At 27.4% G+C, this 57,671-nt stretch carries 44 protein-coding genes and 2 riboswitches (1 of these 46 running past the window's edge); of the genes, 8 read left to right on the top strand and 36 right to left on the bottom strand.

Going from position 1 to position 57,671, the window contains the following annotated elements; all coding sequences use genetic code 11:
* The 11 genes from EJJ37_RS04060 to EJJ37_RS04010 form a co-directional block, all read right to left on the bottom strand.
* A protein-coding gene (locus tag EJJ37_RS04060) for a tetratricopeptide repeat protein (protein ID WP_133014315.1) crosses the window boundary here: on the bottom strand, nt 1–640 show its start. It extends 1,949 nt beyond the left edge of the window; only the first 640 of its 2,589 coding nucleotides appear in the window; it begins with the start codon at nt 638–640; the stop codon falls past the left edge of the window.
* A 168-nt stretch (nt 641–808) separates the two neighbouring features.
* Nucleotides 809–1,684 carry an ROK family protein gene (locus tag EJJ37_RS04055; protein WP_133014314.1) on the bottom strand — a complete coding sequence of 292 codons (876 nt, stop codon included), beginning with the start codon at nt 1,682–1,684 and terminating at the stop codon, nt 809–811.
* Nucleotides 1,685–1,736: 52 nt separating this feature from the next.
* On the bottom strand, nt 1,737–2,228 hold the full coding sequence (locus EJJ37_RS04050; RefSeq protein WP_133014313.1) for a hypothetical protein: 492 nt from the start codon (nt 2,226–2,228) through the stop codon (nt 1,737–1,739).
* A 65-nt stretch (nt 2,229–2,293) separates the two neighbouring features.
* Nucleotides 2,294–3,238, bottom strand: a complete 945-nt coding sequence (locus EJJ37_RS04045) for an ROK family protein (protein ID WP_133014312.1) — start codon at nt 3,236–3,238, stop codon at nt 2,294–2,296.
* 55 nt (nt 3,239–3,293) lie between these two features.
* Nucleotides 3,294–4,724 (bottom strand): ABC transporter substrate-binding protein, encoded by a 1,431-nt coding sequence (locus EJJ37_RS04040; protein ID WP_133014311.1) that lies wholly within the window; start codon nt 4,722–4,724, stop codon nt 3,294–3,296.
* A 222-nt stretch (nt 4,725–4,946) separates the two neighbouring features.
* Nucleotides 4,947–7,742, bottom strand: coding sequence for an endo-beta-N-acetylglucosaminidase (locus EJJ37_RS04035; RefSeq protein ID WP_243124832.1), 2,796 nt, complete (start codon nt 7,740–7,742; stop codon nt 4,947–4,949).
* A gap of 193 nt (nt 7,743–7,935) precedes the next feature.
* The gene (locus tag EJJ37_RS04030; RefSeq protein WP_133014310.1) at nt 7,936–11,067 is read right to left on the bottom strand and encodes an alpha-mannosidase; all 3,132 of its coding nucleotides are present in this window, start codon (nt 11,065–11,067) and stop codon (nt 7,936–7,938) included.
* 80 nt (nt 11,068–11,147) lie between these two features.
* Nucleotides 11,148–12,107, bottom strand: a complete 960-nt coding sequence (locus EJJ37_RS04025; protein ID WP_133014309.1) for a carbohydrate ABC transporter permease — start codon at nt 12,105–12,107, stop codon at nt 11,148–11,150.
* A gap of 19 nt (nt 12,108–12,126) precedes the next feature.
* Nucleotides 12,127–13,137, bottom strand: a complete 1,011-nt coding sequence (locus EJJ37_RS04020) for an ABC transporter permease (protein ID WP_133014308.1) — start codon at nt 13,135–13,137, stop codon at nt 12,127–12,129.
* 232 nt (nt 13,138–13,369) lie between these two features.
* Nucleotides 13,370–14,467 (bottom strand): response regulator transcription factor, encoded by a 1,098-nt coding sequence (locus EJJ37_RS04015; RefSeq protein WP_133014307.1) that lies wholly within the window; start codon nt 14,465–14,467, stop codon nt 13,370–13,372.
* 3 nt (nt 14,468–14,470) lie between these two features.
* On the bottom strand, nt 14,471–16,213 hold the full coding sequence (locus tag EJJ37_RS04010; RefSeq protein ID WP_133014306.1) for a sensor histidine kinase: 1,743 nt from the start codon (nt 16,211–16,213) through the stop codon (nt 14,471–14,473).
* 122 nt (nt 16,214–16,335) lie between these two features.
* On the opposite strand from EJJ37_RS04010, the gene EJJ37_RS04005 reads away from it, so the two are divergent.
* Nucleotides 16,336–17,010, top strand: coding sequence for a DUF624 domain-containing protein (locus EJJ37_RS04005; protein ID WP_133014305.1), 675 nt, complete (start codon nt 16,336–16,338; stop codon nt 17,008–17,010).
* A gap of 371 nt (nt 17,011–17,381) precedes the next feature.
* A complete protein-coding gene (locus EJJ37_RS04000; RefSeq protein ID WP_133014304.1) occupies nt 17,382–18,692 on the top strand; it encodes a glycoside hydrolase family 125 protein in 1,311 nt (436 codons plus the stop codon).
* Between the two features lie 102 nt (nt 18,693–18,794).
* Here EJJ37_RS04000 and EJJ37_RS03995 read toward each other — a convergent pair whose 3' ends face one another.
* The 3 genes from EJJ37_RS03995 to EJJ37_RS03985 all read right to left on the bottom strand — a co-directional run bounded on the left by EJJ37_RS03995 (nt 18,795) and on the right by EJJ37_RS03985 (nt 21,216).
* Nucleotides 18,795–19,517: an amino acid ABC transporter ATP-binding protein gene (locus EJJ37_RS03995; protein WP_133014303.1), complete on the bottom strand. Its 723-nt coding sequence runs from the start codon at nt 19,515–19,517 to the stop codon at nt 18,795–18,797.
* Entirely contained in the window at nt 19,504–20,184 is a 681-nt protein-coding gene (locus tag EJJ37_RS03990; protein ID WP_133014302.1) for an amino acid ABC transporter permease, read from the bottom strand. Before EJJ37_RS03990 ends, EJJ37_RS03995 begins: the two co-directional genes overlap by 14 nt.
* A 174-nt stretch (nt 20,185–20,358) precedes the next feature.
* Nucleotides 20,359–21,216, bottom strand: a complete 858-nt coding sequence (locus EJJ37_RS03985) for a transporter substrate-binding domain-containing protein (protein WP_133014301.1) — start codon at nt 21,214–21,216, stop codon at nt 20,359–20,361.
* Nucleotides 21,217–21,566: 350 nt separating this feature from the next.
* Between EJJ37_RS03985 and EJJ37_RS03980 the strand changes: the two genes are divergently transcribed.
* Entirely contained in the window at nt 21,567–22,649 is a 1,083-nt protein-coding gene (locus EJJ37_RS03980) for a PRK06851 family protein (protein ID WP_133014300.1), read from the top strand.
* A 677-nt stretch (nt 22,650–23,326) separates the two neighbouring features.
* Here the strand turns inward: EJJ37_RS03980 and EJJ37_RS03975 are convergent.
* From EJJ37_RS03975 to EJJ37_RS03955, 5 genes are all read right to left on the bottom strand, one after another.
* Entirely contained in the window at nt 23,327–24,601 is a 1,275-nt protein-coding gene (locus EJJ37_RS03975; protein ID WP_133014299.1) for a 4Fe-4S dicluster domain-containing protein, read from the bottom strand.
* A gap of 129 nt (nt 24,602–24,730) precedes the next feature.
* The gene (locus EJJ37_RS03970) at nt 24,731–25,375 is read right to left on the bottom strand and encodes a putative bacteriocin export ABC transporter (RefSeq protein ID WP_133014298.1); all 645 of its coding nucleotides are present in this window, start codon (nt 25,373–25,375) and stop codon (nt 24,731–24,733) included.
* 24 nt (nt 25,376–25,399) lie between these two features.
* On the bottom strand, nt 25,400–27,595 hold the full coding sequence (locus EJJ37_RS03965) for a DUF1430 domain-containing protein (protein WP_133014297.1): 2,196 nt from the start codon (nt 27,593–27,595) through the stop codon (nt 25,400–25,402).
* A gap of 18 nt (nt 27,596–27,613) precedes the next feature.
* Nucleotides 27,614–29,776 (bottom strand): ABC transporter substrate-binding protein, encoded by a 2,163-nt coding sequence (locus tag EJJ37_RS03960; RefSeq protein WP_133014296.1) that lies wholly within the window; start codon nt 29,774–29,776, stop codon nt 27,614–27,616.
* Between the two features lie 101 nt (nt 29,777–29,877).
* Complete coding sequence (locus EJJ37_RS03955) at nt 29,878–30,177, bottom strand: lactococcin 972 family bacteriocin (RefSeq protein WP_133014295.1); 300 nt, start codon at nt 30,175–30,177, stop codon at nt 29,878–29,880.
* A 361-nt stretch (nt 30,178–30,538) separates the two neighbouring features.
* On the opposite strand from EJJ37_RS03955, the gene EJJ37_RS03950 reads away from it, so the two are divergent.
* Nucleotides 30,539–31,279 carry a LytR/AlgR family response regulator transcription factor gene (locus tag EJJ37_RS03950; protein ID WP_133014294.1) on the top strand — a complete coding sequence of 247 codons (741 nt, stop codon included), beginning with the start codon at nt 30,539–30,541 and terminating at the stop codon, nt 31,277–31,279.
* A 64-nt stretch (nt 31,280–31,343) separates the two neighbouring features.
* On the opposite strand, the gene EJJ37_RS03945 is transcribed toward EJJ37_RS03950, so the two are convergent.
* The 3 genes from EJJ37_RS03945 to EJJ37_RS03935 form a co-directional block, all read right to left on the bottom strand.
* Entirely contained in the window at nt 31,344–32,477 is a 1,134-nt protein-coding gene (locus tag EJJ37_RS03945; protein ID WP_133014293.1) for a M20 family metallopeptidase, read from the bottom strand.
* A gap of 162 nt (nt 32,478–32,639) precedes the next feature.
* Nucleotides 32,640–34,082: a YfcC family protein gene (locus EJJ37_RS03940; RefSeq protein ID WP_133014292.1), complete on the bottom strand. Its 1,443-nt coding sequence runs from the start codon at nt 34,080–34,082 to the stop codon at nt 32,640–32,642.
* A gap of 169 nt (nt 34,083–34,251) precedes the next feature.
* A riboswitch (Lysine riboswitch) is annotated at nt 34,252–34,428 on the bottom strand.
* A 159-nt stretch (nt 34,429–34,587) separates the two neighbouring features.
* The gene (locus EJJ37_RS03935) at nt 34,588–36,585 is read right to left on the bottom strand and encodes a tetratricopeptide repeat-containing diguanylate cyclase (protein WP_133014291.1); all 1,998 of its coding nucleotides are present in this window, start codon (nt 36,583–36,585) and stop codon (nt 34,588–34,590) included.
* A 428-nt stretch (nt 36,586–37,013) separates the two neighbouring features.
* Here EJJ37_RS03935 and EJJ37_RS03930 point away from each other — a divergent pair, with 428 nt between their 5' ends.
* Nucleotides 37,014–37,499 (top strand): prepilin-type N-terminal cleavage/methylation domain-containing protein, encoded by a 486-nt coding sequence (locus EJJ37_RS03930; protein ID WP_133014290.1) that lies wholly within the window; start codon nt 37,014–37,016, stop codon nt 37,497–37,499.
* 203 nt (nt 37,500–37,702) lie between these two features.
* Here the strand turns inward: EJJ37_RS03930 and EJJ37_RS03925 are convergent, their stop codons facing one another.
* The 6 genes from EJJ37_RS03925 to EJJ37_RS03900 form a co-directional block, all read right to left on the bottom strand.
* A complete protein-coding gene (locus tag EJJ37_RS03925) occupies nt 37,703–39,799 on the bottom strand; it encodes a HelD family protein (RefSeq protein WP_133014289.1) in 2,097 nt (698 codons plus the stop codon).
* A 123-nt stretch (nt 39,800–39,922) separates the two neighbouring features.
* Nucleotides 39,923–42,013 carry an ATP-dependent zinc metalloprotease FtsH gene (gene ftsH, locus EJJ37_RS03920; protein WP_133014288.1) on the bottom strand — a complete coding sequence of 697 codons (2,091 nt, stop codon included), beginning with the start codon at nt 42,011–42,013 and terminating at the stop codon, nt 39,923–39,925.
* Nucleotides 42,014–42,058: 45 nt separating this feature from the next.
* Nucleotides 42,059–42,580 (bottom strand): signal peptidase I, encoded by a 522-nt coding sequence (gene lepB / locus EJJ37_RS03915; RefSeq protein WP_133014287.1) that lies wholly within the window; start codon nt 42,578–42,580, stop codon nt 42,059–42,061.
* Nucleotides 42,577–42,813, bottom strand: a complete 237-nt coding sequence (locus EJJ37_RS03910) for a DUF3006 domain-containing protein (RefSeq protein WP_133014286.1) — start codon at nt 42,811–42,813, stop codon at nt 42,577–42,579. Before EJJ37_RS03910 ends, lepB begins: the two co-directional genes overlap by 4 nt.
* A gap of 280 nt (nt 42,814–43,093) precedes the next feature.
* Nucleotides 43,094–44,386, bottom strand: a complete 1,293-nt coding sequence (gene lysA / locus EJJ37_RS03905; RefSeq protein ID WP_133014285.1) for a diaminopimelate decarboxylase — start codon at nt 44,384–44,386, stop codon at nt 43,094–43,096.
* A gap of 148 nt (nt 44,387–44,534) precedes the next feature.
* A riboswitch (Lysine riboswitch) is annotated at nt 44,535–44,701 on the bottom strand.
* 106 nt (nt 44,702–44,807) lie between these two features.
* A complete protein-coding gene (locus EJJ37_RS03900) occupies nt 44,808–45,482 on the bottom strand; it encodes a beta/alpha barrel domain-containing protein (protein ID WP_133014284.1) in 675 nt (224 codons plus the stop codon).
* 245 nt (nt 45,483–45,727) lie between these two features.
* Here EJJ37_RS03900 and EJJ37_RS03895 point away from each other — a divergent pair, with 245 nt between their 5' ends.
* Complete coding sequence (locus EJJ37_RS03895) at nt 45,728–46,969, top strand: DUF1576 domain-containing protein (protein ID WP_133014283.1); 1,242 nt, start codon at nt 45,728–45,730, stop codon at nt 46,967–46,969.
* A gap of 3 nt (nt 46,970–46,972) precedes the next feature.
* Nucleotides 46,973–47,317, top strand: a complete 345-nt coding sequence (locus tag EJJ37_RS03890; protein WP_133014282.1) for a hypothetical protein — start codon at nt 46,973–46,975, stop codon at nt 47,315–47,317.
* A 242-nt stretch (nt 47,318–47,559) separates the two neighbouring features.
* On the opposite strand, the gene sfsA is transcribed toward EJJ37_RS03890, so the two are convergent.
* Nucleotides 47,560–48,252 carry a DNA/RNA nuclease SfsA gene (gene sfsA / locus EJJ37_RS03885; RefSeq protein ID WP_133014281.1) on the bottom strand — a complete coding sequence of 231 codons (693 nt, stop codon included), beginning with the start codon at nt 48,250–48,252 and terminating at the stop codon, nt 47,560–47,562.
* A 545-nt stretch (nt 48,253–48,797) separates the two neighbouring features.
* Nucleotides 48,798–48,974, bottom strand: a complete 177-nt coding sequence (locus EJJ37_RS20050) for a hypothetical protein (RefSeq protein ID WP_166484653.1) — start codon at nt 48,972–48,974, stop codon at nt 48,798–48,800.
* 372 nt (nt 48,975–49,346) lie between these two features.
* Here EJJ37_RS20050 and EJJ37_RS03880 point away from each other — a divergent pair, with 372 nt between their 5' ends.
* On the top strand, nt 49,347–51,026 hold the full coding sequence (locus EJJ37_RS03880) for a PTS transporter subunit EIIC (RefSeq protein WP_133014280.1): 1,680 nt from the start codon (nt 49,347–49,349) through the stop codon (nt 51,024–51,026).
* A 101-nt stretch (nt 51,027–51,127) separates the two neighbouring features.
* Here EJJ37_RS03880 and EJJ37_RS03875 read toward each other — a convergent pair whose 3' ends face one another.
* The 6 genes from EJJ37_RS03875 to rlmD all read right to left on the bottom strand — a co-directional run bounded on the left by EJJ37_RS03875 (nt 51,128) and on the right by rlmD (nt 57,168).
* Nucleotides 51,128–52,306 (bottom strand): SAM-dependent methyltransferase, encoded by a 1,179-nt coding sequence (locus EJJ37_RS03875; protein WP_133014279.1) that lies wholly within the window; start codon nt 52,304–52,306, stop codon nt 51,128–51,130.
* A 192-nt stretch (nt 52,307–52,498) separates the two neighbouring features.
* Nucleotides 52,499–53,902 (bottom strand): radical SAM/SPASM domain-containing protein, encoded by a 1,404-nt coding sequence (locus EJJ37_RS03870; RefSeq protein WP_133014278.1) that lies wholly within the window; start codon nt 53,900–53,902, stop codon nt 52,499–52,501.
* A gap of 17 nt (nt 53,903–53,919) precedes the next feature.
* Nucleotides 53,920–54,501: a manganese efflux pump MntP gene (locus tag EJJ37_RS03865; protein WP_133014277.1), complete on the bottom strand. Its 582-nt coding sequence runs from the start codon at nt 54,499–54,501 to the stop codon at nt 53,920–53,922.
* 236 nt (nt 54,502–54,737) lie between these two features.
* Entirely contained in the window at nt 54,738–55,106 is a 369-nt protein-coding gene (locus EJJ37_RS03860; RefSeq protein WP_133014276.1) for a TetR-like C-terminal domain-containing protein, read from the bottom strand.
* Nucleotides 55,107–55,142: 36 nt separating this feature from the next.
* Nucleotides 55,143–55,310, bottom strand: a complete 168-nt coding sequence (locus EJJ37_RS03855) for a TetR/AcrR family transcriptional regulator (protein WP_133014275.1) — start codon at nt 55,308–55,310, stop codon at nt 55,143–55,145.
* A gap of 487 nt (nt 55,311–55,797) precedes the next feature.
* The gene (gene rlmD / locus EJJ37_RS03850) at nt 55,798–57,168 is read right to left on the bottom strand and encodes a 23S rRNA (uracil(1939)-C(5))-methyltransferase RlmD (protein WP_133014274.1); all 1,371 of its coding nucleotides are present in this window, start codon (nt 57,166–57,168) and stop codon (nt 55,798–55,800) included.
* Nucleotides 57,169–57,671: the final 503 nt, after the last annotated feature.

Genomic DNA, 57,671 nt, shown 5'->3' with positions numbered 1-57,671 from the left:
TTTCTGCATATTCATCTTTATATTTGGCTGCATCTAAGAAATATTTGTAGGCCTTTTTATTATCCTTTTTGACTCCTCTACCAAAATAATAGTTCTCACCTTTCTCAAGTAGTTGACGTGTAACTTCCTCTTTTTCTTCTATCTCATCTACTTTCTTTTCAAAAACCTTTGATATATTTTTTTGTGTAACATTTTCACTGGTTGATAAATATTTTTTAAATATTTCTTTCTCTGCATCTGTTAAGTTATTTAATATTAAGGAATAATTCTCTTCACCACAACTAACAACAAACCAAGCTAAAACTTCATATAATACTTTCATCTCTTCAAGCTCATCTTCCGCTGTTGTAGTATTAACATAATTCACTTTAACTTTCTTTGTCCAAATAATAATTTTATCTAATATTTCACTAGGCATTATATTTATCTCTTTTAATATCTCTAATCTTTTATGCCATTCAATTTTTTCATCATATAATATACTATTTTTCTTATATATATAATAAATAATATCATTAATTATAGCATTAATATTTTCCTCTATATCATCATGAGTTGTCTTTTTCTTTAACTCTTCTATCTCTTCATATATATCTCTAAACTCTAGCTTTAAAAAATCATAATTGAAGATTCTATCCATATATCCTCCAATGCTATTACTTCTACTATTAGTTTATTATATTGGCAACATCTTTATTACGACTCAGATATAATAAAGAATCCAAATATTGTAACGACCTCCGGGGTCAATCCATTATTTGGATTGACCCCGGAGGTCGTTACATATTTTTACATTTAACTATCATAATTAGTTATTAATATGATTTACTAAAGCTCCTACTAAATTAGCATTATGTTTATGATAACATTCACTTATCACAGGTCTTATAGTTGAATCTTCTATTGTTTCCATTAGATAGTCTAGCTTTTTATTAATATTATAAATGAAATCATTTCTTTTACTTATTCCACCACCAATAAGTATTATTTCTGGATCGTACACATATTGAAGATTATATATTCCCTTAGCTAAATTTAAATAAAATCTATCTAATATATCTATACAAAATTTATCACCTTTACTTGCAGCTTCAAATACTCTCTCACCATTCCAAGTATCATCATTATAATATGCTATTGCTTTTCTTACAAAAGACATTGTAGAAGCATATCTACTAAAGTTTATAAATTTACCATCTTTCTCTTCCATTATCATAAATCCAAATTCTCCACCATGAAGATTTTTTCCATTATGTATTTTTCCATCCTTAACTATACTTCCACCAATGCCTGTACCACAAACTAAAAATAATACATCTTTTAATCCCTTAGCTTTTCCATTAAAAGTTTCTGCTAGTGCTGCACAATTTGCATCATTTTCTATAGTTACTTTTAAATTCACTTTCTGTCCAAGTTCTTCTTTCCAACTAAATCCATGTATACATTGAATAGCACTTGTCCCATATATTATTCCACTTTTTGAATCTACAGCTCCTGGCGCACTTATAGCTACTCCTTTTACATCATAACTAAGCTTCATCTCTTCTATATAATTAATTATTGTATCCATTAATTTCTCTTTTTCATGAGAAACAGGTAATGAAGCATTTTCAAACAAATTTCCTTCACTATCAGCTATTGCAACTTTAATGGCTGTTCCTCCTATATCAATACATATATACAATTTTATTTCCCCCTAACCTAAATAAAGTAACTATCTTATCAATTAATAAATTTTAATTATATATTAATTCTCTAAATACTGATGGCTTAATCTTATAACACATAGATATTAATTTTTCATCCATATTTAAAACTAGACACTTTAATCCTTCAGGAGTTTTTACATATAAATATTGATTATTATTTTCTTTTTCCTTTATATATGCATTTATTACTGGACACTTCTTTTCATTTCTCTTAGTTTTACTTACACATTCAACATCTGATAAGTTAAATTCTAATAACTTCTTTCTTCTTTTTTCAGTCATTACTTTTGAAATAACTAAACTATCTAATGTTAATTCATACTCATAGGCAACAAATTTCTTTCTATTAAAATATACTATTCCTACATATATTAAAAACACAAAGCTTCCAATAAGTAATGTTCTAAAACCTAATATATAAACTGCTACTAATATTAATGATGCATATTCTATGGAATTCATTATGCTTTGAAAATATCCATAGTCTTTTCCATTATATTGCTCATAAAATTCTTCCATAACTACTATTCCCCTTTACTTCTCTTCTTACTTTGCTTGCTTTATTTTATAGCTAGTTTTCTATTCTACTTATTGCTTTCAACTATAGCTAATGCTACTGCACCTAGAACTCCTGCCTTACCACCAAGCTGTGCTTTTTTAACAACACAATTATTTAATATTGGCTTTAAACATCTACTTTTCATTTCTTCACTAATTATATCGAGAACTATTTGTCCACCTTCACTAACTCCTCCACCAATAACAATCATATCTGGATCAAATGCATTGGCTGCATTTGAAACTGCTACGCCTAAATATCCTAAAGCTTCTCTTAATATTTCATTTGATAACTTATCTCCATTACTCGCTTCAGCAAATACTTCTTTTGCAGTAACAACTTCATATTTTCTTAAGCTTGTTTCAATATTTGATTTTAAGGCCTCATCTGCTTGCTTTTTAATAGCAGTTCCTGATGACATAGATTCTACACAACCTCTATTTCCACAACCACATCTATTTCCTGAATAATGAACTGTAGTGTGCCCAAGTTCTAAAGCATTTGATGTGCTTCCTCTATATATACTCTTATTTAAAACTGCTCCTGCTCCAACTCCAGTACTAGCAGTTATAAAAATCATATTAGTAGTTCCTACTCCTGCCCCAAATTTATATTCCGCTAATGTTGCTGCATTTGCATCATTATCTAAAAATACAGGTAATTTAAATTCATCCTTTAATGCCTTAACTATATTAAAATTTTTAAAAGGTAAGTTTGGAGGATCTACTATTAATCCATTTTTAACATCTAATGGTCCTGGTGATCCAATTCCTATTGAAACTACTTTATCCTCTTTAACATCTTTACTTACATACCTTATACTTTCTTTTATTTTTTCCACAATTTGCTCATATCCATTACTTGCTTCAGTTGGTTTTATAATTTCTTTTAGTATATTTCCTCTTTCATCTGATAAAGCTGTATATATTTTTGTTCCACCTAAGTCTACACCTATAAATAATTTACTCATTTTTTTCTCCTTTACTATTGATATGATTAAAGGAGGATTTCTCCCCCTTTATCTATTATTGTTCAGCTAACCATGCATCAAGTTGAGTTTGCATTTCTTCAATAACTCTATCGATACCTTGGTCTTTTAATTTTTTATTTAACTTGTCTAAGTATTCATCAACATCTACTGATCCACTATATATAGTAGATTTAAACTCTTCAAGTACGTTGTTTATAGCTGCAATTTCATTTGTTACTTTTGAAGTATCAAACTTAAATCCAAGTACTGCAGATTCTTTAGCTGCATCATTAAATTCTTGGAATTCATCCCACTTAGTTTCTGGTTCATTATCTAAAACTTTAGTTATGAATAAGTTACCTAAAGTATAGTAACCAACAGAATAATCAGAAGCTTTATCTGTTAATTTAATTTGTTTGTCATTAACACTTTCATAGTGTGTTCCTTCTATACCATAGTTTAAAAGGTTTCTTATATATTCATCAGTATTTAAAAGGTTTAAGAATTCAACTGCTTTATCTGGATTTTTACTATTCTTAGATACTGCAATCATAGAACCAGTTGTTGAAGCATTAGTAATATAAGAATCTGTTATTTGACTTGTTACTACATCATATTTTAAATCTTTTGACCATAAAACTTCTGCATAAGGTTGTCCATCACCTTTTGTAACAAATCTCTTAACTGATTTATCATCTTGAGCTGTTGCAGAGTCAGCATTTATATATCCAGCTTGATAGTATTTTCTTAATGTTTCTAATGTAGACTTCATTTTGTCTGTTTCAAACATATTCTTTACTACTAGTGAATCATCTTCGTATTCTATTCCAACTGGATCTACTAATTGTTCAAAGTATTGTGGAGCTGAGAATCCTTTTGTGATATATAGTGGAGTTACATCCGGTTCATTCTCTTTTATAAGTTTTAACCATGGTTCTAAATCTTCTAATGAATGTAACTCAGTATAAGGAATGTTATACTTGTCTACATATTCTTTAGTAAATACCCACATTGGAGCTGTACAAATTTCTTTTTGATTTGGTACTGCATAAATACCACCATCAACTTCTGCTCCACTCCAGAATCTATCATCTATAGCTTCTTTCATTTCACTACCTATATTATCAAGATAAGGTGTTAAATCTAAGAATGCCCCTTTTCTTGCATTTCCTAAATAATCTCCTGCCCATGAACAAGTAAACGCTAAATCATAAGCTTCTCCTGAATTAATTATTACACCCAATTTTTGGCTATACTCACCATAATCAATAAAATTCATATCTATATTTACGCCTATTTTTTCTTCTAGATATTTATTAGCTTCATCTTCAACAAGTTGTAAGTCTTTTGGCTCAGCACCTATTGTATACCATTTCAATGTTACTACATCACTTTTCTTACTTGTTGCTGTACTAGAGCATCCAGCAAATATTGATGCACCTACAAGCGCAGTTGTTGCTAAAGCAATAAGCTTTTTAATTTTCATAAATTTCCTCTCCCCTTTTGCATATTTTTATATCGTTTACATATTCTATTTTATAGTAATTTTTTTAGACTTTATAGTGTACATATTTTATATTTAATATAAAAATTTCATATTTGTCTACTAATATGAAAATTTTTCCATTTTTATTAAAATAAATTATTACTAACTAAGCAATAAAAATGCTTAGCTAGTAATTTTTTTAATATTAATATAGTTATTTTTCTATTCTAATCCAAATACATCTATACCATAAATTCTAGCTGCAGAATCTGAACCTTGAGTTGCTTTTAATATTGTTAGTCTTACATACCTAGCATTTACTTGTTTAAATGCATCAACAGTTTCTCCTAAAGTATTTCCTTCTCTTAAAGATACAGTAGTAAAGTTTTCTCCATCTTCACTTACTTCTATCTTGTATTCTTCAGTATTCATATCTGGATTTTCTCCACCTACTTCAGCATGTTGAATATGGACTTCATTTATTGATTTAACTTCACCTAAATCAATAGTAATATTATGATTATCTGGACCTACTGCACACCATTTTGTAGATGGATCACCATCTAATGCATATTTAGGTGCTTCTGCATCATTTACAAAACTTGAAGCTTCTACTGTTTTATTTAATGATAGGTTATTTAATCCTGATTCTGCTGATTTTGTAACAGTTATTAAATCTTTTATAACTATTTCATCATTACCTTTCTTATTCTTAGCTTTTAATACAACATCATAAGTGCCTTCATTTGAATAAGTTACTGTTGGATTTTGCTCAGTACTTGTTTCAACATCTGCTCCTTTAAATGTCCATTCATAGCTATCAGCAACTAAGTTACTTAAGTTTTCAAATGTAACTGATTCGCCTGGTGCCACTACAGTACTTTTTGCTCTAAAATTAGCTTTTGGTAATGTATTATCTGGCCATTCTACTTTAACTTTTGCTGATTTTCCTCTTACGTTATCATTATTAACTGAAACTACTTCAAAAGTACTTTCCATTTCATCAGTTTCTCTCTCTAGAGAATTTATAAAGTACCTAGTATTATACGTTGCACCTAAATATGACTTACTCTTATCACTATTTACCTTATATATTTCATAATGATGCAATCCTTCACCTTCAGTAGCATCCCAAGTAAGTCTTATACCTGCTAAAGTACTATCTTCTTCAAAGCTAGTACTCTCAACTTTTACATTAGAAACATCTACCGCTTTATCAGTCTTTCCATCATCTATTGATAAATTCCCTAAATTAACTGTAAGATTATTTGCAGCTTCACTAGTTGTCATCTTATAAGAAATTGTTCTTATTGATTTATCTACAAATTTTTCAACATCATAAGTTACTTTTGTCCAGTCTTTTTCAAGTTTTTTATCTCCTGATATTGTTTCTATAGTACCATCATCAAATTCTAATACTAAATCTAATGCAACTTCTGAATCTGACTTTGCCATAGTTGTAAATTCTACACCTTTTTCAAGCTTTAAATCTGCACTAAATAGTTTAATAGTAGAAGATTTATTAGCCTCTAATTTACCTAATAATTTTATTGAGTTTCCTCCATAATATGCAGTTGAATAATCTAAACTTGCTGTTAGTTGGTTTTCCCCTTCATTTTCAATTATCCATCTATATGTTGGCATAACATCAGCTAAACTTCTATTATTCCAGTCTAAAGATGATACTTTTTCTCCATCAATAAAGAAGTTATACCCATTCCCCATGCTAAAGTTTGTTTTAAATGGCAATGATGTAACTGCTGATTTTTCAACTACATATGTTGAAATACCTCTCCACGTAGTACCAGTTGCTTCAGTAGCTTTAGTTGGATCATTAAATTCATTAACCCATAATTTAGCTTCTTTTTCTTGGAATGAATCTACTGTATCTGAAGAAAAATACGTCCAGCTTGGACAATATAATCCTAATGAGGTATATGTTTCATTTGCTGTTTTTTCAAATAAGTCCCATTTAATAGGTGTTGCTGTACCATCAGATTGTACATCTATTCCAGCATAAACTTCTTTAGAGTCAACACCTATTTTTTCTGCATGCTCTTCTGATTTCTTTAATAATTCATCTTGAGCATACTTATCTTCTGTCCACCAGAAATTTAAGAACATACTATCTGCAACTTTATTACCTTCTCCATCTATTAAGAAAATATCATTTTTATCATTAAGTGTATTTTGCCAATTTATTTCCCCATCTTTTGTCATAGAATCATACCACATTAACTGTTGAGAATCTCCTGCCTTCTCTTTATACTGCTTTATAAATTCTTGCATAAGTTCTACATGTTCCACTGTTAATGGATTTTCTTCAGTCCCTTGAGTTTCTTGGTTTATAAACCAACCTTCAAAGTTATATGTTTTAGCAACTTCAATAAGCTTATCTACCATAATGAAGTTTCCTTCAGCATCCTTTGTAAAAAATATATCTAACCACTCTAATCTACCTGCAAATTCAGTTGGTGGAAAGAATATTGTTCCTAATACTTCTACTCCATTTTTATGAGCTGAATCTGTAACATCAGCACTTGGTGGAACAATTATTCCCTCACCAGCTGATCCTCCCCAATAAACAAGAGTATCTATATATTGCCAATATGAAAATGTATTTGAATCAAAAGTATTTGATCCTTGTGTAGGATTTCCGCTAGTGTTTGCGTTCATAATTGATAATGCTACTACTTTTGTATCTTTATTTTGAGTATTATTTACTGTTTGTAATTTTTCCTTATCTACTCTTTTTTGCAGTTCTATAGTACTTATATTATAAGGAACATCTTCATCCTCAGAAGCAGTCCATTCTAATAAATCTTCAGGTAACCAATAAGATGATATTGGAGTGTTTTGCATCTTAAAATTAAGTCCCTCTTCTGTTATTTTATATACTTGCTTATTTCCCCCTGTCGTAACATTGTTACATCCAGTAAATACTACTGCTAAAGTAAAAGCTACCGCTGTTGGTAATATCACTATCTTTTTACTTAAGTATCTCTTTCTTATTATCATTTCTATACCCCTTTTCCTTCCCTAAAATAATCTATAACTAACATAATATTTAGCTATATTTACAACATTTTATTTTTTCACCAAACTACAACATTACCCAATTTTATTATATATAAACATTTAAGGAATACCTCAAATTTTAATAATTATATTTTGTTATAATTAATTCTTTTGAGATATTCCTTAAATTGCTTTATCTTAATTTAAATTTAAATGTCTTTATTTCATATGGTTTAATAGTAAAGTTGACCTTATTTCCAACTGGAGATAATTCTTCTAAATCTCTTTCTAGAAGGTTACACTCTCTGATTTCTTTTATATCCTTAAAGAATTCTAATGTAACATTACTTCTCTTATTGTGGAATTCATACATTCTTACAATTAAATCATCTGAATCTTCAGCTTTCTTAATTACTTCTATCATTACATTATCCTTATCAACCTTTGCTAAGCTTAATGTATTTGGTAAGTCCCCTTTATGAGCTTCTTCAACAGTTGTAATAAATGGAGTATTTAACTCGTAAGCTTTTTGTGAAGTTTCTCCTTCCTTCCAATCTCCATTATGGCTGTAGATTGAGTAAGTTAAATGATGAACTTCTTTATCTGCATCAGGATTTGGATCACAAGTTGATTTTAATAATGTTAATCTCATATTTCCATCTTTAATGTCATGTCCATACTTACAGTTATTTAATAATGAAACTCCAAAATCTCCTTCTGAAAGATCAGCCCACTTATGTCCACAAACTTCAAATGCAGCAACTTCCCAAGATGTATTATTGTGAGTTGGTCTTGTAACATTACCATATTGAATTTCATAAGTTGCTTCACTTGCATTTATTTCAACCGGGAATGCAGTCTTAACAAGAACGTCTCTTTCTTTCCAATCTATAACTGTTTCAAAATCTACTCTTTCTATATCATTATAAATATGAATATTTTGGACTATTGTTGATTCTAAAAACTTTCTTTCTACTCTTAAAGTACTTCTTACTGGTCCTTGCTCAATAACTTCAATACTTTGAACGTCATCAATCTTCCACATTTTTTCTTTATAGTAGATATCTATATCCCAGTTATCGAAACACATTGGCTTATCTTCAAATGCTTGAATTTCGTTTCCTATAGCTCCATCCTTTAATAATTCTCTATTTTGATCTTTATGAATAAATGAAACTATTTGTCCTTTTTCATCAAACTTAATCTTAACAAATTTGTTTTCTGCTTCTGTTGTTGTTAATTTTACTACTTCAGTATTAACATCATCAGCTTCAACTATAGCATAACTCTTATATCCATTTGCAGGAACTCCTTTAGCAAAGAATATAGCCTTATTTCCTTCGATTTTTTGACAAATTAATTTGTTACCATCTTCATCAATTACTGCAACATTATTTATACCTACTGGTATTTCAAAAGTAGCTATATCGCTTCTTTCAAATCCTAATGTGTTATTTACAACTACACTTCTACTATCTAAGTTAATCTTTGAAGCTATAAACCCTTTAGTTTCATTAATCATTGAATCTGCATTTTCTATTAACTCTTTGTATTCAACTTCTGTTACATCATAAACTTCCTTAATTGATGAACCTGGAATAATATCATGGAATTGATTTAACAATACTGTTTCCCATGAATTATTAATATTTTCTTGTGGGTAAGCTTTACCCTCTAACATAGCTAAAGAGTTTAATTTTTCAGCAGCTGTGTACATATTTTCACATTTTCTATTATCTCTCTTATTTCTAGCCATTGAAGTATAAGTTCCCCTATGGTATTCAAGATATAACTCCCCATTCCATTTAGCTAATTTGTTATTATCTTTAACTTTTTCTTCTAATCTTTTAAAGTAATCTAAAGATGTTCCCATCTTAACTTTTGGTGCTCCTGGTATACCCTTTGAAAGTCTTCTAGCATTTTCAAACATTTCTAATGTGGCACCACCACCACCATCTCCCCATCCAAAGGAAATTAATACATCATTATTTAAGTTCTTATCTTGGTATCTTCTCCATGCACCCATTACTGCATCTGGTTGAATATGACCATTATAAGTAGTGAAATGAGACTCTCTCTCTTGTCCAGGTCCAGTTGTAGTTATGAAGTGAGTTAATACTTCTGTACCATCGATACCTTTCCACATAAATGTATCATGAGGAATTTTATTAAATTGATTCCATGCAATCTTAGTTGTCATAAAGTAATCAACATCTGATTTCTTTAATATTTGTGGTAATGCTGCAGAATATCCAAATACGTCTGGTAACCATAGAATCTTGCTATCTACATTAAATTCATCCTTAAAGAATCTTTTACCATGCATTATTTGTCTTACTAAAGACTCTCCTGAAGTTACATTACAGTCAGATTCAAGCCACATAGCTCCTTCTGGTTCCCATACACCTTCTTCAATTTTCTCTTTAACTTTTTCATAAATCTTTGGATGATCTTCTTTTAACATCTTATACAGTTGAGGTTGTGAAGACATAAAGATATATTCAGGATATTCTTCCATAAGTTTTAATACTGTTGAGAAACTTCTAGCAACTTTTTCTCTAGTTTGAGCAACAGTCCATAACCAAGCAACGTCTATATGAGTATGTCCAACGCATGTAGCTATAACATCTTCGTGACCACATAGTTCTCCATAGAATTTATCATTTAAGAAGTCATTTGCTTTCTTAACACTTTCATCATACATTTCACTCTTTGGTCTTCTTAAATCTATTAAGTTAACAGCTTCATTTAATACAGTTATCATATCAACTCTATTTTTATCTTCTTTTTCAAGCTCTTTACAAACATCTACTGGTACTTTTAAGTTCCAATATAATTCTCTTGATGCCATATCAATAACTACTAAGTTACCACTTAATGTAGCTAATTTATCTGCTAACATTCCTGCATATGCATGTAAGTCTATTTCATATTTTTCTCCAGCAACTGCATTGTGAGTTAATATTATTTCTCTATGGTTAATATCTACACCTTGGATTTGTTCTCCATTTACATAAAGTATAAATTGAGGATTTGTTGCATCCCAACCTTCTTCAAAAGTTTTGAAATTTAGTGCTATAGTTTGTCCTGCAAAACGTTCTGGAACTTCTACTGTACACTTGAACCAACCATGAGCATCTCTTCCTCCCCATAAATCTCCTGTCTTAAAATCTCTCCATCCATCAGCTGGAGCTTCTTTTATTAAATCAATGTTATGATAATTTCCATCTATATACTTGTAATTGTCTATTGATATACTATCTCTATAAATATGTTTTGATATTTCTCCACAAATTTTGTCAATTCTTTCTAATAAGTAATACATAATATACTCCTCCCAAATTTATCCTAATTTACTCTTTATCTTTATTAAAATTTTTATGTTTTTAAAATTATTTTATTTAATTACTCTTTAACAGCTCCAATTGTTAATCCACTTACAAAGTATCTTTGGAAGAATGGATAAGCAAATATTATTGGTAATGTTGTTATTACAACAATAGCCATCTTTGCTGTTTCCTTAGGCATCTTTGAAGCAACTTCTATTGCATTTGCACCCATACTAGTAGCATTATTACTTAAAAATTCCATTGATGTTTCAAGTTTTATAAGTAAATATTGAACTGGTATTAAGTTACTACTATCTATATATAGCATTGCATTAAACCAATCATTCCAGTATCCAAGTGTTAAAAATAGTCCAACTGTTGCGATACCTGGCAATGACATTGGTAATATAATTTTTCTGAATAATAGCCATTCACTTGCTCCATCTATCTTTGCTGATTCAACAACAGCATCTGGAATAGTTGTTTTGAAGAATGTTCTTAAAATTATAATATTGAATGAACTTACACATAGAGGTAATATCAATGCTAATATATTGTCCTTTAATTGTAAGAAGTTAACCATTACTAAGTATGATGCAACCATCCCTCCTGAGAATAACATTGGGATAAATATTAACTTAGTAAAGAACTTTCTATAAGCAAAATTCTTTCTTGATAATGCATATGCATACATTGTCATAATAGTTAATCCTAAAAGTGTACCCGCTACAGTTACTATAATTGTTATTCCATATGCCCTAATTATTTGACTTCCTGAAGAGAAAATATATTTATAAGCCTCTAAGCTCCACTCTTCTGGCCAAAATCTATATCCGTTAGCTGTTAATGATGCTTCACTAGTAAATGAAATAATCACAACAAACATAAATGGTATAATGCAAGCTGCTGCTAATAATGCAAATAATATATTTAAAACAAAATTTGTTTTCTTGCTTACTCTATTGAATCTTTCTTCCTTATCGCTAATCTTTTCTTTACTTTTATTAAAAACCTTATTTTTAAGCTTCAACTCCATTTAATTCACAACCTTTCTTTTAGAAGAATGCACTTTCTTCATCTACTTTCTTAACTATTGCGTTTGTTGTTATTATAAGAATCATTCCAACAAAAGATTGATATAATGCTGCTGCTGAACTCATACCTACGTTACCTAAATTCATAAGACCTCTATAAACATAAGTATCAATAACGTTTGTTACTGGATATAATGCTCCTGAATTTTTAGGTAATTGATAAAATAATCCAAAGTCAGATCTGAACATTCCTCCAATAGATGTTATGAACATAATAATTATTATTGGTTTTAATAAAGGAATTGTAATGTTCTTAATTTGTTGCCACTTGCTAGCACCATCTATTAATGCTGCTTCATAATATGTTTTATCTATACCACATATTGATGCAAGATAAACAACTGTACCATATCCTACACCTTTCCATTGGCTCATAATGATTATTATGAAAGGCCAGTAAACTGATTCTGTATACCAAGATACCTTGTCCATCCCCATTGATGCGAATATTGTATTTAAGTAACCTTTTTCTGGACTTAAGAAAGCATATAAACAATAACTAACTACAACCCATGATAAGAAATAAGGTAAGAACATTGATGTTTGATAAAATTTTGAAAGTCTCTTATTAAATATTTCTTTAAGCAATATTGCTAATGTTACTGGTAATACTATACCTAATATAATAAATACAAGATTATATAGAACCGTATTTCTTGTAATTAACCAAGCATCACTACTTTTAAATAAAAACTTAAAATTATCTAACCATACCCAATCGCTCTTTAACCAACTCTCAAAGAAATTACCATGTATTTTCCAATCCTTAAATGCAATTGTTACTCCGAACATTGGTAAATATGCAAATATTAAAAACCATATTGTTCCTGGAACTGTTAGTAATAGTAATTCTTTATTTGCCTTTACAGTAGAAAAAAATGTTTTTTTATTTACCTTAATATCTGTATTTATCTCTGTATTTTTCCTTATATTAGATTTTCTAGTTTTTTTTATTTCTAGTGTTCCATTCATTTTCAACTCCCCTTCCCCGTAAACGTTTTTACTATATTTAAAATATATCATGGTTAAATTTCCATTTATAGTTGAAAATATACAGATTTATTGTACTAATTAAAGTTTATATACTATTGAGGCAAAAAAGTTAAAATATTTACTTCTCTAAAATTACTTAGTGATATATGCAAAAAGATCATCTCAATATCCTGGAAATAAACTTCCTTACTCATGAGATGACCTTTTTATATTAATAATTCTTTAACTCTCTTAACATTGCTGGACTTACACCATAGTACTTCTTAAACTTTCTATAGAAGTAGCTTGTGTCTGAATATCCAACCTGTTTTGCTATATCATTAATTTTCATATTTGTATTTAATATTAATTCTTTTGCTTTGCTATTTTTTTCTTTATTTAAGTAATCTGAAAATGACATTCCAACTTCTTTGGTGAATAATTGTCCTAAGTATGAACTATTTATATTAAAATCATTAGCTAATACTTTAAGACTTAAGTCTTCATAATAATATTCTTTAACCTTTCTTACTATTTGTTGAATAACTGGACTAAATTTTTCTGTATTAGAGTTCATAATTTTTAATAAATTATCAACTTCTAAAATTATAAAATACTTTATATTTTCTCTAGACTTTTCATTAAATAATTTTATTATATTGCTAATTAAACTATCTTCTCCAATATTTTTATCAATTTTAAATTCATATGATATCTTATCAATTAATAAAAATATTTTAACTGATAAATCAAATATATTTTTAGTAGAAAATTCTTTTTTATCAAACAATGTTTCAAGATATTCTATAATCTTCAATCTATCTTTTTCCATAATTAACTTACGTAGCCTGTCCATTTCTTCTTCAAAGCTCAACTTTTTATATTTTTCATTAAGTGAAGTTTCATTACTTAATACTTTATTTAATTGCTCTTCTAAATTATTATTCTTTTCTGATTCCAACTTCTTTTTACAAATTTTTTTAATGGTTTCTTCTAATTCCATATCATCTATTGGCTTTAAAATATAGTTTTCAACTCCTAAACTTATTGCTTTTTGCGCATATGAAAATTCATCATATCCACTTAAAACTATAAAGCTAACGTCCTTATTAATCTTTTTTATTTCATTTATTAAGGTAAGCCCAGACATAATAGGCATATTAATATCTGTTATTACAATATCTACTGGCTCCTCCTTAAATTTATCTAAGGCCTCTCTTCCATTTTTAGCTTCATGAACAATCTCTAAATCCATACTATTCCAATCTAAAATATACTTTAATCCATCTAAAATTAATTTTTCATCATCAACAAACATTAACTTATACATTTTTTATTCCCCTCTCATTGGTATATTCAAAATAATTCTTGTACCATTTTCAAATTCTTCATCTACTTTTACACCATATTCTTCTCCATAGAGAAGCATGATTCTCTCGTGCGTGTTTGCTATTCCTATTGATTTTCCCGAGAAATCCTTTTCTTTTATCTTTTGATTTATTTCATTAATTTTATTTTTATCTATTCCTATACCATTATCCTCAATAACAATTTTTATATTATCATTATTTTTAGAAATATCTATATGCAACTCATTATCATAATCTTCTCGTCTTATTCCATGAACCGTATAGTTTTCAGCTAATGGTTGCAATACAAATTTTATTATTTCTTTATTTAATAATTCCTGTTCACAATTTATATAATAATTAAATTTATCATCATATCTAAACTTAAATAATTCTAAATACTCCTTACAATAATTAATTTCCTTTTCAATTGTTATCACATCATCTTCCTTTAATTGATTCCTAAATAAATTTCCTAAAAGGAATAACATCCTCCCAACATCTCTATTTCCATTTGCTATAGCCTTCATTCTTATTGATTCCAAAGTATTATATAAGAAATGTGGATTTATTTTACTTTGTAGTGATAACATTTCAGCTTTCTTTTTGCTAAGCTCAGCTTCCTTTTTATTCATCTCTGCTAAATAGCTAATTTCTATATGATTTTTTAAATCAATACACATATCATTAAATTGAGTAGCTATATAATTTAGTTCATCCTTATCATCAGTAATATCAATTCTTACATCAAGATTTCCTTCTTTAACTTGGTCCATAGTAGTTATTATTTTATTCATTCTTTCACTTAAGTTTTTTAACTTAATATGAATTATAAAAATAGCTACTACTACAACTAAAATATCTATAAATATTAACATCAAATAATAAGTTAATGGTAATTTTGTAGCTTCATAACTATTAATTCTTCCTAAAATTATATTACCTAACTTATCTACAATTACATTAGTATAATAAATATTTCCGTCTAAACTTATCTTATCTCCTATAGATAATTTTCCAATATATCTCATTAACGTTTCTCTATCATAGTCATCATCTGAATCAAATATAACTTTTCCATATTGGTCTATTATGATAGCATCATCTCCATAGGATTGTACTATTTCATCAATAACTTGACTATCATATGTTATTAGTATTAATCCTTCTTTTTTCAAGTCTACAGGATTACTAATTTCTTTTATATAAGAAATTTTACCATTTTCAGATATAACCTTCTGATTTTGCATACTCTCTACAGTATTTCTATCTAAAACTTCTTTACTTATTGTTCCATCTGTATCAAGTTCTATTAGTTCCTGTCTTGCATATGATAAAAACTTAATACTTACAATTTGTCTATAAGTATTAAAAGCTTGATTAACATATCTTTGAATTCCATTATAAAACTCTAAATTAGACTTTGCTAAATAATCTAATTTCATCTTTAAATAAGTTGTAGAATCGTTATTTAATAAATTTACAAGATCTGTTGCAATAAAGCTTTGATCATAAATACCATTTACTATCCTATCTACTGAATTAGTATTTTTTATTAACTCTAACTCAATATCTTCAATCATTTTTTTATTTAAATATAATTTTTGACTCTTGATATTTTCTTTAGAATAATATATAAAATATGCATCTAATGATAAAACGCAAGTTACTAATATAGCTGTATAAATTATAAATAACCTCTTATAAACTGCATTATATTTTTTCATATTTTAATCTCCCTATTTTTTCTAGTACTTCATATATTTTATCATTAAATCATTAATTGACAAAGTAAACGTTTTTAATTATACTTAATTTTACTATAAACCTGATAAAAGGAGGAGTTTTTATGAATAATATTTTTAGTCTTCAAAAAATACTCAATTTCTTTAATTATGTATTTTATTTCTTTGTACTTAATATAGTATTCTTATTTTTTAATATTCCTTTACTTGCTTTTATATTTTTAATAGGCATAAGTAAGATTGGAACCTATTTACCACTGTTTTTAATCACTCTAATTCCATTTGGTCCATCTATTACAATGCTTCTTTACTGTACTGGTAAACTAATTAGAAATAAGGATTTAGATCTTATACCTGATATTAAACTTGGTCTTAAATTAAACTTTAAACAATCTCTTATTATCTGGATTGTAGAATTAGTATTAATATTTATTTTAAATATCAATATTAAATTTTTCTCAAATTATAGCATAATACTATCTGGTGTATTTCTATTAATTTCATTACTACTCCTATTTACAAGTCCTTATATTTACGTACTTATAAGTAGATTTTCTATGAATACTAAAGATATTATTAAAAATTCTTTTATATTAGTATTTACTAAACCACTAATATCAATTGCTAATATATTTTCAATAGTCTTTACCTTGATCTTATTTGAAATCTCACCTGGGACAACCTTTTTATTCATTGGAAGTGTACTAGCATTTTTAATTAGTTATTGTAATAAATTCTTATTAACAGAACTTGAAAATAACTCTAAAAATAATAATTAATATTTAAAACATAGATTATATTAAATTCTATAAAAATATTATAAAGTTATATTTTTTTAAATTTAACTTTATATAATATTTCTATAAATCTAATATAATCTTATTTTTTTTAAATTTATAGTTATTTTTAGTGGATAAATTATTAATATAGTTGCTTTATTAAAGAAATGTATTATAGTGCTATTTAAAATAAGTATTAGCCGATATAAAATTATTATTGACATATACATTTACTACTGTTTTAATCCATGTAATCTTATACATCATATAAATTACACGCTTATTTTTATATTATATATCTAGGGTTAAGACAGTAGTATATATCTTAACTTTAAAAATTATTGAGGAAAAATTCACTTGGAGGAATAAATATGGTTAATATTACAGATACAATAAAAGAAACTAGTAAAACTGAAGAAATTAAAAGTCTTATTCGTAAAATAGGCACTGATTTATCAAATAAAATTGATGATATTAAACTTAAAAGGATATTTTATAACTGCTTTATTAATACAATGGATACAACAGTTGAGTATAACGAAGAAAATATGGATACATTCATAATTACCGGTGATATTCCAGCTATGTGGCTTAGAGATTCTACATCTCAAATCGAACACTATTTACCATTTATTAATGATCATGAAGACTTAAGAAAACTTTTTGTAGGGCTTATTAATAGACAAGTATTTTGTATTCTACATGAACCATATGCTAATGCTTTTAATAAAACAGGTAATGGTCAAAAGTGGGACAACGATATTACAAAAGATAGCCCATGGGTTTGGGAAAGAAAATATGAAATTGATTCACTTTGTTTCCCAGTAAGACTTATCTATAAATACTGGAAAAAATCTAATGATTCTTCTTTCTTCAATAATGAAATTAGAAAAGTATTTTATAAAATAATAGCTCTCTGGAAGATTGAACAAAATCATTTTGAATCCTCTGATTACTCATTCCAAAGACTAAATTGTTCACCTACAGATACACTTACTAACGAAGGATTAGGTGATCCTGTATCTTATACTGGAATGACTTGGTCAGGTTTTAGACCTAGTGATGATGCTTGTAAATATAACTATTTAATTCCATCAAATATGTTTGCAACTGTCGTTCTTGGTTACATTTCAGAAATATCTGAAATTGTATTTAAAGATAATAACCTAAAAAGTATTGCAGATGAATTAAAGCATGAAATTGAAGAAGGAATAAATAAATTTGGTATTATACATACTGAAGAATTTGGTAATATATATGCTTATGAAGTTGATGGTTTAGGTAACTATAACCTTATGGATGATGCAAATGTTCCAAGTCTTTTATCTATTCCTTATATTGGATATAAAGATATTGATGATGAAATATATCAAAACACAAGAAAATTTATTTTAAGTAAAAATAATCCTTACTATTATGAAGGATCTGTAGCAAAAGGTATAGGAAGTCCCCATACTCCACCAGAGTATATCTGGCATATTTCACTCTCTATGCAAGGGTTAACTACTAAAAACGAAACAGAAATAAACAATTTAGTTAATACACTAATAAATTCTGACGGAAATACTGGTTATATGCATGAAGGATTCTACTGTAATGACTCTAACAAATTTACTAGAGAATGGTTTGCATGGTCAAACTCACTTTTCGCAGATTTTATATATAAAAAATATATTAAATAAATTATTCCACTATCTATTTAAATAAAAAATATCTTAAATACAAATAAAAATCCACCTGCCTACTGACATGTGGATTTTTATTTCCATTAAGAAAACTTTAATCTATAATACTTTTGATAAAAAGTCTATTGTTCTTGGATTCTTTGGATTTGAGAATATTTCATCTGGAGTACCTTGTTCTACAATATTCCCATTATCCATAAATATAATTCTATCTCCAACTTCTCTTGCAAATCCCATTTCATGAGTAACAACTACCATTGTCATTCCTTCTTTTGCAAGATCCTTCATAACATTTAAAACTTCTCCAACCATTTCTGGATCTAATGCAGAAGTTGGCTCATCAAATAACATAACATCTGGCTCCATAGCTAATGCTCTTGCTATTGCTATTCTTTGCTTTTGTCCACCTGAAAGTGATGATGGATAAGCTTTTGCTTTATTGCTTAATCCAACTCTCTCTAATAACTCCATTGCTTTCTTCTCTGCTTCTGCCTTACTAAGACCTTTAACCTTAATAGGAGCTATTGTTAAGTTTTCTAATACAGTTTTATGTGGGAAAAGATTAAATTGTTGAAATACCATTCCCATTTTTTCTCTAATTTTATTTATATCAACTTTTTTATCTGTAATATCATTATCTTCAAATATTATTTTCCCTGAAGTTGGCTCTTCTAATAGGTTTAAACATCTTAAAAATGTACTTTTCCCTGATCCTGATGGCCCTATTACAACTACCACTTCACCCTTTTCTATATGTTCATCTATTCCTTTTAAAACATCATTTTTTCCAAAACTTTTATGAAGGTTACTAACGCGAATCACTTTTTTTCATTCTCCTTTCTATAAGAGATATAATTCTACCTAATGTAAATGTCATAATGAAGTAGAATCCTGCTGCTACTATATATGGCTCTAATCCAAGATATGTAGAACCTACAACTACTTTTCCTGCAAACATTAACTCATTAACCCCAATAACTGATGCCATTGAAGATTCCTTAATTATTGCAACGAATTCATTTCCTATTGCTGGTAATATATTTTTAACTGCTTGAGGTATTACAATTAACATCATTGCAGTACTTTTCTTCATTCCTAAACTTCTTGCTGCTTCCATTTGTCCCTTATCAACAGCTTCTATACCAGCTCTTACTATTTCTGATACATATGCTGCTGAGTTTAATGCTATTGCTATTATTGCTGATGCGAATGGACTTAGATCTATTCCGAAGAACATCTTTGATCCTGCATACATAATTAAAATTTGTAATAGCATTGGTGTTCCTCTAACTATTTCAATATAAATTACTGCTATTACTTTTAAAGGCTTAATCTTCCATATATGAAAGTTTGAAGTTTTCATAAAAAATAGTAAAGAACCAAATAGTGCCCCAAAAATTACTGTAATTAATGAGATTAATAATGTATATTTAACACCTTCTAAATAGTAAGGCATATATTGTGGCACAAAACTAAAATCAAATTTCATTTTTTCTCCCTCTCTTTTTGTTTTATATAAAATTCACTATTTAACAGATCCTTTTAGATATTAAGAACCTTCAGTTAATTAAGTACTTACTCCCCAACGACTTAATTACTTACTTATTTAATTCTTTAATTTCTAAAAGTCTCTGCTATAACTAAATTCTACAATTTAGATAATCTATTCAACTATATCAGCACTTGCCGCTAATTCATTAGCTTTTACTATATACTCGTCCATTTTTCCTGACTCATTTAGCTCTTTAATAACTTCATTTATTTTAGCTAATAATTCTGGATTATTTTTAGCCATACCTACTGCATTTCCCCCAGTTTTATCTTCATATATTGGATTACCTACTGCTAATTCTGGGTTAGATTTAATTGCCATTTCCGCCACTGGTTTTTCCATAATTACTGCATCAACTTTTCCTGCTTTTAATTCTAAAATTAAGTTATTAACATTGTTTAATAGTTGTAAGTCAGCATTTGGAATTTCACTTCTTGCAATTTGTTCTTGAGTTGATCCTAATTGAGCTCCAACTTTTACTCCTTCTAAATCAGCAAAAGTTTTATACTTGTCCACATCTTCTGCTCTTACTAAGATTCCATGTTGTGAATTATAATAAATTTCTGAGAAATCTACTACTTTAGCTCTCTCTTCTGTAGGATTCATTCCAGAGATTACCAAGTCAACTTTTCCTGCTGGTAATGCTGCTACTAATGCATCAAAGTCCATCTCTTGAATTACTAATTCAACTCCAAGGGCATCTGCTATTTCATTAGCTATATCTACATCAAATCCTCCAATAACATCTTTACCATTTTCATCTATGTAATGAAATTCATAAGGTGCGTAATCTGCACTCATTCCAACAACAACTTTTCCTTTTTCTTGAATTGTTTCTAATAAGTCTTTAGTTTCTTTTTTAGCTCCTGCTGCACTTGTATTATCAGATGCCCCACATCCAACGAATCCCATAGTCATAATTCCTAATAATGCAGTTGCAACTACCTTTTTTATTAATCCTTTTTTCATATTTAAATCCCCCTTATTATTCTATGTAAAACATTTCCTCAACTACGGTATAATTATACGCCCATTAATCATATTTATGCAATACTTTTTTCATATTTTTTTGGATTTTTTTATATTTATGCATAAATATTATATTTTAAATGAATATTTGTATTTGTTTTGTGACTTTTATAAATTAATATTGCATATTTTTTATGCATATATCTAACTTTTATAAATATTTTTTGTATAAACATAATTCTAATATTCATATCTATAAGCTTCTTAGAAATTATTTATTTTATTTTGTCTATTTTTTAGCACATGTTGAATAAAATATTATGAACAACTTATATTTTAGGAGTGATTTAATGTCTACATTAAAAGAAAGACATCTATTTCCTGGTGGAAATACTTCAAAGGGATTCTATTCTTTTTACAGATATGTACTTCCACAAGATGATGCTAGACGAATTATTTGTATAAAAGGTGGTCCTGGAACCGGTAAATCTCAATTAATGAAAAAGGTTGCATCTCATTTTAATAAAAAGGGATATACAATCGAATATCATCACTGTTCTTCAGATCCAAATTCTTTAGATGGAGTTTTAGTAAAAGAATTAAACATAGCTTTACTAGATGGTACTTCTCCTCATATAGTTGATCCTATTACCCCTGGTGCTGTTGATGAAATACTTAATATGGGTGATGCTCTTGATATTGATATTCTTTCTAAAAACAAAAAAGAAATAATAGCTTTAAACAAAGAAATAGGTAAAAACTTCAAAAGAGCTTATAGATTTTTAGGTTCAGCTAAATGCATTCATGATGATTGGAGTAGCTTAAATTATGAATCCTTAGATTCTAATAAAATTTATAATTTGATTGAGAATTTAAAGAATAATATTTTTAAATCAGACAAGTTTGGATATGGTAATGAACGTCATTTATTTGCAACTGCAATTACTCCTGATGGAATCATTACTTATGCTGATTCTTTAATCACTGAATTTAAGAAGAAATATATATTGACTGGTGGACCTGGATTTGGTAAAACTGATATTTTAAAATTTATAGGTAGTTGCGGTCAAAAGAAAGGTTATTTTATTGAATATATGCATGATCCTTTTGTTCCTGAACGTATTGAGCATATATTTATTCCTGAAATTTCTACATGTATTATAACTAACAATGAAATTAATCAAGCTAATTATACTGGAATAGAGTATAACTTGTTTGATTATACTAAATCAAATTTATCTTCATCTAAAAATGATGATATAAAGTATAATAGTGAGTCATTCTATAATTTAGTTAATAAGAGTATTTCCTTAATCCATAATGCTCATCTTTTACATGATGAATTGGAAGCATATTATATTAAAGCTATGAACTTCTCTGTAGCTGATAGCTTATATGAAAAAGTTATTAAAAAACTAGAAAAATACGAATAATATTGCGCACCACATGGAAGTGAAAAAATGAAATATTTATTTTCCGGTAATGGTGAAATTTTCACCTAGAATTTATATAATTGATTCCGTAAAGTTTGCTAAAGTTTTTAAACTCGCTATTCGCTCAAACAGTAAAAACTTCTTAACGCCAACTTTACTCCATCAATTATTAAATTCTACGGCTTAATTTCAATGATACCTCCAAATTAATATTTCATTTTTTCTTTTTACATGTGTTTGCTTATAAGACACGACCTTATAGTTAATGTTTTGTGCTATAAATTATTCTGATATTATAGTTATATTTTAAATTAATTGTATTTTATCTAAGTTAAAGTATTTCTAATTAATAATTTTTAAATTTAAGTATAGCAGGAGTCATTAAACTTTAATGTGGTCACGCAGAAAATTGTATCTTTTAGCTTAGAGGCAAGTGATAAAGAAAAATTAATGATATTATTGGAGGGAATATTGTAATTAAGTGTTAGAATTTAATTATTTTTGGAGGAAAATGGGCGTTAAGAAGCTGAGGGAACAAAGTGACTTTCGAAGCTTTAGCACTTTTTCCGGAAAAAGTAATATAAATTCTTAACGCAAATTACACCATTCCTGGAGATAATATCATTAATTTTCGTCATCACGGCATTCAAGCTCTAACGAACAATTTAGTTATATTGTTACTTAGTATCTAATAGTTTATCTAAATATACAGACTTCATCTGTTCACTTGCCATTGCTTTTTTAACTGGTGAAAGTTTTAATATTGATGATAATATTGCTGCCATAGCTCTATGGCTTGATAGTGCTCTATTATCAAAAATAAGATTAGATAACTGACCTTTTTCTATTGCCATAAGTACAACTCTGTGAACTGAAGTTGCTGGAGTTATTATTCTTTTTCCCCTTGATTTTAACATTAGACTATTATTGAAACAATTTCTTACACATACTCCACAACCTAAACATAAATCTTTATCTACTTCTGCTACTGTTTTCTCCATTGGTGTACCTTTATTTATAACAACCTTTTTAATAGCTCCAACAGGACATTTCTTAATACACTTACCACAGTTAACACAAGTATCTTTATTTACTTCTGCAATAAAGTTAGTAGTCTCAACTGGATGCATTACTCCAAATTTCTTAGCTGCAAGCATTGCCTCACAACAACATCCACAACAATTACAAATGAAGTTTACTCCCTTTCTAACATTTTCACCACATTGTACTAAATTACTTTCATAAGCTAAATCTAAAAGCTCTAAACATTCTGATACATTTACTTTTCTTGCATGACCATGCTTAATTAATGATGAAGCTGTTGTATTAAATGTCATACATATATCCATTGGCGAATCGCATGCCTTGCCCATATGATGCATTTTGTGTCTACAATAACACATACTAATTCCTATATCACTAGCAGTTTTTATTATATGAGAAGCCCTTTCATAATCTAATACTTCTACTGAGTTATCATTTGTAAGAACTTTTTCTTGAACATAAACTCTACCTAATTTAGTTTCTGCACTATAAAATAAATCTTTTATAAAATCCTCTTCTACGTTTAAATATTGATAATATAATTCTGCCAATAGTTTTTGATCTACATCTCCTCTTGTTCTCATCATACTAAACTCTAAGAATCCAGCCATTGGAGGAGGTAGCATAAATGTTCTTTTTCCTTCATGCTCAATATCTAATAGAATTGCTCTACTTGCAAGTTTATTTAGAATCTTTTCCGCTTCTATAGGTTTCATTCCCCATATTTTAGCTGCCTTTTCTATACTAAATGCTTTTATTGGCAACTGAGCAACTAGTTCAGCTTCCTTTTCATCGAATAATATTTCTAATATTTTATAAAGTGTATCTGATGCAGGTGCCCCTTGTGGAAACCTATTTAACCTTTCTTCCAAGCTTTTGTATGCTGATTTTCCAACTATATGTGACATTAATAATATCCTCCACTCATCTCTATAGTTATTTCTACCACTACATACAATTATTTTCTATTTTTAAAGATTTTATACGCACCTCCGGGGTCAATCCAATATTTGGATTGACCCCGGAGGCAGACCCTTTTATTTACAATTCAATTCTTTTATATTTATTTCTCTATCACACATATCAGCTACTACTTTATCATGTGTTACAACAACTACTGTTTTGCCTTCATTATTTAATTCTTTCAATAGTCTTAATATTATAGCTTTATTATCTTCATCTAAAGACCCTGTTGGCTCATCCGCTAATATAATATCATTTTCCTTTAAAATTAGCCTTGCCAATGCAACTCTTTGTTGTTCTCCACCACTTAATTCAAAAACTTTATTATTTAACTTATCTAATAACCCAACCTTATCTAAAGCCTCTTCTTTTAACTTTTTCTTATCTTTACCTTTAACATATTCTAAAGCAATATCTAAGTTCTTACTTACTGTATAGTTATCTACTAAAGCATAATTTTGAAATAAATATCCTATATTATTTCTAAATAAATTTAATTTTATTTTTTCTTTATCATAAGGATTTTTATTACCACATATTGAAACTTCTCCTGAATTAGGCTTGTCTATTAATCCAATAATATTTAAAAGTGTACTTTTTCCACTTCCACTAGCTCCTGTTATTGCTATCATTTCTCCCTTTTTTATAGAAAAGTTTAAGTTCTTAAATAAATATTTATTTCCGTAATTTTTATTTATATTTTTTAATTCTATAACCATCTCAATATACCCCTAATTTACTCTCTACTTTATTTTTAAAACACTTAGTATTTCATTATTTTCTATTTTCTTTAATACTAAATACATAATTAATATTTCTAATAAAGCAAGTGGAATTATTACTTTTAGAATCTCAATAAATGAGAACATTCCTAAAATATATCCTAAAATTAAAATTGCTAACCAAGTTCCTACTATTAATAATATTAATTTATTATGTCTTTTTATATATGAATATCCATTTATCTTTCTTATAGCATTAATATATTTATTTCTTTGTATATAATTTATTATCATATATATTGTTAATAATATTTCTAAAAATAAAGTTATTATCATAGAAATAATATATTCTTTAATTTCATTTTCTAGATTAATTACATAAGAATCAACATTACTATATAATGTATACGCATTACTTATATCTTTTTCCATGTTTAACTCTTTTATAGCATAATATACTTTTGAATAAGCATCTCCTTCAACACTACCATCAACTTTAGCAAAAAAATGATTACCACTTATATAGCTAGTGTAATTATCTCCACCAATATTTTCTGAATTTATTACAATATGAATAGCATCTGTAATAGAGTTTTGATTTTCCTCTTCTAATAATGGATTATATAAAAATGATTCTTGTCCATTTGCAGTATATATAATTTCAATCTTTACTTCTGGATGCTCTACCTTCTCAATATTCATATGCTCATTATAAATATCTTCATTTATAAATCTTCTAAATTGATATATTTCTTTATATAACTCCAATAATTCCTCTTCATCTTCTTTATACTTTTCTGGAACTAATATAATTAAGTAGTCTCCATACTCATCCTCTATAGAAATTATATTACCTTTTGTATCAAGTATTGGATTTTGTCTTAAGTATTCTGCATTTACCTCTAATGCATTTCCATCAATAGGATCATACTCTTTTCTATTCTTTAATCTTTCCTCTTCATAAAATTGATTATATAAAATATAATCTGATGGTCTAACAAGAAGTCCTCCCTTATTATTGTAATATCTAAAAAGCTCCTTACATCTTAAACTTTGATTATAATTCCAAATAAGTTGTTCCGAATCTCTATATTTATCTGTAATATTAAAGTACACATATTCATTGGTGCTTTTCCACTTTTCTAAATTCTTATTCTGAGAAATTAAATTATTATAGTTACTGCTTAAGTTAACAATTATGGTCACTAAGACAATAGAAAAAGTTACTTTTGTAATATAATTTAAGGTTTGAATAAGTGTTATTGGCTTTTTATTATTTAGCATATTTTTTATTTTTATATTATCTATATTTAATGATATTACCACTTCTATAGTTATTAAAATTATTGAAAATACTACTAAAATAATACTCAGATTTTTTAAATAATCCAGTACATACTCGAATTTATTATAGTAATATAAATAAGCCATTATTATTAAACTTGAAGCACCTAATGTATAAAGATTCATTTTTAAAATTTCCTTAAATAAATCTTTAAATATTATTTTTCCATCTGAATATCCTAGCATCTTCTTTATAGCAAATTCCTTATATCTAAAAACTATATAATATATAAATGCTAGTACAATTGATATTAATAATATTCCTATTAGTATTAAATATTTTAACTCTATAATATTTAATATGTTGTTTTTATCAATATTACCGCTTACTGTCTCATCATCTAAATCAAATTTTAATGTCTCTATAAATTCATGTTTTATACTCTCTAGCTCTTGTAAATCATCTGTTTGTATTAAATATTGTCCAATAATATTTTCATTTACTGATTCACTTAATCTTTTTATCCTAATATTTAAATTCCTATTAAATACACCAATTTCCTTATTTTCTGATGATAAATATTCATTATTTAAAAGCAAATTTTCAATAGAATCTTCATATTTAATGTTAAATTTATCTCTTAATTTATTTTCATCTGCTAAAGTTGCATATATATCTACTATTACCTCATTTGAATCTGTAAATTCATCATAGACTACTTTATAGATATTAACTCCCTTGCTCTTACTTAATCTTTCTATTTGCCTTAATTTCTCTGCTGTGCTTGTGTCATTTCCACCATCATTGACTTTTATTATTTTTACATCCTTAATATATATTGATTCTATCTCTCTTACAGAAAATATTTGCAAATATACAAATGATATTAATAAATAACTAATAGTTAATAATGATATAATTACCTTTTTCATAAACTCTTCCCTTTACCCCTATTCTGATAAATAAATTTCTAAATTATTATTTATCTTTTTCAATGTCTCTTCTATATTTATTTCCCCTTCAATATATTCTATAATTTCATCTTTAATTTTATCTAAAATAATATTATTAACATTAACTGCCTTGTTTAGTGAAAAAGCATCACTTATTATATTTTCAATATCTTGATCTTTTAATTTAATGGCTTCTAATACATCCCCTTCACCATTCTCATCCATAGCAGCAACTCCTGATTCATAATCCTTAATGCTGTTTAAAGTGTTTCTAAATACATCTTTATTAACAGATAAATTACTAAATTCTGAACTATAAAAACTTCCATTTAATAATGAATTAACGAACTCTTTAGCTACATTTTTATTTTTAGAATTTGAATTTATCCCAACAACATCTATAGCTTTAAAGTAACTACCATTATCTCCATTCCACAATGTATAATCACATTTATATTGTTCTTTTATTCCACTTATAAATAAAATATCTTTATAGCTTTTTATATTGCTAATATTCATATTTGCATTTTTATTAACTAAATATAATGAAGTAAATCTATCCATATATTGTCTATTATCTTTAATAATTTCTTTTTCCTCTTCAGATAAATTACTAACTGTTAACTCATAAATACTCTTAAATTTATTCAAAGCATCTTCTATATCCTCAACATTTAAAGTTTTATCCTCTCTTAAAATATTAGTAGATATGCTTTCATAAAAAGTATCAACAAGCTCTTCTGCGGATGATATATTTAATGTTATTTCTTCACTTTGTACAATCTCTTCGCACCTTGAAATTAATGAATTTAAATTTTTTATGTTAGATACATTTTCTCCAATTATTATTGGCATATTAAATGCTGTAGGAACAGCATATATAGCATCGTTCTTTGTATATACATTTACTATATTGTTAAATAAACTCTCATGATTATTCTCTACTATCTCATTTATATCTTCTAAAAGTCCTTTTTCAATATAAGTATCTATATTTAAGTAATCTAAAAATAAAATATCTGGCCCCTTGCCTGCTAAAAGCTCTGTATTTAAAGTAGTTATTGCATCATTTTCTGTTATCTCTTTATCTTCTGATATACCATATGTATATTTAAAATCTATTTCCGGATAATCATATTTAAAGTTCAAAACATAATTTCTAATAGTATCATTTTCATATAATGAATAAATAACAAATTCTTGCATTTCATTATCTTCTAAGCTTAATTTTTCCGTAGAATCTCCAAAAGTGTATTTATATATTTGTTCCTTACCTTCGTTGTCCCTTCCATAGGCCAATATACTATTATCACCTACTACTACAAATTTTTTTAATTCCATATCAGTATTACTTAATTGAGTATTATCTATATTAAAAAGTAGTTCTACTTCATTATTATCATATTTATATTTATACATTCCCTCATTGCTTTTAAAATAAATATCATCTGAATTATTATTAGTGAAAATAATATAATTACTATAATCACTTATTTTATCAATAGACTTTATATTTTCTCCTGTTTCTATATCATAAATATCAATTTCCTCTTTATCACTATCATCAATAATTAATTTATTATTAGATAATTCTATCTTTGGTATAATAACATCATTATATTTTCTAATTAACTTATTGCTTTCTATATCATAATGTAATACTTTATCTTCAGCTTCAGAATATAATATTAAATCTTTGTCAGTTATATATGCTTGTCTAACTTCACTTTCTAATCCTATTTGAATTATCTCTTCTGTGCTAATATCAGAAAATAATATTCTTTCACTACTATTATCCTCATCTAAGTAGTGAATAATAATATTTCCATCAGAATTTAAATCAGTGGATATAATTGAAGTTGTATCTTTTATTGCGGCTCTTATAAATTCTATATTTATCTCTTGCCATGAATTAAAATCATTATCAACTTTAAAATATACTAAATTATCATTATTATCTCTTCCTAATATTATTAAACCATCATCATCTTGTTTAACGATTTTTAATATCTTATTTATTTCATTTGAAATCTCTATTTTTTCTTCTGATAAAAATGTATCTTTAATATCTTGTTTTTCTCCATTTGAACAACCTGTAATACTTAATAAAACTAATATGATTATTATAAAAAGACTACATATATTTTTAAATTTTTTCAAACAATTCTCCTCCTAAGTTAAGCAAATAAATTTTATTAAATTCCTACCTAAAATATTTTTAAGTAGGAATTTAAAATTCTTCTTACTGTAAATAAAATATTTTATTTAACATCATAGTAAGATTCATTTCCAGTAAGTGTTCTAGCAACACTTGCATAAGATGTATATCTAGCAGATGTCCAATAACTCTTTGAAAGATGCCCTTTACCGTTGATAGCACTAGACATATGAGTGTTTTTAGCATGATAATAATTTGAATAACACTCTTTAAATGTTACTCCATGATATAATGTTCCTCCTCCAATATAGGTCTTAGCAGCCATTGCTATTGATGAATTTGATAATATAATTCCCCCTAAAACTAATGCTGTTAATGATTTTTTAATACTTTTAATTTTCATTATTTCGTCACCCCGAACTTAATTTTTTTGGAATATCGATACCTCAAATATATTTTAACCCATTTTATTACATTTTTAGAATTTTTATAATAAATTATCTGTTTTTTATAATTTTTGTCCTTAATTATTCTAAAGTATGCTTTTTTTATTTAACCTCTTTCATTTTTTATTTATTTTCTATAAAAACTCTTATCTTTTGATAAATATATTTAATATTTATTGTAATTATTTTGTTTTTTTATAACTTCTTACAAATTTAATATATTACAGAAAATTTTTAATGTATCTCATTGAAGGACATATTCTAAATATGATAAAATATTTCTGGTAACGGTTCCTAAATTTAGAAAAGGAGATTTATATGCTTAAAATTTATATTTGCGAAGATGAATATTATCAAAAAATTTATTTAGAAAAAATAATAACAAGAGTTATTTCTAGTGAAAATTATGATATGGAAATTTCATTAATTACTAATAATCCTCATACCTTATTAGATCATATAAAAGATACAAAACATACTGGAATATACTTTCTAGATACACATTTTAAATCAAAGATTAAGGGAATTGAACTTGCTAAAAAAATACGAGATTATGATCCTAGATGTTTTATAGTTTTCATAACAGCCGATAAAGATGAAAACAGAGATATAATTAACGAAATATTTTTTCATAAAATTGAGGTTATGGATTATATTATTAAAAATAATCATATTGATTTGCCTTTACGAATAGAAGACTGTCTACACAACGCATACAATAAATGCTCATTAAAAAATAACAATTTACAAAAAATATTTTCAGCAAAGATAAAAGATCGTATATTAAAAGTTAATTATGATAATATATTATTCTTTGAAACATCACCAAATATTCATAAAATATTACTTCATTATGATAACAAAGTAGAAGAATTCTATGGAAAAATGAAAGAATTAGAAAAAATTTTAGATAGTAGATTTTTTAGATCTCATAATTCCTTTATCTTAAATATGGATAAAATTAAAGAAGTTGATAAAAAAGCCAGAATAGCTTATCTAGTTAATAATAAAAAGTGTCTAATTTCAGCTCGTAAAATTAATTTGCTTCTAAAATATTAAAATATTCCTCCGGGGTCAATCCAAATATTGGATTGACCCTGGAGGCAGACCCTTTTTTTTACATTTATTTTCTTAAACTTTCATTTCTAACTATTACATCATAACCTGTATAAGCCATTGCTAAAGCAGCTATTAATAATCTATCATGTGCTTTACTTGTTGTTGTCGCCTTTGCCATTTCAACACTATGACCTACCATTGGGCAATCTGTTATTCCTATATATGGATGTATAGTTGGTGCAACATAACTTACATTTCCTATATCGCTTGATCCCCCAGTTGCCTTAGCTTCTTTTATATCTGTAATACCTAATTCTCTTAAATTATTATTAAACATTTCTGATAATGCTTCGTTAGTATTTAAATCATCATAAGGTAATTCATATCTTTCCATTTCAAGTGTTGCTCCAGTCATTAAAGCTGCACCTTCTGCAATCTTTTTAACTTTTTCCACAACTTCAGTTACTCTTTCTTTAGTAGAAGCTCTAAAATAGAAATCTGCAATTGCTTCATCTGGAACTATATTAGCTGCAACTCCACCTTTAGTTATTATTCCATGCATTCTTACATCTGGCGTTACATGTTGACGAAGCGCATCTATTCCATTAAATAATTGAATAACACTATTTAAAGCATTTATACCTTTTTCTGGACAAGATGCTGCATGTGCAGTTTTTCCTTTATATATAAATCTTATTGGATATAATGCACTACTTGATCCACTTGCTCTAGTTTCTCCATCTGGATGAACTATCATAGCTGCATCTAATTCATCAAATACACCAGCTTCTGCTAAAATAACTTTTCCTCCATTAGTTTCTTCTGCTGGAGTCCCATATACTATAACTTTACCACCAATTTCATGTAATACCTTACTTAAAGCTACTCCTGCACCGGCTGACATAACCCCTATCATGTTATGTCCACATCCATGACCTATTTTAGGTAAAGCATCATATTCACATAAGTACCCTATAGTCATTCCAGGTTTTCCACTATCAAATGTTGCCTTAAAAGCAGTGGCCATATCTGCTATTGGAGATTCTATTTTAAAATTATGCTCTTTTAAAAATGTAGTTAATGCTTCAACAGCTTTATACTCTTCATTTCCTAACTCTGGATTGTTGTATATGTAATCACTCATCTCACATAATCTTTGTCTAATTAATTGACCTTCATCATAAATTTTCTTCTTCATTTATTAATACCTCCCATATTATTTTATAAACTTCTAAATTTATATAAAAATATACTCTCTACCTGTCACCAAGAAATATTATTAACAACAATCTTATATAACAGATATTGAGCATATTTTATCATATATATTTAATTGTATTAAGGTTAATCTATAGTTATTTTATGCCCATCCCATCATCATTGCAGTAGTTATAAATACTATACCTAAAGCAAATAAAATAACTTGTAATGGTAAAATCCATTTAAACCATTTTGAATATGGTATTCCAGCCATTCCTAAACACGCCATTAATACTCCTGATGTTGGGAAAATAGCATTTGAGAAACCATCTCCTAATTGAAATATTAATACTGTAGTTTGTCTTGATATTTCAAGTAAGTCACCTAATGGTGCTAATATTGGCATTGTTAAGGCTGCTTGTCCTGAACCTGAAATAACAAAGAAATTTATAAACATTTGAACTGGTAACATAAAGCATGCAGCTAACATTGATGGTAACTTACCTATAAATGATGATAATCCATATAATATTGTATCTATTATTTGAGCATTTTCAGCTATTATTACTATAGCTCTTGCAAATCCAATTATCATGGCTGCTCCAATCATATCTTTAGCACCAGCTATAAATGCTTCTGCCATTTCATCTGCTTTTAATCCACCAACAATTCCTGCAAATACTCCTGTTATTAAAAATACTGCTGCTATCTCTGGAATCCAGAACCCTTGCTTTAATACTCCCCAAATAATAACTGCTAAACAAACACCTATTGAGGCAATAATAATTTTATGAGCAAATGTAAATTTAACTTCTTCACTTTGAGTTTTACTTAACTTTTTACGTTTTTCTTCGTCTAATTTATATACTGGACTAAACTCAGGATTTTTCTTAATTTTTCTTGCATAAATCATTAAGAATATAATTCCTACAATTGTAGTTATAATCCATAAAATAGTACGATATGCTACACCTGAGAATAATGGAATTTCAGCTATTGACTGTGCTATTCCAACTGTAAATGGATTAAGCATAGCTGTTGCAAATCCTACAATACATCCTAAGTAACTTATTCCAACTGCTAATATGCTATCAAATCCTAAAGCAAGCATTAATGGAACTAATATTGTTATAAATGGTATAGACTCTTCTGTCATACCAAAAGTTGCTCCACCAAGAGAAAATAGTGTAAATATAATAGGTATTATTAATATCTCATTTCCTTTAAATATACTAACAACCTTAGCAATAGCTGAATCTATTGCCTTTGTTCTTGTTATTAAATTAAATGCACCACCAACGATTAATAAGAAAGCTATAATTTCTGCTGACTGTTCAATCCCTTTTACCGGTGCTTGCATTACTTGGAATAATCCTTGTGATTCATTTTCAACATATGTAAATGAACCATTTAAAACTACAGTTCTACTCTGCCCATTTACTTCTGTTACTACTCTTTCATAAGCTCCTCCTGGAACTATGTAAGTAGCTATAGCAACTAAAATAATTATTGCAAAAATAATTACTAATGTATGTGGAATTTTAATTCCACCGTTAAACTTCTTAAAAAGACCTTTTCTTTCGTTATTTGTTACATTTTGCATTAGTTCTTTTCCTCCCTAATTTCAATGTCCTGACATGATAGTTTGAAGGAGATATTTTTAGATTTCATTTATTCCTATACAAATAAAATAAGTCTTGAGCTTATTCACTCAAGACTATATTTTCATAACACTCCTAATACTCTCTAAAAAAATATTATACGAAATACAACCTAGTGATAGCTCTTCACAAATGAGTTTGTGACAGTGTTATATATCTTATACATAACCCCAACTATATAGTTTTAAAGCATTAACCATATGTTTCGGCGAATATTCCCTTTCTATCTGATTCACAGTGCTTACCTCCACAAATATACTCTTGAATATCGCAACCTCTATCTACTTCATATCTATTTGTCAAATTAATTCTATTATAAATATACAATACTTATACATCTAAGTAAATAGTTTTTTAATTTTTCGTATAAATATTTAATATATTATAATAAATTTTTACATTTATATATTAATTTCTCATTTTTCACAAATCTATTTAATATAATTATTATTGATCAACTAATACCTCATATCTATTTCGTCCACCTTTTTTAGCTTTATAAAGGGCCATATCAGCTTTATTTATTAAATCATATATATCCTGACCTACAAATTTAGTATTATATATACCAATACTTATAGTCACTAGATTACTTACTTCAGAATATTCGTGTTTAATTTTCTTATTTCTAAGATTAGTTTGTATTTTTTGAGCAATAATTTCAGTGTCCTTAAGTGATATATCGAAGAGAATTAAGACCATTTCTTCTCCCCCATATCTAATTGTAATATCACTCTTTCTAACACTACTTTTTAGTGTGTTTGCAACTTCTTTTATTATTTTGTCTCCTTCAATATGCCCATAATTATCATTATATTTTTTAAAGTAATCAATATCAATAATGATTACAGAAATCTGTTTTTTTAGCACATTTTTATTATTTTTAATCATATAGTAATCTAAATATTTTCTATTATTTAAACCTGTCATAGAATCAGTAAAATTTGAGTTACGTAAGTTTTTCACAGATCTAGTTTTACTTAATACTATAATAGATAATATAATTAAGCTAAAAAGCATAATTAATAAATTTAATTTGTATCTCTGTGACTTTGCTTTTAATAAATTACTTTCATATAAATTAGTTGTATATTCCATATAGTCTTCTTTAAAAATCTGAATACTATAATCTTTTTGATTAATATACAATTCATTATATTTAATATAATTATTTAAATCTTGTTTTTCCTTATATATCTCACTAATTTGCTTATAAATTTCTTCTTCTAATCCTAAGCCCTTATTAATAGATTCCTGCAACACTTGATTATATGTTAATAATGATTGGTCATATACTTTTTGTTCTTTATATAATTTGGCATAAGCTAATCTAATAAAAGAATCTTTATTTAATGAATACTCAAAATCATCTTTCTCTAATAATTCCGTTGCCTTTGTAAGTTGTATTTCTGCTTCTTCAAAGTTATGTTGATATATATTAGCTAAAGCAAGTATATTACACATAAGTATTTCAATATCATCTTTAACATCATAATCAAGATAAGGTAATAACTCGTTTAATTCATTAACAAATTGAATAGCAGTTTCATATTGCTCTAACTCAATATAGGCTTGGCACTTATTAATTATAGTGATACTTTTACTTAATGCATCTTTATTTTTATCGTCTAATTTAATGCTTAAAGATTTATTATAATAGTTTATTGCATTTTCATATTCATTTACAGTAAAATTTATATCTGCTATGTTTGTTAATAGCTTAATTTTGTAATAATCTCCATTAGGAATAGAAGGGTTTGATTCAATAATATTGATAGCATCTAAATAATTATACATAGCATCTGAGTATTTATATACCAATCTATACAATTGCCCTATATTACCTGTTAATCTAACTATACTTTCATCAGTTAATCCTTTTGTATTATTTAAATAAGAGTTTAATAGAGAAATACTTTCATTTATTTGTTCTTCATTATTTAGTAATACACTTATAGTTCTCCATATTAAATCTATATCATTTTTATAATTTTTATTTTCAGATATATAATTTAAAGCAATTTTACAATTTTCTATTAGTGAATCATTTTGATTTTCCATTTGTAGTGATTCATTTAATAAAATATAAGTATAAATTTTTATAAATTGTAAGTCCGAATATACAATATTTTTTGAAGCTAAATTAAAATTTTCAATAGCCTGTTTATAATCACTATTTATATAATCTAAATACCCCTTTATAAAATAATATTCACTATCATGCGTTTTTTCTAATAAATATTGATTAATTTTTTCAATATCATCTGTAATAATAGTTTGATTTTTAACTGCCTCTTCAATATATGTAATTATATTTTCTTTATTATGTATATTATTATCTTCTAATACTTTATCAGTATTTTTTATTAAGAAAAATAAAATGATTAGAATAAAGGTAAATATTCCACTACTTATTATAATTTTTTTCTTATATTTAGTTTTCAAATTAACGCTCCCTTCATATTCCTAATAATAATTTTTAGTCTTCTAATAGTTTTTTCTTGTATTTTAATTTCATAAAAATTATATATTCCTCAAAAAAAATATATAGATATACGTTGTAAAAAAGATATTTTTAGTAATTAAATATTAAAACTAAGATTTTTATACTATTTAACCCTAAAATTTCTCTTATATTTTTAAAGTAAAATTACTAATATGAAAGATTAATATTATTTATATATCGAAGGTATTATAGCAATAATTATATTTTCATTTCAATAAAAAATTCTTAAAAACAATGTAGATATTTTAATATTGACATATTTATATAATATATTTTAAAGTAATACTGTGACTAATACTATTATATTTATATTAAAATATTCATATTTAATATAAATTATTTTATAAGTTATTATAGGAGCGATATCATGACTAAAAAAAATGGATTTACATTATTAGAATTAATGGCAGTAATGGCTATATTAGCTATACTATCTGCAGTACTTACTCCCAAAGTATATGTATACATAGAAAGAGCCAAAATTGTAGGTTTAGAAGAAGATATACGAAAAATTAAAAATGCTAGCTTACTTATTAAAGAAGAAATAGGTGAATATGCTGAAAAGGGTACTACAATTTGGAGCAAAAGTTCGGATGGTAAACTTCTTACTAATCTTCAGGAAGTAAGCACTGATCCTATTAGTCAATATGTAGATAAGTTATCTATTCCTTTTGGTGGAAGCTATGTTTTATGTGATGACCACCAAAGAGGAGAAGTTAGAATAGATATATACTATGATAAAAAAATAAGTAATAGTGGAATTAAGAAGTTAGAAAATGATTTAGGTTCTTCATTTTCAGTTTTAGGAGAAAATGCAATACAAGTAATGATAACTACCTATGATGTTAATTAATATTATAATTTAAGATTAACTTATTTTAATAAAAAGTAAAAAAGACTACATATAGTTATATATAATTAATTTTATAAGCTAAAAATATTACCGAAAATATAATTTTCGGTAATATTTTTTATTATCTCAGATTAAAATTTATATTTTCTATATATACATATCCAAAGTCACTCTATAAGTCCTTTTGATTATAGGTATTTCTACTATTTTTTATAATTTATTACCTTTAATCTATGAAGTGCTCTAGTTGCCATAATATATTTAACTAGATCATCTGTATTCTCATCAAAATTAACTATTATAACTCCATCAAACTCTAATCCTTTTGCATAATATGATGGAACTATAACTCTACCACCTCTATAAATAACATCTTCTCTATCAAAAGCTAAAATCTTAGTAAATTTCTTAATCTCTGGTGCTATCTTTTTAAGTTCTTCTTTATCCTTAGTTATTATTGCAATATTATCATAATTTTCATCATCATATTCTTCTAATGTTTCTAAGATAGTATCTATTAAATCATCTTCATCCTTAACTTCAACTTCTTCAACATCATATTTACCTTTTCTAACAAATGGTACTATTGCATTTTCATCTAATAACTTGCTTGCATACTCCATGATTTGGAAAGTTGATCTATAACTCTTATTTAAAGCGTAGTTCTTAACAAACCCACCAAATAGTGATTTAAGTTTAAGCATAGCAGGCTCTTCTTCTACTTTTATTAATCTTTGATTTGCATCTCCAACTATAGTGTAACTTCTACATCCTGTTAATTCTTTTAATACAATAAATTGTAACATACTATAATCTTGAGCTTCATCAATTACTATATGTTTAATATCTTGCTTAGTTTTCTTACCATCAAGTTTAATCATTAAATAAAGAATTGCTGGTAAATCTAAATATGATAATTCATTAGTATTAGTAAATTTCTTATAGATATCTACTATACTTTCATTATCTATCCACTTTGCTAAATTCTCTTTTTGAGCCATAAGTTCTCTAACTATTTCTCTAATTCTTATTCTTCTTTGGAATTCTATATTATTTTGTTCAATTACTAATTGATCCTCTGAAAGACTAGCTAGCTTATCCTTAACTTCAGCATTTAAATTTCTTACTAATTCATCTCTTTTATCTTTAAGCTTTGAAGTAATAACTCTCTTTATTTTTTGACTTCTTCTAAATAAAGGCATGTATTTATAATGCTTTTCAAATAATTCATTAATTTCTTCTAATCCTACAACTTCTTCATCAAAGAACTTAACAGGCTTAAAGTTAAAGTAATTGTCTTCTAAATCTTCACACTTTTTATCTAAAATGGATATAAACTCTTGACCAGCTTTATATTTAATTTCCTTTATAACTTCTTCATTACCTTTTAAAACTTCTTCTAAATAAGCTGTAAAGTCAACTACTGGTTCATTTAATCCAATTTCATTTATTGCAAAATGTGCAAAAGTTTGTTGATTAACATTACTTTCACCTAATGTAGGAAGTACGTCTCCAATATAATCAATAAATATATCATTAGGTCCTAATATTAATACCTTATCTCCTAATTGTTCCCTAAAGTTATATAAAAGATATGCAACTCTATGAAGAGCAATTGTTGTCTTTCCTGAACCTGCAACTCCATTAACTACTACAACTTTCATTCTTTCTTCTCTTATGATTTCATCTTGCTCTTTTTGGATAGTCATAACTATATCTTTAAGCTTTTCCCCTGCATTTGATGATAAAATCATTTGAAGAATATCATCTTTAACATCAACATCTGAATCAAAGAATCCTTCTAATTTCCCTTTTTTAACCATTATTTGTCTTCTTGCTAATATATCTACTGGAACTTCTCCATCTGGTGATTTATAGCTAGTTTCTCCTAATGTCCCTTTATAGAATAATGATGCAACTGGAGCTCTCCAATCTACTATTGCAGCATCAAAACTTCCTTCTGGAGTTAATCCATATCTACCAATATAAATTTGCTCTGCATATCCATCATCTTCAAAATTAACTTTCCCGAAATAAGGTGATTCCTTTAATTTTGTAAATTCAGCTAATTTTCTATCTATAGTTCTATACATTTCCTCTTTTACATATCTCTCATGGTCAAAGTATTCCATTACTTTATCTTCATCATCTCTATATTCTTCAATGAATTTTTTTCTATATTCTAATATGTAATCTGCAACGTCTTTTCTTTTTTGTATGTAATTTAATATTTCTTTACTTAATAGGTCCAAAGTTAACTCTAGATTTTGTTCTTCTTGTAAAAATTCAAATTTATTCAAACTGCCACACCCTTCATTTAAATTAAAATTAACTACTAATTTAAAATTACTAATCTATATATAAGACATTTAAGGAGTTAAGCTATTAAATTTTCTAGCTTAACCCCTTACTTTTATAATTTCCTATTTATCTTTTGGTTCATTATCATTATTAGATACTTCTTTATCCATGTCTAATATTATTTCTACATCTGCAGATGTTTCTTTTATAATATTTTCTTCTTCCTTTTCAACAGCTTCAATTACTTCTTGTGCAACTTTTCTGTCTAGTAAATCTTCTTCTACTTCTGCTGCTATTTCATTAGAGTCTTTTTTATTATTTTCACTCTCTCTGCTCTTCTTTTCTTCTTCTCTCTTTATCTTTAACTCTGGATACTTTTCATATACAAATCTAAAGAATTCATCTCCAAAGATAGTTTCCTTTTCTAATAGATATTGAGATATTTTATCTAATAAATCTCTATTCTCTCTTAATAACTTTCTTGCCTTTTGGTGACACTCTCTTATAATTGCTAATACTTCTTTGTCTACTAAAGTTGATGTTTCTTCACTACAATTTCTAACAGCTCTACCATCTAAGTATCTATTTTGAATTGATTCTAAAGCCATCATATCAAAATTATCAGTCATACCATAAATAGTAACCATATTTCTTGCTGTTTGTGTTGCTCTTTCTATATCATTAGAAGCTCCTGTAGATACTAGGTCGAACACTTCCTCTTCTGCAGCTCTACCTCCAAGCATAACCATAATTTGGTTCATTAACTCTTCCTTAGAAACAAGATATTTTTCTTCTTCTGGAAGTTGCATTGTATATCCTAATGCTCCCATTGTTCTTGGAACTATAGTTATTTTATGAACTGGATCAGTACCTTCTAATAATCCAGCTACTAACGCATGCCCAACTTCGTGGAATGCAACAACTTCTCTTTCCCTCTTAGAAAGTATTCTATCTTTCTTTTCTTTACCAGCAATTATTACTTCAACTGCTTCTTCTAAATCTTCTTGTATAACTAATTCTCTTCCACTTCTAACTGCTCTTAACGCTGCTTCATTTACTATATTAGCAAGATCAGCACCTACTGCACCTGGAGTTCCTTTTGCAATTGATTCTAAGTTAACTTCTGGTGACATTTTAACATCTTTAGAGTGAACATTTAATATTGCAATTCTTCCTTTTAAATCTGGTCTATCAACAATAACTCTTCTGTCAAATCTACCTGGTCTTAAAAGTGCTTTATCTAATATTTCTGGTCTATTGGTAGCACCTAAAATAACTATTCCTTTAGATGTATCAAATCCATCCATTTCAGTAAGTAATTGATTTAAAGTTTGTTCTCTTTCATCATTACTTTGCATTTGATTATCTCTGCTTTTACCTATAGAGTCAATTTCATCTATAAATATTATACATGGAGCCATTTTTTCTGCTTCTTTAAATAAATCTCTTACTTTCGCTGCACCCATCCCAACAAACATTTCAACGAAAGTTGAACCTGAAACTGAAAGGAATGGTACCTTTGCTTCACCTGCAACAGCTTTTGCTATAAGAGTCTTACCTGTCCCTGGAGGCCCTACTAAAAGAGCTCCTTTAGGTAATTTAGCCCCTATTTCTGTATATCTCTTAGGGTTATGTAAAAAGTCTATTATTTCTGTTAATGATTCTTTAGCCTCATCCTGTCCTGCAACATCTTCAAAGCTTACCTTAATATCTTTTTCAACATATACTTTGGCATTACTTTTTCCCATGCCCATTCCCATTGGGCCACCACCCATTTTCTTAGCCATTTTTCCAAATACAAATTTAATTATGAAGAACATTAATACTAATGGTAATACATTAAGTATTATAAAATCCATAAATACAGATTGTTGTTTTGTTATTTGAGGATAATATTCAACATCATTATCTAATAATAACTTTATTAAATCTGGATTATTTGCATTACCAGTATAAAGAACTTTTCCCTTCATATCGCTTGTATCTTGTGGTGTTATTACAAGTGCTGTTCCATCAACAGTAACTTCTTTAACTTCCTTATTTTCAACCATTTGGACAAATTCATTATAAGAAATTTCTTTTGTCGTTAACATTTCCTTTGCTGTTGAAAATGAGTATAAAAATAAGAAGGCTATAACTGCATAAATAATTAAAAACTTTTTATTATTATTCTTTTTTTCTCCATTTTTCCTATTGTTCACATTATTATTCATACTTTTAAAATCTCCTACTAAACTCTAAAGCGCTTTATAAAGCCCTTACTTTATTCTACCAAAGTCTTTCCATGGATATACCTTTACTTGAGCTTTACCTTTTATTTCACTTCCATCAATATATGGATCTTCCCAATACCTAGAATCTAAAGACCAATATCTATTGTCCCCTAAAAAGAAATACTTTCCTTCTGGTACTGTAAATTCTCCACTATAATTATCTGCTGTTCCTATGTAATTTTCCTCTAAGGTTTCACCATTTACTGTTACTATTCCATCATTAATGACAATTTTATCACCTGGCAAACCAATCAATCTTTTAATCATATCTTCATCCTTTTCTTCTGAATGAAAAACTACTATATCTCCTCTTTTTAGATTTTCTGGATTATAAACCCTAGTAACAAATAATCTATCACCTACATTTAATGTTGGTACCATAGATTCTGATGGAATTTTAACCTTAAATATTAAAAATTTATTTATTAAGATAGCTAATATTACGGCTATTACTATAGGTACAATCCAGTCACTAAAGAAATTTGACTTCTTTACTTCTTGGCTCATTCTTCCCACATACCTTTCATTAAACTATTAATTTTGTTTTTTTTATCTTTTGTAGCATCTTCATCTACATAAAATGAATTATTGCACATTACCACTACGTCGCCATCCTTAGGTCGCTTATCAAACAAATTTATATCTATTAAGATTATATCCTTTTTATCATCTTCTAACACAACAGATTTATTTTCTATTCTATCTACTATAAATTTTTTATCCTTCATAACAACTAGCAATGATTGCCGAATCCACCTCTCAGTATTTACATTAATAAAGATGAAAATTTTAAAACAGCTAAATTTAAATGCCTTACTAAAAAGGCTTTTATTAATGAAAGCTCATTTTTTATTACAACTTTAATAACTGCTTATAAGTATATCATAATTAATTAATAACTAATAGTGTTACTCTCCATTATATATTATTATTATGTCAATTTTGTTACAAAAAAAGCTACACCAAACTATTTTGATATAGCCCTTAATATTAAGTTTATCATATAAATATAAACTGAGTCTAAACTTCTAAAGCTAAAAGTTCTTCATAACTTTGTCTTTTTGATACAACTCTAGCTAATCCATCTTTTACAAATACAACTGCTGCTTTTGGATTTTTATTATAATTACTAGACATTGAGAATCCATATGCACCAGTTGAAAATACTGCTAGTATATCTCCTATATCAGGCTTTTGAATACAAATGTCATTAACAAAAATATCTCCTGATTCACAGCATTTGCCTGCTATTGCAACCCTAGCATTGCATTTATCAGTAATTTTGTTTGCTATAGCCATTTCATATTTAGCCCCATATAATGCTGGTCTTATATTATCTGTCATTCCTCCATCTACTGAAACATAAGTCCTAACCCCTTCAATTTCCTTGATTGCTCCAATAGTATAAAGAGTAGTTCCTGCATTTCCTACTATTGATCTACCTGGTTCTATAGTTAAAATAGGCCTTTCTATATTTAGTTTTTCACATACCTCATCAACTTTATTTAATATAGAAGTACAATAATCCCTCGTTTCTTTTGGTTTATCTTCATCGGTATAATGTATACCAAATCCCCCCCCCAAATCTAATTCAGGTATTATATGTCCTGTTTCTTCTTTAATATTCTTTATAAATCCAAGCATAACTTCAACTGCATCCTCATAAGGCTGTATCTCAAAAATTTGTGAACCTATATGACAATGTAATCCTCTTAAATTTATATTTTCACAATCTAATGCCAATTTTACTGCATCCATTATTGTCTCTCCAACAGGTGCAAATCCAAATTTAGAGTCTATTTGACCTGTTTTTATATACTCGTGAGTGTGTGCTTCTATTCCTGGTGTTAATCTTAAATATATATTTTGCTTTCTATTGTATTTCTTAGCTATTTCATTTAGTCTTTTCATTTCATCTAAATTATCAACTACAAATACTCCAACCCCTAGCTTAACCCCTAATTCAACTTCACTTACACTCTTATTATTGCCGTGGAAATATACTTTATCTAAAGGAAATCCTGATTTATAAGCTGTATATAATTCCCCTCCTGATACTACATCTAAATAAAGCCCCTGTTCATATATAAGCCTACACATTGCTTTTGTTAAAAATGCTTTACCTGCATAAGCTACTCTATTATTGTTTTCTAAACATTTAAAATCTCTATAATAATTTTTACATGTGTCTATTAAAAAACTTTCATCCATTACATACAGCGGTGAACCAAATCTACTAACTAACTCTGTTGAACTAACTCCACCTATAAATAGCTCATTTTCTTTAATTTCCATTGCCCCAAATAATTTCATTGCTATTGCCTCCACTTAATCATAAATTATAAATTACTAACACAAAAAAACTACCACTATAAAAACCTATAGTGGTAGTTTTACTTATTAAAATGCAATTTTTTATCTTAAAAAATTCAATTATTTAAATCTAATAATTGAACAATCGCACCTTTTTAGCACTCCACTTCCGTGACAGTTATGCATATGTTATATGCATACCCAGAAACAACTATTTGCATAAGTTATTCCTTCGGCTGTTACACCTTTCATAAATAATCAATGCCTGCCGACTCCTATTTATTACTCTTTATAAACAGCACCTCTAACATAGGTATTTTATTAGTTTCTATATTATATGTTATTATATGTTAATATTTAATAATATGATACCATATAAATAAAATTATTTAAATAGATTTTCAATATTATTCCATTCTGATTATTCGCTTCTATATTTATCCATGAGACTACTCATAGTATCTCCATTTGATGGTGGTGTATAAGTAATAGCATTAGCTCCAGCCTCTATAGTTCTTCTTATGCTTTCTTCTGTTGGTCCACCTGTTGCTATAACAGGAAAATCTGGAAACTCCTCTTTTATTCTTCTTACTATCTCAGGAGTATTTTTTCCCCCTGATACATTTAATATTGTTGCCCCAGCTTCTATTCTTTCTCTTATATTTTCATGAACTGAAACTACTGTAACTATTAGAGGAATGTCTATTGTTTTTCTTATCTTTGAAACTACTTCATTAGATGTAGGTGAATTTACAACTACACCCATAGCACCTTTAAATTCCGCATCTAATGCTAAATTTACTACCCTTTTACCTTGAGTTATTCCTCCACCAACTCCACAAAAAACAGGTACATCTGCTGCCATAACCAATGCTGCTGTTATTAAAGGTTGAGGAGTAAATGGATATACGGCTATTATTGCATCTGCATTAGTGTTTCTTATAATCGCAACATCAGTTGTAAATAATAGCGATTTTATTCTTTTTCCAAATATCTTTATTCCTGAACAATCTCTAATACAAGATGGAACTTCTACTACATGACTTCTTAGAAGCCCTTTAATTTCAGGAACAGTTTTATGCTTTTTTATCTCCATTAAAACACCCCTATCACTAAATTTCTAAATATATTATACTATTTTAAATTAAATTTTAAAGAAGTTTATAATAAATTGCATTAAATTTAACACTTAATATATAAATTTTAATAATTATTTGATAAAATGTGATTATATATAACTAAATTTGACGTTAAATAATTGTCTAAATTTAACTAATAGAATATATTACTACAAAAGATCTTGGTAGTAAACTTTCTAAAAAATCGGATGGAGGTCTTCAAATGAAATTACTAAAAAATTATTATCCACCATATGTAATCCTTTCCGTCCTATATTTATTTTTTATTCTCTTTGCTTTTTGCTTAGATTCGCCAGCTGAAATTTTTCATGGTCTAAAATCTATAATACTATCATCTGACATATTAATTACTGATTATATGGAAGTTGGCGGAATTGGTGCTGCTTTAGTAAATGCTGCTCTAACAAGTTTATTGTCACTATTACTTTTAATTATTATAGGAATTAAACCTAATGGTTCAACAATAATGTCTTTATGGTTAATGACAGGATTTTCTTTTCTAGGTAAAAACATATTTAATATTTGGCCTATTATACTAGGTGTATATTTATTTTCTATATATCAAAAAGAACCTTTTCTTAATTATATATTAGTTGCTATATTAGGTACTTCTCTTTCTCCTGTAGTAAGTCAAATTAGTTTTGGAAGCAATCAGTATAATCTAATTTCAATAATTGGTGGTATACTGCTTGGTATTGCAGTTGGCTTTATTTTGCCGCCTATAGCTTCACATAGTATAAAAGCTCATAACGGATATAATTTATATAATATTGGATTTGCTAGTGGATTAATTGCCACATTATTAATGTCAATAATGAGAGGCTTTGGTATAAACTTAGACTCTAGACTTGTTTGGCATAGTGGCTCAAATAAACTTTTATCTATCTTACTTATTATTTGCTGTGTTTATTTAATTATTATTGGAATTATTTATGGTAAAAATAAAAAATCTAATCTCACTAATATTAATAAACAAACTGGTAGATTAATAAGTGATTTCTATATCTTATTTGGAGAAACTACTTACATCAATATGGGTATATTAGGTATTTTAGCAACTTGTTTTGTTATTCTTATTGGTGGAGATTTAAATGGTGCTACTATATGTGGAATTTTTACTATAATAGGATTTGGATCCTTTGGGAAAAACTTAAAAAATACTATTCCTATAGTTATTGGTGCTACCTTAGCTGCTATATTTAATATAAAAGAAATTACTTCACCTTCTTTATTATTATCTATATTATTTTCAACAACACTTGCCCCTATTTGTGGTAAATTTGGTTGGAAATACGGTGTTTTAGCTGGTATAATTCATGTTAATATAGTTACAAATATAGGATATTTACATGGTGGTCTTAATCTTTATAACAACGGTTTAGCTGGCGGTTTTGTTGCAATGATATTAATTCCATTAATAACCACATTTAAAAAGGAGATCTAACTTATGAAATTTAAAGTTGAAAAAAACATTAAGATTATTAATGAATTAATAGCCTACTTTTATAAATTAGGCACTATTGATGTTCATATTGATTTAAACTCTGATAATAAGAATTCTTATTTTGACATCTATGGGCAAGTTGATAATATTTCAAAAGATGAACTGGAGTCTTTAGCTTCTATTCTAAATACTCCAAGACAATATGAAGTTGAAAATTATTATTGGAACCTTGGTGGAGAATGTGAATTTGACTCTGAACTTACATTAGTAGGAATGATGATAAACTCAGCTAAAGTTTCTTATAAAGATGGTATTTTAAAAATTAGTATTATTCGTGAAGAAAACTAAATTGTTCGTTACGTAGAAGCTAAAATATTAATGATATTAACGGAAGGAATATTGTAATTAAGTTTTAGAATTTAATTGTTTTTGGAAGAAAAGGAGCGTTAAGAAGCTGAGGGAACAAAGTAACTTTCGAATCTTTAGCTCCCTTTCTGGAAAAAATAATATAAATTCTTAACGCAAATTACACAATTCCTGGAGGTTATATCATTAATTTTTCGGCTCTACGCGATGAACAATATTATTTGTTAAAGAATAATTTCAACAGGTTGATTTATTTCTATACTATCCTCTGTTACTATACAATTATATGCAAAAATATCTACTCCATTTTCTTTAGCAAATCTTAGAGCCTCACCAAATTCTTTATCTCTTATATCATTTGGAGAGAATTTATTTACATCTTCTAATTGTATTAAAAACATTGCACCAGCTCCATAACCTTGTTTCTTTGCCTCTACTAATTCTAATAGATGTCTTGCACCTCTTTCTGTTGGAGCATCTGGAAATCTAGCATATCCCTCTTCCTCTAAGGTAACCCCTTTTACCTCTAGAAAATATTCCTTTCCCTCTTCTGTTGATATCTTAAAATCAAATCTACTTTTACCAAATGTTTTTTCTCTTAAAATATTAGTATATTCCTCAAGACCTTTTATCTTTTGGTTTCTAAGAGCCTCATCAACTACTTTATTTGGTATTTGTGAATCTATGCTTATAAGCTTCTCTTCTTTATATACTGCCATTAAATCATAGGGAGTCTTCCTTGTAGGATTAGGTTCTTCTCTTAAAAATACAGTACATCCTGGTACTAATATTTCTCTACACCTCCCTGTGTTAGGTACATGAACCTTTATCTCTTCTCCATTAAGTTTTACAATTGCATTAAATCTATTAGGTCTACTTATAAATTCTGCTTTAAGTATTTTTTTATTGTATTTCATGTTTTCTCCTTAAAATATTACATTTTATATTAATATTATTCATTTATTTACTTAATATTATATCTCTTAATAATAGTTATCCACAACTTATCACTTGAAAATAGCTCCTTTTATTTCTATATTTAGTAAAAAGTCATGTTATCCACAGATTTTGTCCACAATTATGTTAATATTGTTGATAACTTTTTAAAAGAATGCTTGTTCGATTTTTTTATTTCAACATTGTATGTGTTTTTTCTACAATACCCCCTATCTTGTTATATATTTTTCTGATACCCTAATATATTGTGTCAATAGCTTTTAAAAAGTTTTCAACAGTTTTTAAAAGTTATCCACATTTTGTGGATAACTTTTAACATTATTAAGAGCTTTTACACATATGTTTTAGATTATCCCCATTATTTTATTTATAAACCCTCTTTCAACTACAAATTAACTATACATATTATTAACTTCTTCTCATAATTTCAAATACTTTAAATCAAAAAATAAGCTGTAGTTTATTTAGATCGTTTTTATCTAATATAAACTACAGCTTAATTAATTTAAACTAATTTCTTTTCCATAAATATTGTTACTAAATATTGAACTATAAATACTCCTGGACCTAAAAGTGCTGTTAATATAGGCCATACAATATGATTTTGTACTTTTTCTTTAGCTAATTTATATGAACAAAATACAGCTGCTATTAATAATGCATATGAAACTATGTATGCCATTTGGTCATCCCCCTAGTAATTAATAATCTTTATTTTATATAATAATTTTTAAAATCTCAATATGAATAATATGGTTTTACTTATTGTTAATAAAATTTTAATTTATTATTTTGTTTAAAATTTTTTTTAAAAAACCTTTACAGTTTTTTTTTGCTGTGCTATCATATGTTTTGTAATTGAATAAACAAGCGTGTTACTGGTAATGCAGGCAAGGCTTAAATATGTATAAATTATTTTTTTATCTCAAATAATAATACGGGATAAGTTTATAATTTATAGATATTTGAGCCTTTTTTTATTGTTTTTATAAATCTTTAAGGTTCATGCTATTATTTATAATTTTAAATTATTAGTTTTAGGAGGAATAATAAAATGATGCAATTTTTACAAAGAATCGGTAAAGCAATCATGCTTCCAATTGCAGCTCTTCCAATCGCTGGTATATTACTAGGTGTTGGTGGAGCACTACTAGGAATAGCAGGATTAAGCAATGCACCTGCTATTTACGAACCGCTAATAGCATTTGTTAATATTCCAGCTGTAACAGCTGTTTTAACTGTTATGAAAAACATAGGTGATATAGTATTTGGTAACTTACCTATATTATTTGCTGTTGGTGTTGCTGTTGGTTTAGCTAAAAAGGATAAAGGTACTGCTGCTTTAGCTTCAGTATTCGGATTTATCGTAATGAATCAAGTTGTTTCTACACTTTTAGCTTTAGGTGTTACTCAATTAGGAGTTCTTACTCCAGATTCTGTTGGGGAATATGGAACTTATGTAACTACTAACTTAGGTATATTTACATTAAATATGTCTGTATTTGGTGGTATCATTACAGGTATAGTTACTGCATTATTACACAATAGATTCTGTACAATTCAATTACCACCTGTTATTGGATTCTTCTCAGGTGCTAGATTTGTTCCAATAATAACTTCACTTACAATGGCTTTAGTTGGTGCAGTACTTGCATTTGCATGGCCAGTTGTTCAAGATGGTATCAGTATGTTATCTACATTTGTTAAAAATGCTGGACCTTTTGGTACTTTCTTATATGGACTTCTTGAAAGAGCTTTAATTCCATTTGGATTACACCATGTATTCTATACTCCATTCTGGTATGGATCTTTCGTTGAAGCTAACGTATTAGTTAATGGCTCAATTCAAACAGTTGCTGGTGCAAATACTGCTTACTTTGTTCAATTATCAAGTATGACTGATTTAGTTGGTGCTTCTGCTTCAACTATGAGCGAAATTGTTAACGGAACAACTAGATTCATGGCTGGTAAATTCCCATTAATGATGTTTGGTCTACCTGGAGCTGCACTTGCTATGTATAAAGCAGCTAATCCAAGTAAAAGAAAAGTTGTTGGTTCATTATTAGCAACAGCTGCATTAACTTCTTTCTTAACAGGTATTACTGAACCATTAGAATTCACATTCTTATTCGTTGCTCCAGTATTATACGTAATTCACTGTATATTCGCTGGTTTAGCTTATATGTTAATGGGTGTATTAAATGTATTCATAGGTATGACATTCTCTGGTGGATTCATTGATTATGCTTTATTCGGATTACTTCCTGCAGGTGCTGGAGTTCCAACTAAATGGTTAACAGTTCTTCTTGTTGGTATTGTATACTTTATAGTTTATTATTTTGTATTCTATTTCATGATTACTAAATTTAACTTAAAGACTCCTGGTAGAGATGAAAACGAAGGAGAAACTAAACTTTACACTAAAGCTGATTTCCAAAACTCTAAGGGTGGTACTACAGACGCTGCTGCTCCAAAGACTTCTGCTAAAGGTGAAATAGCTGAAAAAGCTCCTTTAGTATTAGCTGCTTTAGGTGGAGAAGAAAACATAGTATCTGTTGATGCTTGTATCACAAGATTAAGAGTTGAAGTAAAAGATAAAGCAAATGTTAACAAGGACGAATTAAAGAACCTTGGTGCTGCTGGTGTTGTTGAAGTTGGTAACGGAATTCAAGCAATATTCGGTGCAAAAGCAGATGCTTACAAGAATGCTATAAACGAAATTCTTGGTGAATAATTTTATTATAAAAATTTGATGTATTTAAAATATTAGAGTTAAAAAAAGTGGCCTTAGGCCACTTTTTTTAGTTAAGATTTTAATATATTTAATTACTGAAACTATTTATACATATATTCTCTTGTCATAGGTAAGTTATTATTAACACCCTTAACAAATAGTATTTGATGTAAATCTATTATTCCATTATTAAATGAAGCCGCACAAGAGTATAAATACATTCTCCACATTCTTATAAACTTTTCATCAAACATTTTTCTAACTTCATCTATATTATCATCGAAGTTCTTTGCCCAATGTAATAATGTTTCTTTATAATGTAATCTTAAGCTTTCAGCATCAAGTGTATGATAGTTATAATCAGCTGATATCTCTATTATCTCTCTAAAGCTTGGTATAACTCCTCCTGGGAATATATATTTCTTTATCCAAGCATCACCCTCTGATTCCTTAAGACCACTTATATAATGTAATAAGAATAATCCACCTTGTTTTAATACAGCATTAACATTTTCAAAGAATAAATCATAATTTGGTCTTCCTACATGTTCTAGCATTCCAACACTTACAATTCTATCAAATGAAAGTCCACTCTTTTTCAATTCTCTATAATCCATTAATTTTACATCTAGGAAATCTTCAAGATTCTCTTCTTTTATTCTTTCCTTAAATCTTTTATATTGTTCTTCACTTAATGTTATTCCTAATCCCTTAACTTTATATTGTTTAGCTGCTTCTATAAGTAATCCACCCCAACCGCAACCAATATCAAGTAAAGTTAAACCTTCACTTAGATTAAGTTTTTTCAATATATGATTAATCTTATTCATTTGTGCATCATATAATGATTCATTTCCATTTTTAAAGTATGCACATGAATAACATAATGTTTCATCTAACCATATTTTATAAAAATCATTTCCTATATCATAGTGTGATGAAACTTCTTCCTTTTGCTTTTTCATAGAAGTTGAGCCACCAAATATTTTATTTAAACTTTTAAAATTTGTAGAGAATTTATCTATACATTTTAGTAGTTCATTGAATACAGTGAACATATCACCTTCTATTTCTACATCTCCATTCATATAAGCTTCACCAAAAGTTAGTGAAGTACTAGTTAATAAGTCCTTCTTTTTCAAAGGTGCCTTTAATATTATTCTAAATTTAGGTTCATCAGGTCCTACCTTTATTTCTTCACCATCCCAAAACTTTAATCTAAAAGAAATTTCATCAAAGTTTTTTAAGAAAGTCTTAAAAAAATTCTTTTCTATATCCATATAGTTAACTCCTCTCCTGCGTTTATAAAATAAATTAACCATTGTTATTAATATATATTTATGGCGCTATATGAGAATTTAATAAATATATAATTAATAACAATGGTTTAAAGCTTTATAAGCTCTTACATTAAATTATTCCAATATTTATAAATTCTATTCAATAATACATTAATTTACCGATTATTAATTTTATTTCTTTATTAATTCTTCTTCTTTTTTCTTATTCTTTTTTTCTTTATCATGTTGTTTTTTCTCTAGGTTCTCTTCCCATAATGGCTCTGCCCTCTTTGCCCAAGTTAACCCATAGTTAATAGTCTTCTTACATAAATCATCAACATCTTCTGGATCTATATATTCTGTAGATTTTGCCCCTGAATTTTTAACCATTTCTGCAATCTTAGGTGCATTATCCAATATTGGACATGGTCTAAATTGATTCTCATTAAATGGTTGATTCTTTTGATACTCCATAAATAATGGTTGTCCTAAAGCTTCTATTAAAGATACATCTTTAATGTTTGCATTTGAATAATGGCAGAATACACATGGTTCTACATCTCCATTTGCATTAATATGACAGTACCTTCTTCCTCCAGCAACACAACCTCCAACATATTCAGCATCATGCCAGAAATCCATATTAAATATAGATTTTGTACTACGCCAAGCCCTAATAGTTCTATATAATTTTTCTCTTTGATCTGGATTTGCCATTAATGATGTATCTGTCTTGCATCCTATTGGCATAAATGTGAAATACCAAGAGAAATATGCTCCCTTATCTATCATTAAATCTATAAATTCTTCAGATAAAACGCTATCACAATTAGCTGTAGTAAAACAAGTTGAGAATCCAAATGGAATTTTATTAGATTTCATAAGATCCATAGCTCTCATAATATCTTTCCAAGAACCATCTCCTCTTCTTCCATCTGTTGCATCATCAAATCCTTCAACACTTATAGTTGGTACTAAATTTCCTACTTCAATTAAATCATCACAGAATTTTTGATCTATTAATGTTCCATTTGTAAAGAACATAAATACACAATCACTATGTTTTTTAGCTAACTTCAATATGTCAGTCTTTCTAACTAACGGTTCTCCGCCAGTCATTATATAAAAGTAAATTCCTAACTCTTTTCCTTCAGTGAATAACTTATCTAATTCATCATAACTTAGATTTAAAGATTTATTATAATCAGCTGCCCAACAACCTATACAATGCTTATTGCAAGCTGTAGTTGGATCTACAAGGATTGTGAATGGTATTTCATGACCATATTTATCTTTATTTCTTTGTATTTCAGCCCACCCTCTAATAGATGCATTTAATAAGAAGTTTGTGAATACAGTTTGAACAATATTAGGATGAACGTTATTAATTATATTACACATTAACTTAGTCCAATTATTTTCTGGATCTTTTAAATATTCATCTATAATGTCATATTGATCCACATATATTTTTTCTGTATCAAACTTTCTTAGCCAACCTATGATCTTTGGTAAATTATTTTCTGGATCCTTTTTTAAATATCCTAAGAGTTGTTTTAAAGCAAATTGTTGAATTTTATACTTTGGACTTAACATTTAGATCTCGCTCCCCTTCAAATAACATTAAAATAATTACAAATAACTTTTATACCAATACTTAAAAGAATAATTGCCCCACATATATCTACCTGTCTTTTGTACTTATTTCCTATGCAATAACCAACCCATAGCCCTACAGCAACTAAAGCGCTTGTTACAATAAATAAAATTGCTACATTACTTATAATTCCTGTTCCTAATAACCCAAAGCTAATTCCTAGAATAAATGCATCTAAACTAGTTGCCAATGCTAAAACCATACTTCCTTTATATCCAAAAAACTCCTCCCTTCTTTCACTAAGATCACTAACTTTAAATGCATTTTTAAAGAATTTTATTCCTAAATAAAATAATATAATTGCTGAAAACCATTGATTTATTGATATTATTTTTTCATTTTGTATATTTAACATAGGATATATTGCAATTATCATTCCAGCCGCTAGCATTAGCGTTTGAATTGCTCCAAAAATTAATCCTACTAATATAGCTGTTGATTTTTTTAAATTTCCTTGTGTAGAGCCTCTACAAACTGCTATTGTAAATGCATCTAATGATAATCCAACTGATACTATAAGCACTTCCCATAAATTCATCCATCCAATTCCCTCCTCCAAATATAATTTTAGTAAACACAAGAAATTTAATGAATCTATAATTTTAATTTAATGTATATATAAATAAACAAAAGGACGACTTTGTAGTCGTCCTCTTACAAACCTATTAAATTGTATTTTTATTCTTTACAATTATTTTAAAATGTTATTTTAACATAATAAAAAACACAATATATATTAACTTATTAATAATATATTGTGTAAAAATTACTATTTTACTCATAATTTATTAAATCATGAATAATATCATCTAATGAATTAGTTACTAATAATTTATATTTATTAGATAAGGCTTTTGCAGATATGTTTATCCCTTTTTCTATCCATCTTAATATTATAAATGTTAAACCTCTAGCATAATATTCTGCAATATCGTTCACTGAAAATTTATCTTGTCCACTACTTTCCGCACCATAATACTTAAATAATGATTTAAAAATTTTAATTAAATTATTATTTATTATTTCTTCAAATGAATTTTGTCCTTCTACCCTTGATGCTTGAATATAAAATTCTCTATTATTTTCTATACTTGAAAACATATAATATATTGCCTCAAAAGGCATCTTATTTTCTATAAGCATTTCACTACCTTTGAAAATATCATCATAGCAAATTTCTTATAATACTTCATATTTATCAGCATAGTGATTATAAAATGTAGGTCTAATAAGTCCTGCTCCATCTGTAATCATTTTTATAGTTATTTTATCAAAGCTATGCTTCAGTATTAAATTTTTAAAACTTTCTTGTAATGCTGTGTGCACATCTTCTTTTTTATTATTCATAATCCACCTACAATTATTTTCTATTAAAACTATTAAATTAGCTTAAAAATATCAATTTATTGTAATTCCATAATTAGAATTATATCATATTAAGTAATTATTTAACAAATCAAGTATATTGACTTTTATTATTTATAAAAAAATCTACTTATTTAATAATATAATATTTTTGCATACATTATTACTTATCATTAATAAGTATTTTTAATTAAATCTTAAAACTATTAATTAAATATATAAAAATACACATAATAATACTTATTATGTGCATTGGTATATTCTATATTTTTTCTATTAGATTAACATTTCTCCACTACTCTACGAAATGCAGACTTAAATTCTAAGTTCAATCTTTGATTTCACTAAGAATTTAATGTCTCCTTGATAAGTAAAGCTACGTTCTCAGCAGTAAGATGTTACAAATCACTCACTTCATTCGCTCTTTGACATCTTTTGCATGGAACGTGCTAAATACTTATCTTCTTCACTATCGTTCCTTGATAAGCAAAGCTACGTTCTCAATGTGAGCAGTTTGAGGGAACATGTCTACTGGCTGTACTTCTAGTGTTTTATATCCATTTTCCTCTAAAATAGCTAAATCTCTAGCTAGAGTACTTGGGTCACAACTTACGTATACAATTCTTTCAGCATTAATGTTAGTTATAGCATTTAATAACTTAATATCGCAACCTTTTCTTGGTGGATCTACAACAACTACATCAGCTTTTACCCCTTTATTTATTAAATCAGGTATAACAACTTCTGATTCTCCAACAAAGAACTCAACATTATCAACATTGTTTTCTTTAGCATTTATATTTGCATTTTCAATAGCTTGTGGAATTATTTCTACTCCATAAACCTTCTTTGCCTTTTGTGATAGAAATAAAGTTATTGTTCCAGTTCCACAATATGCATCAAATACAGTTTCATCTCCAGTTAATTGAGCATATTCCAAAGCCTTACCATATAAAACTTCCGTTTGAGTAGGATTAACTTGGAAGAATGATAATGGTGATATATTAAATTTAAAATCGCCTATATAATCACTTATAGTAGGCTCTCCCCATAATGTTATGCATTCTTGCCCTAATATTACATTAGTTGGTTTAGAATTAACATTTTGTACTATGCTCTTTATTCCTGGTATATTATTAACTATTAATTTTACAAATTCATCTTTATTAGGTAATTTGTCTCCATTAGTAACCAAAACAACCATTACCTCATTAGTGGTAAATCCACGTCTAATCATTATATGTCTAAGTATTCCTGTTTCATCATACTTTCCATCAATATTATATGGCTTTATATTATTTTTCTTTATCCATTGTCTTGTTAATTCAACTACCTTATCAGCTATTTCATCTTGAATTAAACAAGTTTCCATATCTATTATTTCATGGCTTCTCGGTGCAAAGAATCCTATCTTTAATTCTCCGTTTACCATACCTATAGGTAATTGAACCTTATTTCTGTATCTCCAAGGCTCTTCCATTCCTAATGGGAATTTAACTATACTATTATCTAATTTTCCTATTTTAGTTATACAATCTTTTACTCTTTCAAATTTAAAATTTAATTGCTCTTTATATGTAGAGTGCTGTAGCTTACAACCGCCGCATCTTTTATTTATGTTACACTTTGCCTCACACCTTTCCTTTGATGGTTCTATTACATCAATTAACTTAGCATAAGCAAAATTCTTTTTAGACTTTACTATTCTTACATTAACTTTTTCACCCTTTAATGCTCCCTCTATAAATATAGGAAATGTATCATTAATTTTAGCTATTCCTTCTCCTTCATATCCTTGAGAAATTATATCTAATATATACTCTTTATTCTTTTCTACCAATCTTATCACCTATCAATCACGTTTTATCTTTTTTATTTGTGTTAATTATCTTCATATTAATATACTGAATTTTTAAATTAATAAACTATTAATATTATATACTATATTATATCCCTTATAAACATAGTATATATATTTGTATTTATTAAAATATACTCTACTTATCTAAGTAAACTCTTCTCTTATAAACATTTTCTTTTATGATATCACTATACTATTACAACTATAATTTTACATAAAAAAAATACACCTTACGGTGTATTTTTTAATAGAATCAGTTGCCACACTGTACCATTTTAATTCTTTCGAACTATTATGATATTATCAATTATAACCTACTTTTACAAGATTAATTGTTAACTTTTTGTTAACTTTTTATTTTTTATTGATTTTTGCTAGTCTATCTTGCATTTTTAGTATTCTTTTTATTAATCAATGAATAAATTTATTCATTTTTGTGATTAAGAGCCAATATATGGGTGTGCCTCCGGGGAAGAGCCATA

It is taken from the genome of Clostridium cuniculi (assembly GCF_004353185.1).
GTDB lineage: Bacteria > Bacillota > Clostridia > Clostridiales > Clostridiaceae > Clostridium > Clostridium cuniculi.
Note: the sequence above shows the minus strand (reverse complement) of the source record. Positions and strands in the feature narration are given on the sequence as shown.

Excerpts from the sequence above, each read along its gene's own strand:
- EJJ37_RS04050 (WP_133014313.1), bottom strand. The coding sequence starts at position 2,228 with ATGGAAGAATTTTATGAGCAATATAATGGAAAAGACTATGGATATTTT.
- EJJ37_RS03860 (WP_133014276.1), bottom strand. The coding sequence starts at position 55,106 with ATGCTTATAGAAAATAAGATGCCTTTTGAGGCAATATATTATATGTTT.
- EJJ37_RS04040 (WP_133014311.1), bottom strand. The coding sequence starts at position 4,724 with ATGAAAATTAAAAAGCTTATTGCTTTAGCAACAACTGCGCTTGTAGGT.
- EJJ37_RS20050 (WP_166484653.1), bottom strand. The coding sequence starts at position 48,974 with ATGGCATACATAGTTTCATATGCATTATTAATAGCAGCTGTATTTTGT.
- EJJ37_RS03990 (WP_133014302.1), bottom strand. The coding sequence starts at position 20,184 with ATGAAATTTGATTTTAGTTTTGTGCCACAATATATGCCTTACTATTTA.
- EJJ37_RS04020 (WP_133014308.1), bottom strand. The coding sequence starts at position 13,137 with ATGAATGGAACACTAGAAATAAAAAAAACTAGAAAATCTAATATAAGG.
- lysA (WP_133014285.1), bottom strand. The coding sequence starts at position 44,386 with ATGAAATTATTTGGGGCAATGGAAATTAAAGAAAATGAGCTATTTATA.
- EJJ37_RS04025 (WP_133014309.1), bottom strand. The coding sequence starts at position 12,107 with ATGGAGTTGAAGCTTAAAAATAAGGTTTTTAATAAAAGTAAAGAAAAG.
- ftsH (WP_133014288.1), bottom strand. The coding sequence starts at position 42,013 with ATGAATAATAATGTGAACAATAGGAAAAATGGAGAAAAAAAGAATAAT.
- EJJ37_RS04015 (WP_133014307.1), bottom strand. The coding sequence starts at position 14,467 with ATGTATAAGTTAATGTTTGTTGATGATGAAAAATTAATTTTAGATGGA.
- EJJ37_RS03950 (WP_133014294.1), top strand. The coding sequence starts at position 30,539 with ATGCTTAAAATTTATATTTGCGAAGATGAATATTATCAAAAAATTTAT.
- EJJ37_RS03965 (WP_133014297.1), bottom strand. The coding sequence starts at position 27,595 with ATGAAAAAGGTAATTATATCATTATTAACTATTAGTTATTTATTAATA.
- EJJ37_RS04005 (WP_133014305.1), top strand. The coding sequence starts at position 16,336 with ATGAATAATATTTTTAGTCTTCAAAAAATACTCAATTTCTTTAATTAT.
- EJJ37_RS03975 (WP_133014299.1), bottom strand. The coding sequence starts at position 24,601 with ATGTCACATATAGTTGGAAAATCAGCATACAAAAGCTTGGAAGAAAGG.
- EJJ37_RS04000 (WP_133014304.1), top strand. The coding sequence starts at position 17,382 with ATGGTTAATATTACAGATACAATAAAAGAAACTAGTAAAACTGAAGAA.
- EJJ37_RS03895 (WP_133014283.1), top strand. The coding sequence starts at position 45,728 with ATGAAATTACTAAAAAATTATTATCCACCATATGTAATCCTTTCCGTC.
- EJJ37_RS04035 (WP_243124832.1), bottom strand. The coding sequence starts at position 7,742 with ATGATAATAAGAAAGAGATACTTAAGTAAAAAGATAGTGATATTACCA.
- EJJ37_RS03900 (WP_133014284.1), bottom strand. The coding sequence starts at position 45,482 with ATGGAGATAAAAAAGCATAAAACTGTTCCTGAAATTAAAGGGCTTCTA.
- EJJ37_RS03940 (WP_133014292.1), bottom strand. The coding sequence starts at position 34,082 with ATGCAAAATGTAACAAATAACGAAAGAAAAGGTCTTTTTAAGAAGTTT.
- sfsA (WP_133014281.1), bottom strand. The coding sequence starts at position 48,252 with ATGAAATACAATAAAAAAATACTTAAAGCAGAATTTATAAGTAGACCT.
- EJJ37_RS03985 (WP_133014301.1), bottom strand. The coding sequence starts at position 21,216 with ATGAAAAAAGGATTAATAAAAAAGGTAGTTGCAACTGCATTATTAGGA.
- EJJ37_RS03890 (WP_133014282.1), top strand. The coding sequence starts at position 46,973 with ATGAAATTTAAAGTTGAAAAAAACATTAAGATTATTAATGAATTAATA.
- EJJ37_RS03970 (WP_133014298.1), bottom strand. The coding sequence starts at position 25,375 with ATGGTTATAGAATTAAAAAATATAAATAAAAATTACGGAAATAAATAT.
- EJJ37_RS04010 (WP_133014306.1), bottom strand. The coding sequence starts at position 16,213 with ATGAAAAAATATAATGCAGTTTATAAGAGGTTATTTATAATTTATACA.
- lepB (WP_133014287.1), bottom strand. The coding sequence starts at position 42,580 with ATGAGCCAAGAAGTAAAGAAGTCAAATTTCTTTAGTGACTGGATTGTA.
- EJJ37_RS03955 (WP_133014295.1), bottom strand. The coding sequence starts at position 30,177 with ATGAAAATTAAAAGTATTAAAAAATCATTAACAGCATTAGTTTTAGGG.
- EJJ37_RS03875 (WP_133014279.1), bottom strand. The coding sequence starts at position 52,306 with ATGGATATAGAAAAGAATTTTTTTAAGACTTTCTTAAAAAACTTTGAT.
- EJJ37_RS03865 (WP_133014277.1), bottom strand. The coding sequence starts at position 54,501 with ATGAATTTATGGGAAGTGCTTATAGTATCAGTTGGATTATCATTAGAT.
- EJJ37_RS03945 (WP_133014293.1), bottom strand. The coding sequence starts at position 32,477 with ATGAAGAAGAAAATTTATGATGAAGGTCAATTAATTAGACAAAGATTA.
- EJJ37_RS03880 (WP_133014280.1), top strand. The coding sequence starts at position 49,347 with ATGATGCAATTTTTACAAAGAATCGGTAAAGCAATCATGCTTCCAATT.
- EJJ37_RS03870 (WP_133014278.1), bottom strand. The coding sequence starts at position 53,902 with ATGTTAAGTCCAAAGTATAAAATTCAACAATTTGCTTTAAAACAACTC.
- EJJ37_RS04030 (WP_133014310.1), bottom strand. The coding sequence starts at position 11,067 with ATGTATTACTTATTAGAAAGAATTGACAAAATTTGTGGAGAAATATCA.
- EJJ37_RS03930 (WP_133014290.1), top strand. The coding sequence starts at position 37,014 with ATGACTAAAAAAAATGGATTTACATTATTAGAATTAATGGCAGTAATG.
- EJJ37_RS03855 (WP_133014275.1), bottom strand. The coding sequence starts at position 55,310 with ATGAATAATAAAAAAGAAGATGTGCACACAGCATTACAAGAAAGTTTT.
- EJJ37_RS04045 (WP_133014312.1), bottom strand. The coding sequence starts at position 3,238 with ATGAGTAAATTATTTATAGGTGTAGACTTAGGTGGAACAAAAATATAT.
- EJJ37_RS03980 (WP_133014300.1), top strand. The coding sequence starts at position 21,567 with ATGTCTACATTAAAAGAAAGACATCTATTTCCTGGTGGAAATACTTCA.